Genomic DNA, 57671 nt, shown 5'->3' on the forward strand with positions numbered 1-57671 from the left:
GACAGGCTGCCTGACCGGATTATGTTTACCTTTCATCCGCAGCGCTGGCATTCCTCATTTATTCCCTGGCTAAAAGAACTCATCCTTCAGCGGGCTAAAAACGTTGTAAAACGAATTCTCGTTTTAGTGAAGAATGAATAATGTTGAACTTCGACTTGTTCAGTATCCGGTTAAATCCTCCGTTCCGACATGTCGGGACATCTTCTTTCAGGAAAGGAGGACGGCTAATACAACTGCTGGTTAATACGTCGCCCTTTGTAAAAGGGGGTGTCCGTCAAAGACGGACAGGGGATTTGACATAATGTATATCAGTCATTACTAATCCGTATTTCATAATTACTGTCGTCCGTCTAAAAATCAGTATTACTTAAAGATTCTTCGCTTCATTTTATTACGCTCAGAATGACAGTCTCTTAGGTTCATATGGGGCTGGAGGATGGGTTGGTTTTCTACAGATTCGAAAACCAACCCATCCTCCAGCCCAACAGCCAGCAACTGCCTGTCATTCCGAGTGAAGCGAGGAATCTCTGAAGCTTTAACCGGACAACAGAAATTCATAAGTTCATTGGTTCAGCCACGTTTTAAACGAAGTAACCCGTTCTCTGCTCACCAGGATATCCTCATCTGAATGAGTTGATAGTTGCAGTTTAAGCCGGTTATTAAACCACTGCGTAATTTTTATAATATGGTCAATATTGACGATAAACTTGCGGTTTATTCTGAAGAACTGTGCTTCATCCAGCTGATTTTCCAGCGTTGACAGACTTTCATCTACAATAAGGCTTTTGTTGTCAGCGGTCAAAGCAAAAGAAAGACCATCCTCTGAATAAAAACAAACCAGGTCGCTGCACCTCACCGTTTTAAAATTATCTCCTGTCTTAACCAAAATCCGTTGTCTCGGTATTGGTTTTTTCCCACTCACAATTTCCCTCAGTAATTTATTTTCAACAGGCGTATGATAGGCCTGTACGGCCTTAAATTTGTCAATCGCTTTTTTTAGATCGCTGTAATCATAAGGTTTCAGGAGATAATCAATATTATTGACCCTGAAGGACTGAATGGCGTAACTGCTGTAAGCCGTCGTGAAGATAACAGGCGTTGGCACCTGAACGGCCTCATAAATACTGAAACAATCGCCGTCAGATAAACGGATGTCCTGAAAGATCAGGTCGGGAAGCGGATGAGTTTTAAACCATTGTATGCCTTTCTCCACACTTCCGATAATATCCGCAATCCCGATTTCCGGATCATATTGTTCCAGCAATTTTATCAGCATGTTGGCTGAATGGACTTCATCTTCAAGGATCAGAACATTCATTGTTGTATAGGTTTTTTAAGGCTGGCTGTGCTGTAGTCACTTGTCAGCAAGGGAAGACAGACAATATAACTTACCCCATCGTCTGAGATCTGTATGTCCTTTCCTGCTACAAGTTTAAACCGTTTTGACAGGTTAAGCAGACCAAGGCCTGTTGTATCTTTTTTATCCTTCCGTTTGTTAATGTTATTGCTGACCACCAGGTTTCCATCATCTATCTTAATGGTAATATTCAGTGGATTATCTTCAGAAAATGAATTGTGGTTTACTGCATTCTCTACCAGCAGCTGAACGGAAACCGGAGGCACTAAATAGATGCGGATCAGTTCCGGAGGGATCCCATAATTAAATACAATGCTTTCTCCGAATCTCACCTTCAGCAAAAAAATATAATCGCTTACAATTTGCAGTTCCTCCTGAAGCTTCACCAAAGTGTGTTCATTCTTTTCTATCACATACCGAAGGGTGCGCGACAGCTTAATAATGAACTTGTTGGCCATGTCTGCGTCCTTGTAAACTACAGAAGAAAGCACACTCAGACTGTTGAATAAAAAATGAGGTTCAATTTGTGATTTTAAGGCTCTGTATTGTGCCACAGCAGCTTCCTTTTCAAGCGATTCAAGGCGTATCTGTTTTTCCCGGGCCGTGATATTCGATCTGAAATACTGATTAATGACGTAGATGAGAAAATAGAAAAGCGTAAGGCTTACGGTTAACTCAGGATTCAGTAAACGGTTCCTTGCCCATTCGTCGCCATTCCCATAAAATGCTGTATCCCAAATGCGGTAAGACATATTAAATACGATACTTGCAAAATAGCCGTAAGTCAGATGCAATACAATCTGAACGAATCCGTTCATATTTCCCCGCTGGAATGTATTTTCAATCCTGTCGGCTAAATGCCAGACCAGATACCAGTAACCCAGAAAAAATATTGTAAATGTCAGGCCACGAAATGTAATATCGAAAAATCCGCCAAAGGTAAGATCAAAGGCTTTAATTAACAGACATACGGAGTAAATGATAAATAGTCGCAGCCAAATCTTATTAATATGTGTGAAATCGATATTGAGCATACTCAAATGTAGTTATTTTCTGTGAACCAGTCTATTGCGTCCTGCACTGAACGTTTAATGTCTGTATCTTTCAATCCCAGCTCCTGTTTGGCCTTATGATTTGAAAAATAATTGGAAAGCGTTAAAAGTTTGATGTTGAGGGAGTTAAATGAAACGTTCAAACCGAAAAAAGTGAGTAGATCTCCCAAAAGGCCTGCCAGCTTCAGCAGAAAACCGGGTACTTTAATCAGAACTTGTCTTTTACTACATATTTGAGCGGTGATCCTGAAAAATTCCCTGTAGCTAAGGTTTTGTCCGGCCAGCAGATACACTTCACCGTTTTTACCCCGTTTCAGTGCGTTTACAGTACCATAAGCCACCAGGGTAACATCCACAAAACTTTTCCCGCCGGGTGGGTAAAAAACTATATGTTTTAGTCCCTGCAACAGCAGTTTGCCGCTGGAGGGTTTTACATCGTATGATCCCAACATAAAGGTGGGAGCAACAATAACGGCATCCAAAGCATGTTTTTTGCAGGTTTCCTGTATATAAGTCTGCGCAAGGTATTTACTGCTGGCATAACCCGATTTATTCAGCCAGGGCATAAAATCAGATGCTTCTGTTCCCGGATTCGTTTTGGTTCCGTTTTTAAAGCTATTGGCACTGCTGACATAAACCATGCGTTTTACCTTAAACTTCCGGCAAGCTTCTGCAAGGTATCTGGTGCTGTCAACATTAACAGGCACAAAGGCATCTGCTTCACCGGTCTGACCCGTTTTTGCAGCACAATGAATAACATAATCACAATTTTTTACAGCCTCTTCAATGTCCTGTTTTACAGTAATATCACCATATATCATGCTGCAATCAAGCTGCGACAAAAAGGAGACATCGCTGTGCTTACGCACAATGGCCCTGACCCCATAGCCCTGTTTCAGGGCTTCATTTACAACATGATACCCTAAAAAACCTGTTCCGCCTGTGACTAGTACATATTCCATTGGCTCTGTGTTGGATCAGTTAACAATTACCGTCTTTTGTGTATAACATAAGGAAAATTTATCAGTTTTATACAATTTGAGGCCTAAGTTCTTTCAACAACGACCGTCTGAAAATATGAAGCCGTAGCCAGACCGGACTCATTTTGATAACCAGCCAGCTGACTTTATTCATAAAACCGGGTAAGATCAGTGCGTCTTCTTTTAACAGTTGCCTGATACATATTTGTGCTGTTTTTTCCGGAGACAACACGGTGGTTCTGATCAGCCTGTTGTGTTTGCGGATACGTGCTGTGATTTCTGGCGTGGTGGCCATTGGTCCCGGATGCGCCACGCTGACAAAGATATTGGTATGACGTAATTCGGCATACAATCCGCGCGAAAAAGAGTATATAAAAGCTTTGGATGCCGGATAGACCGTTTTATAAGGCATGGGTCCGAATGAAGCCATGCTGGCGATATTCAGAATGTAAGCCCGGTTCTGTTGCTGAAGGAGCGGTATCAGTTTTCGGGTCAGCATAACTGTGGCCATCATATTAAGCTGCATAATGGTATTCAGGTATGCTGTGTCACTGCGGGTAAAGTCGCAGCTTCCACCGGTTCCGGCGTTGTTAATCAACATGTCAATGGCATAATGCCGGCTGATCCATAAACTGAGCCTGTCAATGTTTTCCAATTGCGTCAGATCCGTTTCATAATACAGGACATCAACCTTATACCGGACCATCAGCTCTTCTGAGGTTTGCCTGATGTCTTCTCCGGGCAGTGATACCAGGATAAGATTCCTGTTCAGTGCAGCAACTGATCTTGCCAGCTCAAGTCCCAGCCCTTTGCTGGCGCCTGTTATGATGGTATATAATTTATTTCCCGGTTTCATATTGTTTGAGTTTGAAATAATACATGGTGATAAAATAAACTGAAAACAGGGCAACAAGGCCGGTGATGATGCCGCCTGCCAGCATACAGTAAAACACATCCTTTCCAGATTCCAGAATAGTGAAAATGAACGAAAACCCAATTTTTTCGGGCATTACAAAGTCCGGTGTAAGATTCAGAATGGATTTTCCCAACCAGTAATTAAACGCAAATACGAATGCTCCGGTAGCTACATTGGTATTGAATACACCGATGCAGGCCGCTTTTTTATTCACCTTAATCAGTGCAGCAAGACCAAGGGATACCAACAATTGAAAACCAGGAATGGGCAGCATGCCGATAAATGAGCCAAGAGCAAATCCGCGTGCAATGGTTTTGGGTTCGCCTTTGATGGCCAGTATTTTATGTATTGTTTTGCGTATCATTGTTCTGCTTCTGACAGTTTTCTGAATTTATTCATGGAATCAATCATTATATCCTGCAACACAGGATCCTGAATAAACCTGGGGAATAGGGGGCGGGTGAAGGAAACGGTGCAAAACTCAACCTTTGTGCCACCATTCTGTTGAGGTTTCAAAATCCAGTAAGCGGAATAATGCTTGATTCTACTGACATCCGGTTGTACAGGAATGAAGTCCGGAATGCACTCCATGGTCAGCGTGGTGTAAGCATCAGAAATCACAGCACGATACCTGGTAATCAGATCATTTGAGGTAAAGGGCCATGGCATATCATATGTTGTGTGCGTAATCCACTGATTATCTTTGTGCTGTAATACCGAACAGTTACGACTGCCAGCCGTCCAGTAGTTCAGTTTTTCATCTGACTTAAACTGCTTTATTATGGTTTCCGGTGTTGCATCTATAAAGAGTACGGTTTTCATTTCACGGGTTTTAAAGGTGTCACTGATATTAATCCAGCGGTAACTGATGACAATGCCGTCCGATTCTTTCGCTGTTTTCCAGTCCGACAGAACCTCAAAATCTACGGCATACAAACTACCCGTCAGCCACATGATAAATGAGATAATCAGTACGTGTTTCATCCTTGCTTTTTTCAAAATTAAGCTCATCAGGCATGGTGTGGAACACAAAAATGACAAGCTGTAACCTTTTTTTATGAACTGTTATTTTTAGGGGGTGAATTGAATGACAGAGAACGAAGATTCTGACAATACTGTGTTTCATCAGTTTCAGTTAGTATAATAGACAGGATTTCAGGAAGAGGGTTGTAAAAAAGAACCGTTTATTTTTGAAAACCAATAAATAATGAACAATGAACAATGAAAAATGAAGAATTAGAAATTGAATTGTGCGATGGTTTTCCCCTTTCTGCGTGCTGCCGAAGCTATTGCGGAGGAGCAAGGGGACCGAGGGGTAGGATTGGAGTATTGATTATTATTGAACTACAATTTACGGTTCATGATTTACGAATCACGCCTCACGGTTCATGAATGAAAAATGAAAAATGAAGAATTAGAAATGAAATTGTGCGATGGTCTTCCCCTTTCCGCGTGACACCGAAGTTATAGCGGAGGAGCAAGGGGACTAGGGGTAGCACTGGAGTATTGATTATTATTGAACTACGATTCACGCCTTACGGTTCACGATTCACGATTCACGGTTCACGAATGAACAATGAAAAATGAAGAATTAGAAATGAAATTGTGCGATGGTCTTCCCCTTCAGGGGACCGAGGGGTAGCATTGGAGTATTGATTATTATTGAACTACAATTACGATTTACGGTTCACGAATCACGCCTCACGGTTCACGAATGAACAATGAAAAATGAAGAATTAGGAATTGAATAGTGCGATGGTTTTCCCCTTCAGGGGACCGAGGGGTAGCATTGGAGTATTGATTAATATTGAACTACGATTCACGCCTTACGAATCACGCCTCACGGTTCACGAAGGAACAATGAAAAATGAAGATTTAGAAATGAAATTGTGCGATGGTTTTCCCCTTCAGGGGACCTAGGGGTAGGATTGGAATATTGATTATTATTGAACTACGGTTCACGATTTACGAATCACGCCTTACGGTTCACTAATGAACAATGAAAAATGAAGAATTAGAAATGAAATTGTGCGATGGTTTTCCCCTTTCTGCGTGCTGCCGAAGCTATTGCGGAGGAGCAAGGGGACCAGGGGTAGCATTGGAGTATTGATTAATATTGAACTACAATTACGATTTACGGTTCACGAATCACGCCTTACGGTTCACGAATGAACAATGAAAAATGAAGAATTAAAAATGAAATTATGCGATGGTTTTCCCCTTCAGGGGACCGAGGGGTAGCATTGGAGTATTGATTATTATTGAATTACGATTTACGCCTTACGGTTCACGATTCACGAATGAACAATGAACAATGAAAAATGAAGAATTAGGAATTGAATAGTGCGATGGTTTTCCCCTTCAGGGGACCGAGGGGTAGCATTGGAGTATTGATTAATATTGAACTACGGTTCACGAATCACGCCTTACGGTTCACGCCTCACGGTTAACGATTGAAAAATGAAAAATGAAGAATTAGGAATTGAATAGTGCGATGGTTTTCCCCTTCAGGGGACCGAGGGGTAGCACTGGAGTATTGATTAATATAGAACTACGATTTACGGTTAACGAATGAACAATGAAAAATGAAGAATTAGAAATGAAATTATGCGATGGTTTTCCCCTTTCTTGGTGACACCGAAGCTATAGCGGAGGAGCAAGGGGGCTTTTTCAGCTTTTGGGTGATCTGAGCATTTTATCAAAATTCTGTGAAAGGTTAACGGCCTCCTTAATAACGGCCTCCGGATATCCATTGATTTCAAGGATCCGTATGGCATTGCGTTGTGTCAGCTTACCCGGTTTCAGTACATAGTCAAAATCAACATTTGCGTGATCCACCTTTTCACTGAAGTGATACAAGGCATAACTGTCCTGTAATAGATCCGTCAGCTCTATGTCATGCGTGGAAACAAAAACCAGGTTTTGATGCCGGCATAGTTCCGATAGAACTGCTTTGCCGGCAGAAATGCGTTCAACCGTATTGGTTCCTTTATATATCTCATCCAGCAAAAAAAGACCGGGTTTATCAGAAGCGGATGCGTCGATCATGGATTTTATGGTCAGAACTTCTTCAAAATAGTAGCTTCTGTCGTTTAATAAATCATCGCTGATCCGGATGGCACTGTAAACGGCAAAACGGGCTGTGCTGAATGATTTTGCAAAACAGGTGTTCAGGGTGAGTGCCGTGATTACATTCAGCCCGATGGTACGTATAAATGTTGTTTTACCTGACATGTTGGAACCAGTCAGCAAAACCGACTTAAGGTCTGTGTCAATGGCATTGCCAACACAGTTTTCAATCAGTGGATGATACACAGCATCTGCCTTTATAGCGGCTTCAGGTGTAATGGTGGGAGTGCAGGTGAGATCTGAACTAAATCTTAAAGAGGCAATAGAGATCAGTGCGTCAGTTTCACCGGTAAAATAAAACAGCGTTTCAATTTCCTTACGCCGTGTATCCAGTAGCCGCAGGACACCAAAGAGCAGCAATGGTTCAATCAGAAACATGATTTTAAAAAGCTCCAGAATTCCCCAGGTCAGTGCCTGAATTTCGCTTTGCAGCCCCGATTCCAACCTGAAAAACGACATTCGTTTACTGATCTTTTGTAAAACATTCAGGGATTCAGGCACATCGGCACTGATAAATTTTAAGTCCTCAAACCGGTAAAGTTCCCGGGCTATAGCACTAAGTTTCAGAAGTTGCGGAACAGAGCCGAGGTACTGGTACAGATTATTTTTATTCCAGTAATGAATTATCGTATTTACAGCAAAGACGGCCAGTACAATAAACAAAAAATTAATGCTGAACGGGAGCAGCACCAGGGAGACCATATTTGTAAAGGCGAGAAACCGGATGACATTAAACCAATGGGGCGGGCTTAAATGTTCGTCCTGGAAAAGTGTATTAATATAATAGCCGTTCCGGTGATCGAGCTTGCTCAACTGCAACTGAACCGTCACTCTGAATTCGGGATCCTCTATAAATTTCCGGATCAGCGCTTCCTCTTTCTCATTCGACGAATGTTTTTGTATGGTCCTCAGCTTGTAATACAGAACCTGCTTTCCAACCGGTGATGTTGTTCTGTCAAGATACTCAAACAAGGTGTTAAGGTCAAGATCCGCCACGGTTTTATCCGATATGACATGATAGGCTGTAGATTTGTCTTTTTTTTCAAAATAGGATGCAACAAGTTCAGTTTCCACATCCTCCGGTACAGGTGTTCCAAAAGTTTGAAGGAATACCTGTTTCATATTTTTAGTACGTCTAAGCATATTGGACCAGTTATACACCTAAGGTAATGTTTTTAAAACGACAGTGAAACAAATCAGCCTGTGAAATGAGATTATTGTCATAATCATTTAATGCTTATGCAAAATTTGTCATTTAATCTGTGTCTAATTGTCAGTTTTCTGCAATGGCACCTTCTTTGATAAATGAAGCGCAAATTGAATGTTTAATTAAAAAAATTACACAATATGCAAAAAGGAAAAATAGGGGTTAGCTCGGACAACCTTTTCCCGATTATCAAAAAGTTTTTATACAGCGATCATGAAATTTTTCTGCGTGAAATTGTATCAAACGCTGTGGATGCAACACAGAAGTTAAAAACACTTGCTTCTGTTGGTGAATATAAAGGAGAACTTGGTGATTTGACTATCCGGGTCAGCATTGACAAAAAAAAGAAGACCCTTACTGTTTCTGATGCCGGTGTCGGAATGACTTCTGAAGAGATTGATAAGTACATCAATCAGATTGCCTTCTCCGGTGCTAATGAATTTGTTGAAAAATATAAGAACGATGCGCAGGCCATCATTGGTCACTTCGGTTTAGGCTTCTACTCATCCTTTATGGTTTCTAAAAAAGTGGAAGTCATTACAAGATCTTATAAAGATGAAGCCGAAGGAGTAAAATGGGAATGTGACGGCAGTCCTGAATTTGAACTGACCAACGTTAAAAAAGAGCGTCGCGGAACCGACATCATCATGTATATTGATGACGACAACAAGGAATTTCTGGAAGATTACAGGGTAGAGGAGTTACTGAAGAAATACTGTAAATTCCTTCCGGTTGAAATAGCTTTTGGTAAGAAAAAAGAGTGGAAAGAAGATAAACAGGTGGATACCGATGAGGATAACATCATCAACGACACCAAACCGGCCTGGACAAAAGCTCCTGCAGATTTGAAGGATGAAGACTATCTTAAGTTTTACAAGCAGCTGTATCCAATGGCTGATGATCCGTTATTCAATATTCATCTGAATGTGGATTATCCGTTTAACCTGACCGGAATTCTTTACTTTCCTAAACTCAAAAAGAATATTGAGGTTCAGAAAAATAAAATACAGCTTTACAGCAATCAGGTCTTTGTTACCGATTCAGTGGAAGGCGTTGTGCCTGAATTTCTGACCCTGTTGCACGGTGTTATTGACTCGCCGGATATTCCTTTAAATGTTTCACGTTCATATCTGCAGAGCGACAGCAACGTGAAGAAAATCAGCAGCCACATAACCAAAAAAGTGGCAGACCGTTTAAATGAGATCTTTAAAAATGACCGTAAACAATTCGAGGAGAAGTGGGATGATCTGAAGATCTTCATTGAATACGGCATGATAACAGAGGAGAAATTTTACGAAAGAGCTGAGAAATTTGTGCTGTTGAAAAATACGGAGGGCAAATATTTCACACTGGAGGAATATAAAAACATTATCAAGGATAATCAGACTGATAAAGATAAACAACTGGTTTACCTGTATGCCACCGATGTGGATGCTCAGTTCACATTTATTGAAGCAGCTAAAAACAAAGGATATGACGTGCTTCAGATGGATGGTCAGCTCGATTCCCATTTCATCAATCACCTTGAATCCAAATTAAAAGACAGCCGTTTTGTTAGGGTAGACGGTGATGTGGTGGAAAAGCTAATTCCCAAGGATGAAAAACAGGAAATGAAGCTTTCCGAAGGTGACAGACTTGATCTTACACCGGTTTTCCATGGCCAGTTACCTCAAAGGGGTAAAGCAAACTTCTTGGTAACGTTTGAAGCCATGTCAGAAAATGATTCACCTGTTCTTATCACACAAAACGAGTTTATGCGCCGCATGAAAGATATGGCTGAAATGCAGGGTGGCATGAGTTTCTATGGTGATATGCCGGATAACTATAACCTGGTCATCAATGCCAATCATCCACTGGTAATGCGTATCAATGAGGATAAGGAAAAGGATCTTGAAAAAGACCTGAAAGGCATGAAAAGCAAGATTTCAACTCTTGACAAACGCAGGGCAGAACTTGAAAAAGCAAAAGAGGGTAAGAAAGATGAAGAGGTGCCCAGCGCTGAAAAAGAAGAACTACACGACGTCAGTAATAAGCTGGATGAACTGAAAAAGAAAAAAGAAACGCTTCTTAATGAGTACGGACAGAAGAACAAACTCGTTAAACAGCTCATCGATTTAGCATTGTTATCCAACAACATGCTTAAGGGTGAAGATCTGAATAAATTTGTAAAACGAAGCATCGAACTGATATAAGAGGAGCTGAGCACAGCAAAACCTGAGAGGTCGCTAAAGGCGACCTCTTTTTTTTATAGCGTTTTAAGCATAGGAGCGGGCTATTGACCTAATAACTAGTAGTATACGAAAATAAGATGTGAGCAGTACCCTTTCGTCCTGTTCAAGTATCGATTCACTAAAATGGAAAAAGTAAAATATCAGGAAAGGCGTGTGATTCTGGCTCCGATGGCATTGAGTCTTTTGTCAATGTTCTGATAGCCCCGGTCAATCTGTTCCACGTTATGAATAGTTGATGTACCTTCGGCCGACAGTGCGGCAATAAGCAAAGCTACTCCGGCACGAATATCCGGACTTGTCATTACAGCAGATCTTAAACGGGCTCTGCTTTCAAGACCGATTACGGTGGCTCTGTGCGGATCACATAATATAATCTGCGCTCCCATATCAATCAGTTTATCCACGAAGAAAAGGCGGCTTTCAAACATTTTCTGATGTATCAGTACGCTTCCCTTGGCCTGAGTGGCCACGACCAGAAATATACTCAACAGGTCCGGAGTTAAACCCGGCCAGGGTGCATCAGCAATGGTCATAATGGAGCCATCGATAAAAGTCTCTATTTCATAACCTGTCTGTGACGGGATATAAATATCATCACCTTTTTGTTCGAACTGTATTCCCAGTCTTTTAAACTGTTGTGGTATGATTCCCAGGTTTTCGAACGACACATTTTTGAGTGTGATCTCAGAAGCGGTCATCGCTGCCAGGCCAATGAAACTACCCACTTCAATCATATCGGGTAACATGGAATGGGTGCAGCCACCCAGTGCATCAACACCTTCGATGGTTAGCAGATTGGATCCCACTCCGGATATTTTTGCCCCCATGCTGTTAAGCATTTTACAAAGCTGCTGAATGTAAGGTTCGCAGGCTGCATTATAGATGGTTGTAATCCCTTCGGCCAGCACGGCAGCCATCAGAATATTTGCTGTACCGGTTACCGAAGCTTCATCCAGAAGCATATATGCACCTTTAAGACGGTCAGCACTTACCCTGTAGAAATTATCCTTGTATTCAAAATTAAACTTAGCGCCCAGTTTCTGAATTCCGATAAAATGCGTGTCGAGTCTGCGGCGTCCTATTTTATCACCACCGGGTTTGGGAATGTAGGCCTTACCAAACCGCGCCAGCAAAGGACCTATTATCATGATCGATCCACGAAGTGACGCACTTTTTGATCTGAATTTTTCGGATTGAAGGTATTGCAGGTCAATATGCTCTGCTTTAAAAGAAAAAGATCCGTTTCCCAGGTTTTTAACTGTAACTCCAAAATCGCTCAGCAGTTGAATCAGGTTATTAACATCCAGAATATCGGGAATGTTATGGATGATAACTTCTTCAGGAGTAAGTAAAACAGCGCAAATAATCTGCAGTGCCTCATTTTTGGCACCCTGTGGAATAATTTCGCCTTTTAACTGTTTCCCGCCTTCAATTACGAATGTTGACATTCAGAGCGATTTAAACGTTACTTTTTATTGGGATTCTTCTTTTTCCGCTGTTTATTGACAATAACCTTGGGATCGATAAGTTTGAAGTCTTTTTCTGAATAAGCCAGTTTGCCGTTGGACAGCAGATAGAGATCATCAAAAACCTTGGCATCTGTTACGACGTCTTTGTTCCACTGCAGGAACATTTTTTTCATATGGTTGGTGATCAAAAGAACCAGCTGATCCTTTTCTTTCTGATCTTCCATTTCAAGCGCATGTTCTACCAGCAACTCAATGTTTTTTCCGTAATGTCTGATCCTGATATCCTGCTCCATATAAGGCAGCTTCTCGTGCTTTTTATGAATTGTCTCTTCAGTAGGGAGTGGGCAGGGACTGTCAATGTCCAGGTTAAAATCTGCCATAATGGAAAGATGATCCCATAATTTCTGATCGAAATCAGATACATCCCTCAAATGAGGGAACATATTACCCATTACTGATACTATGGCGTAAGCACACCGGGTTCTTTCATCTCTGTCCTTTATTGTCATCATATGGTTCACCATATTCTGAACGTTTCTTCCGTATTCCGGTAACTTCAATTTTTCGCGTGTTGAATTATAATCCATGTGTCCTGTAATCAATCAGTTGCCAAATTTAGCTGTTTTACATCACTAATGCAAAATATAAAAATAAAGAAATTAACATTCTTATCAACTCTATCACCTTTATTTTATCAGTAAATCAGCATAAAATAATCTGCCTCTCGCATATCCTGTAAACTTAATGAGGTTGTAATTCTTTAATTAAAATAAATATGTTAAATTGCAAACCATTGTAAACTAAAACATTATGAACACCACCAAAACCAAAAGTCATTCCCGCAATGCTTCCCGTAATGCTTCGTCCGGCGCTGTATATGGACTGGGATTTATAGGAGCAGCCGTTTTTTTTATTTCTCATGCCACCAGTTTTGGTATGGGCGTTATTGGATTTTTGAAAGCTCTTGTATGGCCTGCATTTCTCGTATATGAGGCATTTAAAGCATTAACAGCAGCCGGATAGCAATATTTTTTTATTTAGATTTTAAACGCAGAGCCGTTCTAGCCTATAAAGGGCAGGAGCGATTCCAGCTTATTCTCTGTTTCATCCCACTCGGACTGTTCAACAGATTGTTTGGTTATGCCTCCGCCAATAAAGAACTCCATGCCCTGTTTGCAGATTTTGAAACAGCGTAGCGTAACATATACATCCGTCAGGTGTTCTCCGTTATTGCTTACCGGACCAAGAAATCCGGCATAATATTCCCGGTCAAATCCTTCAATCTCTGATAATACCTGAAGGCTTTCCCTTTTAGGGAGACCGCAAACAGCCGGAGTCGGGTGTAATGCTTTAAGCAGGCTGACGGAATTTACCGGATCAATATCAAAGGTATAATTAGAACACAAATGTGCCAGATTTCCGGTAAACACTGAATCAGGTCCGGTCTTCTGAACATTGTTCGTCAGTTCCTTCAGTTTTTTCTCAATAAAAATTTCCACCAGATGTTGTTCTTCATACTCTTTTTCGGTCCAGCTCAATGGAGACATGTCCTCGATTTTCTGCGTCCCTGCCAGCGCTACGGTTTTACCCGTTTTATGTGAAATCGACAATAAATTTTCAGGTGTGGCTCCACACCATACGCCAAGATTGGGATGATTAACAAAAAACAGGAAAGAATTGGGAAAAGCCTTATTCAGATTGTGCATGATGATTCCGGGATCCGCAATTTCAGTGGTTCCCAGGAAAAACTTACGTGCCAAAACCAGTTTGCGAATATTTGAATCTGAATTCAATATTTCCATTATTCGCTTAAATTTCCTGCCGTATTTTTCTCTTGATGTTGAAACAAAGTCGGAATCAATCGTGAACAGGTTATTATGGTCAACAGAGAGAGGTATGTCGGCTGGAAAGGTCTTTTCGAATTCCGGTTCAAAAAAGCATACCGGATGTTGCGGCGTAGCTTTAAAGGGAGCAAAAATAAAACCACTACCGGTCAGCCCTGAATAGGTGTGATCCAGTATGGTAGTTTTTGCAATGCGAAAGTATTGCAGTGTTTTGGCTTTTGGAAACCGGTACAAAACGTAAGGATGTTTCTCGGACAATAACTTAATGAGTTCCTGATTAGTATCCTGCATTATCACAAAGTTCTTTTAATTTTTTTACAAAACCGTCAATATCTTCTTCTGTAGTATCAAAAGCTGTCATCCAGCGTACCTCGTTGGTATTTTCATTCCAGTAATAAAAGAAGTATGCATCCATCAGGGGCTTTGTCACTGCTTTTGGAATAATGGCAAATACACCGTTGGATTCAACCTTCTGGGTTATTTTCACTCCGTTTGTATCTTTCACTTTTTCAAACAGCCTTTGAGCCATTTTGTTGGCATGTTTAGCACTTTTTATCCATAAGTCATCCTCGAAATAGGCGAGGAACTGTGCGGAAACAAAACGCATTTTACTGTAGAGTTGTGCCCCCTGCTTACGGTAATATTTTGTGAAATAGGACAGTTCTTTGTTAAAGATGATTATGGCCTCGCCAATCATCATGCCGTTTTTGGTTCCGCCAAAACTTAATATGTCTATTCCGCAGTCAACTGTAAATTCATGAAAATCCATGTTGAGCGCTATTGCTGCATTGGCTATCCGTGCACCATCCATGTGAACTACCATGTTATGGTCATGTGCCAGCTTCGTAATGGCACGTATTTCATCCGGCTTGTAAACGGTGCCCATTTCGGTAGACTGTGTTATAGAAATGACCCGGGGCTGAGAATGATGTTCAAAACCGAAACCATGCAGGTGAGGTTTTATCAGCTCGGGTGTAAGTTTGCCATCCGGTGTTTCTATGGCTACGATTTTACTTCCGGTGAATTTTTCAGGAGCACCGCATTCATCAACATGAATATGAGCAGTGGATGTACAATACACTGATTCGAAGGAATGTGTGGCAGACTGCAACGAAACTATATTTGCACCGGTACCGTTAAACACAAAAAACACCTCACAGTCTGTTTTAAATATCTCCCTTATTTTTGCCGTTGCGGCTTCAGTTACAGGATCATCACCATATCCTACTACATGTCCCTGGTTTACCGTTTCCAGTGCTTTTAAGATCTGAGGATGTACACCGGCATTATTGTCACTGGCAAATCCCCGTTTGGGTTCAATTGGTTTTATCATCGTCTTCTTCTCTGATTATATAGTTTATTTTACGTAATTCACTTGTATTTTCAGCCACAATCTCATCATTTTCCTCCTGTTCCTCTTCTTCTTCCCATTTCCATTCTTTGCGCTGCGGACCTTCATTTCTGAATATTATGGCCAGAGCAATGCCCGTTAAGGTTCCCATGAGGTGACCTTCCCATGATACGGGATCATTTATTTTTAAAGGAAATATATGCCAGAACATACTGCCATAGGCAAAGATGATGATAAAGGCTACGGCAACCAGGCCAACATGTCGCCGGATGATACCGCTGACGATTAAAAAAGCACCGATGCCATATATAAGTCCACTTGCACCGATGTGCCAGGATGGCCTTCCTGAGATCCATAATAAAGTGTTGGCAATAAAAAAAAGAAGGATAAATGTTTTTAATGCAATGGTCCTGTAGAAATAGAATAAGCCTGTTGATAGCAGAAGAAAAGAGATGGAGTTGGTTACAATATGTCCGATGCTGCCATGGATAAAGGGCATAAACAGAATGCCCCATAGTCCTTTCAGTTCCCTTGGATAAACACCTAAACGGGCCAGGGATGAACCGGTAACCATTTCCCATGTTTTTGCCAGCCAGCAAAAAAGTAAAAACACCACAGGAATGATCAGGCTGTGAATAAATCTTCTTCTTTCGTAGGGAATATGTTCTCCGAGACCTTTCAACACTTTTAGAATTAAACAGACAAAGTAAGTCAACAAAAGCAATTAAAACAAGTGTTGCAGGGCTGATTATTGTCAGACATTCACAATGTAATATCCATCAGGGAATGAGAACTTTCTGTGAAATTACATCCGGACCATCTGTAATGCTTATCAGGTATACACCACTAAAAGCATCCGGAATATTCAAAATGGCTGAACCGTTATGGTTGCTGATTTGCTTTTCGAGCACGGTTTGCCCTGATAGATTTATGATTTTCAGCTCTGGCGTTAAACCGGCACTTTCTGAAAACTCTATGCAAAGCTTGTCGTCGGATACAGTTACATTAAGCACCTTATAATTATGCTTTTGGGTCCGTTTCAGACCAGTCGATAAGCCCGAAGCAATTTCTTCAGCACTGAACGCGCGGTTATAAACCCTTACATTATCAAAATAGCCCTTAAAATAGGGATCTGAATAAAACGATTTACCGAGATAAGCTTTCAGTGTGGTTCCCAGATCGCTGACAGAACGGACAAAACTGTTTTTATCAACCAGCACGTTATCAAGGTACAGCGACATAATGTGTCCCTCCATTACAATTTTGATATTTATCCACTTTCCTTTAAAAGAGCCGGAATTCAGAACCTGGCCTTCCTTCGAATAACTTTGTGTTGTGATTGCATTCCGGATTTCGTTATCCCGTGTTCTTAAAAACATGTATTTTATGTTGTTCTGTCCAATGGTAAACGTGAAATGATAAAACGCATCAGATTCGGGCCTGATATCCATATTCACAGTCATATTGCTTCGACCGTCGAAAAAGGCTTCAGGAAAAGCCAGATAGGTATTGCTTGTTCCGTCAAGCCAGAGAACCTGTCCTTTTTCCGGATCAGTGACATATGTTGCATTTCCAAAGACCGTGGCATCATTATGGTTTCCTGATTTATCTGCCACCACCGGAGTATTCAATGTTTCATTAAAATCATAACTAAGCACAGGGGAATCAGAAAGCGGTTCCTCCGGGGCTTTAACAGCATATTTTTGAACCAGTGCTGTGTATTCCTCTTCTGTAACCGGGATCACAGTGCCGTGTTTGGCCCCGGTCGGCATAAGATATTCACCATCGTTCATTAACGAAAGACTGTTGGCAGCTGAAATATCATCTGATATAAACGGGATGTAACCCCTTCGGCTACTGACATATTCATCTACAAGTACACACCACTTTTCCTGGTTATTAAACTGAAACATGGTTGGGCCTTCATATCCTCCGGTGTAACTTTCCAGTTCAGTATTCTGTATTTTTACAAAAGAATTTCCTGAAGCGTAGGTGCTGTTGGCATCAACGAGTTCCTGACTGTATGAAAGACTGACATTCAAAACCTTATCATCTTTAATTAAACGGTAATAGGTGTCCCCAACTTTATGAATAGAGGCGTCAATCGTACCGTTCGGCGTATCAATATAGACAAAAGGATCTGAGAATGTTACAAAATCAGGTGTATAAGCTGCGTAGATCCGGTGTTTGGCATAATTATCGGTTGCCACACGGCTGGACCAGAATACCATATACTGTTCTGCTTTATCGTCGTAAATGGCTTCAGGTGCCCATGTATTTCCGGCAAGAACCGGACTTGAAACATCAATCATGCGTTGTTCTGACCAGTTTACCAGGTCGTCTGACTCCCAGACCATGATTGAATTACTGCCCTGAGTTGACATTAATCCCCAGTTGCCGTTATATTTACTTGCCCTGATATCCAGATCAGTCGCTATAAGGTAAAAATGATTGCCGTCCGGAGTGCGCAGGATGTAAGGATCGCGCACGGATTTGTCACCAAGCACAGACGTAAGTACAGGATTGTTCTCATTGAGGTCATCCCAGGTTAGCCCATCCCTGCTAATTGCGAAATAGATCTGCTGATCATCTATTCTGGATTCATCACCACTGAAATAGACATACAGATAAGCTGAATATTCCGATTGTTGGTTCTGTCGGGCTTCAGCAAGTGAAACCGTTGTGGTAAGGATAAAAGCCGCTACGGTAAACTGAAGTAAGATATGTTTGATTTTCATTGTTACAGGATTTACAAGATGTTTATGTCAAGTCTTATATTCCCAAAGAAAACCTAAATAATGAAATTATCCTAACATATGAACGGTTGTATTTTTAACACTTAATTTTTTCCAATACTTTTTTATTCACTATTTTTGGCATCTGGAATAAAATGGTACACTGTTTGCTTTCAGGAATAAACGCAATAAGAAGGTATATAAACTTATTGTTTTGGACAGGTTTATTAAGGATCAAACAGTCATAGTTATAATAATCAATTTTACCACAACATGTTAAATTTTACAAGAAGGGTTAAGGTAGCATTCCTGATAACGATATCTGTATTGCTTGCAGGGCAGGTCTTTTCTCAAAGAAAAATGGAAAACCTGAAGCATGGAATAGTCGCTGTAAAGACAAATTCCGGAGTTTTTATTAGCTGGAGAGTTCTGGCAAACGAAATGAAAGATGTTGCCTACAATCTTTACAAAGATGGGGTGTTGCTGAATACAGAACCGGTATCTGATGTAAGTAATTATCTTGATGCTTCGGGAACAACAAGCAATGTTTATGAGGTTAGACCCGTCGTTAAAGGCGTGGAACAAACCACCGGTGAATCGGCATCGGTATGGGCAACAAACTACAAGGATATCCCGGTAAGAAAAATAAACGGTGGATATGGAACGTATGAACTGAATGATGCATCTGTTGGTGATCTGGATGGCGATGGTGAGTATGAGATTGTGGTCAAACGGTTAGCCCTGAACATGGATATTTCATCTACCGATTATCATTACCTGGAAGCCTATAAAATGGATGGTACTTTTTTATGGGCGGTAAATATGGGCCCGAATATTTATAATGCAGTTGAATTTAATTTTCTGGTTTGGGACCTGGATGGTGATGGTAAGGCAGAAGTAGCCCTCAGAACTTCAGAAGGATTTATTGATGGTGTTGGTAATCAGATGGGTGATGTGGATGGTGATGGCAAAACAAATTATCGTTATTCCATTTCCTCTGTCGGCTATCGCATGGAAGGTCCTGATTACCTTTCTGTACTGGACGGAGAGACAGGAGAGGAGCTGGCAAGAGCAGAATATATTTATCGTGGTCCGATAACAGACTGGGGCAAAGATGACGGAGGGCACAGATCCACCAAATGCATGTTCACTGTAGCTTACCAGGATGGTAAAACACCAAGCATTGTTATCAGCCGTGGTATATATGAGCGTATCGCCATGGCATCGTGGAAATTCAGCAATGGAGCTCTGACTCAAAACTGGTACTTTGACTCAAACAGTCATCCTGATTATGCAGGTCAGGGCTATCATAACCTGACACAGGGTGATGTGGATGATGATGGCAAAGATGAAGTTATGTACGGTTCCATGTGTATGGATGATAACGGTCAGGGCTTATACTCAACAAAACTGGGCCATGGAGATGCACAACACTTAAGTGATATTAATCCGTACAGAAAAGGGCTCGAGTTTTTTGGTTGCCTTGAAAACTATACCGGTGGTGACTACAGAGATGCCGGCACCGGAGAAATCTTATTTTACAAAAGCATTGGCCGTGATATGGGACGTGCCGGATGTGCAGACATTACACCTGATTATCCGGGAATGGAAATGTGGGGGCCATCAGGTTTCCCGTTTTTAAGCTCCACGGGTAATGCCATCACAAATTTATCACCTCCCGGATCGATGAACTTTTTCATTTGGTGGGATGGTGATTTGTCCAGGGAAATGCTGGATCATGCCTGGTACGACAATTACGGTATTGGAACGATAACAAAGTATAACAATGGAGCCAATACCCAACTCCTGAGAGCGGACGGTACAAGATCGGACAACTGGACCAAGGGCAATCCGGCATTAAGCGCCGATATTCTTGGTGACTGGCGGGAAGAAGCGATCTGGAGAACGGCAGATAATTCAGCCCTGAGGATTTATACAACTACCTACCCTACATCGGTTAAGATATATACATTGATGAATGACCCGCAATACCGTGCAGCTATTGGATGGCAGCCAAATTCATATAACCAGCCGCCACATCCTGGGTTTTTTATAGGAAACGATATGGACTCGGTTCCACCTGCACCGATTATGCTGCCGGGCCAGAAAGTATGGAAAAGCGGTACATGGGATGGCGGAATCACAAGTGCGTGGGATTACAATGCCTCAGCGGTAAGTTTTGCAGATGGTGACAGTGTATTGTTTGATATTTCAGGAAATCATACCTCTGCTGTGCTTATCGAAGGTAATGTTGCACCTTCGGATATTCGCGTGATTTCACCGGATGATTATCTGTTTAACGGAACCGGAGATATTACAGGCAATGCCGATTTGACAAAAGCCGGCAGAAGCACCTTAACGGTGAATACAAAAAATACATACAGCGGAATCACCCGTGTATGGGATGGAGCACTGATGGTAAACGGTTCTCTTGAAAATAGTCAGGTTCTGGTTAAAAGGTTTGCGACAGCTGGCGGAAATGGCGTATACAATAAAGGTATAAAGCTGGAAGCCTATACAAATCTTGTGGTAAGCGACGCCAAAGGAACAACGGATACACTGTTTATCAACCAGGGAATTCATATTGCGAAAGAGACCACTTTATTCTGGGATTTAACTGATGATGTTGACGGCATTACGAAGACCAATGATATTCTCGTTGTGGACGGAGATATGACATTCAGCTCAACAACTTTTGACATTAATCGTCTGGATGGAAAACTTTCTGCCGGTTCATATGTGCTGGCAACAGTAACAGGGGTTTTAAACGGAGACCTCGAAAATGTTACCATTACCGGAATTCCGGGTGTACCTCATAGCCTGAGTTTCGAAAATAATAAACTGCTTCTGACGGTAGATGCAACCCGGGCTCCGGGCAAAGTGGAATGGACCGGTGAGGTAGACAACGACTGGGATGTGTTCAATAAGATGAACTGGTCGAATAACGGTGAAGCAGATTACTTTATCGGAGAGGATTCCGTTGTGATAAACGATAATGCAATTAGCCGTTCTATCAGTATAAAAGGTGATTATGCCGTCAGCGATCTGACCATTGATATTGCTACTCCGTTTGTGTTGTCCGGAGACGGCTCAGTGACCGGAGATGCCGGTTTAACGAAGCGTGGATCAGGTCTTATAACTATTCTGACAGATAACAGCTATACCGGACCTACAAAAATAGAAGGCGGGAAAATACGGGTAATGGACATTACCAATTCCGGATATGCAAGTCCGGTTGGTGCTTCATCTGATGCGGCTTCAAATCTGCAGTTAAACGGTGGTGCACTTGAAATTCTGGGATCAGGAGAAATGACAACGGACCGTAATGTTCTGCTTGGTGCTGACAACGGCGAACTCTCCATATTAAACGGCACAGTTACATTTGGAGGCTATTTTACGGGTGCCGGAAATCTGATTAAAAGTGGTAATGGAACATTAATTCTGAAAACAAGAAATTATCATAATGCAACAATTATTGAAAAAGGAACCATACGTCTGACCGAAGACGCGGCAAATATTGATGGACTGGGGGATACGCTGATCCTGAGAAACGGAGGGGTTCTGGCAATGAATGATAATTCGTATACCTATACCGATGGATGTGCCTGGAACATCCTGGTTGAAGAAGGACAAACCGGTTCACTGAGACTCGACAGCCGCAGTTCCTTAACTGGAAAACTCCTTGGGTCAGGTACTTTAAATCTCTATTCCCCATGGGTAAGAAATGATCTGAACGGAAACTGGTCAGGCTTTACCGGTACTATTAACATTACCACTGATGGAGACGGTGGGGACTTTAGAATTAATAATACCTATGGTTATGGCAGCGCAGATGTTAATCTTAACGGTCAGCTGTATACATATAACCTGAAAGGCGGAACCACCCGATTCGGTACGCTGAGTGGGACGGCTGCATCAACGCTAAGCAATAATACCTGGAGTGTTGGTCATAACGATGGTGATGCTGTGTTCAATGGTTTGATCACAGGATCATCTGTTATTTATAAATATGGCAAAGGAAAATGGACGCTTACAAATGCCAACGACTATACCGGAAGTACCTATGTAAACGGCGGGGCACTGATTGTTTCAAACACCAGTGGTAGTGCTACCGGATCAGGTGCTGTAACGGTTAACAACGGAGCATTACTTTCCGGAACGGGTTCTGTCAGGGGATCGGTTACGGTTAATGCCGGAGGCTATTTGCAAGCCGGTTCCGGATCATCCGGCACATCGTTTACGGTAAATAACTTTGTCAGATTTCAACCCAACTCATATTTTGCAGTAGCTGTAAATAATACCACCAATAACCCTGATAAACTTGTTGCTTCATCTGTGGTATATCTTGGTGGTACACTGTATGTAACAAATAAAGGTAATGCATACAAAGCCGGAGATAGTTTTAAAATAATTGAATCAACGGCAAATACGGGTGATTTTGACGCTGTGATTCCGTCAACTCCGGGAACCGGATTGGCCTGGGATCTATCTAAAATGCGTTCAGATGGTATCCTTATGGTTACTGTAAGCAATGCTTTGGATGAAACAACGTCCGGTTCGTTCAAAGTTTATCCGAATCCGGGAAATGGTTTATTTACCATTGAAACCGGAAGCGGTGATAAAATATCGCATATTCAGGTCACTGACTTAAAAGGAAGAATGGTTTATGACGGTTTGGCTGATGGACAATTCAAACAATCCATCAACCTTCAGCACCTTTTTACAGGCATATATATGCTTAAGGTTGAAACCGGAGACAAAGTATACAATAAGCGAATAGTCATTCAGTAGACTGTTTAAACATAGCAAAAAATACCCGCCTGAAATGGTGGGTATTTTTGTATACGCCTGAAAAAGCTTCAATTAACACTATTTAATTAGCAACTCATAAAAAATCTTTTATTTTTGCTCTGGTTTAAATGATGAATAGAATAAAGAAGATATTACTTGTGCTGTTGTTGGGTTTTGTTTTACCAGCCCAGGCCCAGTTGAACACAGAAAGGATAATGACCATCGGACGAAATGCACTCTATTTTGAAGATTATGTCCTTTCTATTCAGTATTTTAACCAGGTTATTATGGCAAAGCCTTATTTGGCTGAACCTTACTTTTACCGTGCTGTGGGGAAGTTTTATCTTGATGATTACATGGGAGCCAAGCAGGACTGTGACAAGGCTCTTGAGAATAACCCGTTTTTAATTGATGCCTATAACGTCAGGGGAATTTGCTATCAATGGCTTGGAGAATATGATAAAGCCAATGCAGATTTTACGACGGGCCTGAAATATGATCCTTACAATACATCCCTGATTATGAATAAAGGGGTAAGTAAAATGGCGCTGCAGGATTATAAAGGTGCAATAGAAGATTACTCGCAGGCGATAAAGCTAAAATCAGGTTTTGCCAGGGCTTACCTCAACAGGGGAGAAGCCTATCTTGAAACGGCAGATACAGCAAAAGCAATTCCGGATTTTGATAAAGCGATTGAATTAAACCCTTATAATCCGGCAGGCTATGCCTATCGTGGTCATGTTGACTTTGAGCAGAAGAAGTACAGGGAAGCAGAGGATAATTTCGATATGGCAGTCCGTTTAACACCGGATGAACCCTTCTTTTATATGAATCGTGGTATTGCCCGGTATTTCCAGAAAGATTATATGGATGCGCTGGATGATTTTGATAAGGCTATTTCCCTTGACCCAAACAATTCAGTGGCCTACTTTAACCGGGGTCTCATCAGAGCTGAGATCATGGATAATAACAGGGCAGTGGAAGATTTTACTATGGTGCTGAATATTGAACCGGACAATTATATTGCCTTATTCAATCGTGGTTTAATTCATAATCAGCTTGGAAATGCGTTTAATGCCATAGATGATTTTAACCGGGTCATTAATAAGTATCCTGAATTTGCACCGGCTTATTATGCACGTGCCAAAGCACGCCAGATGCTGGGTGATCAGAATGGGATGCAACAGGATATCAATATGGCTTACGGTATAGAAGAAAAGGCCAGTGAGAAACGTAAAAACAGTAAGAAAGAGCTGAAGGATGTCAGTCTGGCTCAAAAAGATGATACCCCTGATAAAAGGGATGAAAAGGATACTGACATACAGAATTTTAAGAAAATCGTAATCTTTGATGAGAGCAGTGAAAATGAAAAAAACAAGTTTTCAAGCAACATCCGCGGCCAGATTCAAAACAGAAACATCGTTATCGACCTGGAAAAAGAATTTGTGCTCTCACTTTATCCTGATGATCCAAAACTTGAAACCCGGCAGAATTATTATGCTTCGTTGCTTGAACGGTTCAACCGGAATTCAGGTATTAACAAAACCATATATCTCACCAACGATAATCAGACCCTGACAGAGAAACAGGTGGATGAGCATTTTCAGACCATTGAAACCATTTCGCAACGCATTGATATGTACCCTAACAGTGCTATTAGCTATATGGAGCGTGCACTGAACTATGATATGGTCAAGGATTTCAGTTCTGCCATTAAAGATCTGAATAAGGTAATAGAAATGAAAAACGACTGGGCGATTGCCTATTTTTACCGCGCCGTTCTGCGTTTTAAAACGGTTGAATTTGTCCTGTCCATTGAAGACGAGGTAGCACCGGATCCCAGCATTAAAACTACAAATAACGGTCGCCAGCTGATGACAGGCGGTCAGGGCACTGCTGATTTTAAGACTGAAAAGAAAATACTGGATTATGACCTTATTTTAAATGACTATAATAAGGTGCTGGAACTGGAACCAAATTTTGCATTTGCCTGGTATAACAGAGGCAATGTACACACCATACTTAAAGATTACAAGGTGGCATTAAACGATTATACCGAGGCGATCCGGCTTGAACCGGAACTTGCTGAAGCCTATTTCAACCGTGGTCTTACAAATATTTACCTGGGCAACCTGGAGCAGGGGAACAAAGATTTGAGTAAGGCCGGAGAACTGGGACTTTATAAAGCTTACAATGTTTTAAAACGGTACGGTCTTCAAAACCGTTAACAGATAATAACCTGATGATTAATACACTTTATGAAAACGTATATTTCTTTATTTTTTAAAGGTCTTGGAATGGGTGCAGCCAATGTGATACCCGGTGTTTCAGGTGGAACGATAGCGCTTATTACAGGTATTTTTGAACGGCTGATTAATGCAATAAAGTCTTTTAATCTGAAAGCATTGAGGCTTTTAATGAAAGGTAAATTCAGGGAACTGATTCAACATACAGATCTCTACTTTTTAATTGCTGTTCTGGCCGGTGTTGCTATAAGTATTCTGTCGCTGGCTCACCTCCTTGATTTTCTGTTTAAGAACTATCCGGTTTACATATGGTCGTTTTTCTTTGGCCTAATCCTGGCTTCAGTTTATTTTGTGGGCAGAACGATTAATAAATGGAATTTTCCTGTTATTTCCGCTTTTCTGGTTGGAACCGGCATTGCCATAGCTATTTCTGTACTGACTCCGGCCTCGGAAGATGCAGGAGTCCTGTATTTGTTTGTTTGTGGTATTGTAGCAGCATGCAGCATGATCCTGCCTGGCTTATCCGGTTCTTTTGTGCTGATACTGATGGGAAACTATCAGCTGGTTATGATCGATGCTGTTAATAATCTTAATATCAAGGTCTTGCTGCCGGTTATAGCCGGTGCAGGTGTTGGCTTACTTGGATTTTCCTATGTTTTGTCCTGGGTTTTCCAGCGGTTCAGAAACCAGACCATTGCGGTATTAACCGGTTTCATTCTGGGCTCTCTTGGGATTCTGTGGCCATGGAAGAATGAGATTTTCCGAACAGATGCATCCGGTGAACTGATACTGAAAAGCAGTGGCGAAAAAATTGTGGAAGGATATAACTGGTTCATTCCGCATGCTTTTAACCAGGAAGTTATTCTGGCCATAACATTTGCATTGACAGGTATTGTTGTGATCTGGTTGCTGGAGAAACTGGCAGCACAGAAAGAAAATTGAACTTAGAACTGAGATATACCGGATGATAAGATCCGGTTTTAAAGAACTTATTTATTAAAAAAAGATGAAAACATTTGGCTTATTGGGATATCCGCTTGGACACTCATTTTCAAAAAAATATTTCACTGAAAAATTCGAACGTGAAGAACTGAACGATCATGAATATGTAAATTTTGAACTGGATTCTATCGACCGTTTTCCTGAAATTCTGGATTATAAAAATGAGGTATATGGTCTGAATTGTACCATACCCTACAAACAGCAGGTTATGCAGTATCTGGATGATATTGATGACGAGGCTTTTGAAGTTGGTGCGGTCAATACCATAAAATTTGTACGGGAAGAAAGTGGACGGATAGAGCTCATCGGTTACAATACCGATATTATCGGTTTTGAAAATTCTCTAATCCCCATGCTGACGGAAAAACACCGAAAGGCTCTTATTCTTGGCACCGGAGGTGCATCAAAGGCTGTTAAACACGTGCTTAAGAAAAACAACATAGATTTTGTTTCAGCTTCTATTGAAGAGCTCGGGGAAAACGAAATCAGTTATGATGCTATTGATGAAGCCATGATAAAAGACCGTCTGATTATCATCAATGCCACACCATTGGGCACTTTCCCAAAAGTTGAAGCCTGTCCGGACATTCCTTATGATGCTCTTACGCCGGATCATGTGCTGTTTGATCTGGTTTATAATCCGGAAATTACCACATTTATGAGCAAGGGAATTGAAAAAGGTGCCAGTGTTAAAAACGGCCTGGAAATGCTCCACGGACAAGCGGAGGCAGCGTGGAAAATATGGAATGAAGATTAGAAACCGGTGGTTTGTAAAGCCGTTATTTTTACTTACCTTAGAGGGTTTTAGAAATCACAGGAAATGTTAAAACTCGATAAAATTCAGAAAGGTTTTGGGACCCCCGGCGCACATGATTATCATCAGGTTCTGAACGATTTATCATTACAGGTTGAAAAAGGTGAGGCCATAGCGGTAACAGGACCTTCAGGCAGTGGAAAATCAACGCTGCTTAATATTATTGGATCACTTGACAGACCGGATAAAGGAACTGTTGTTTTTAATGACCGGAACCTTGAAAATTTCTCAAAGGACCAGCTACAGATGTTCAGAAACTCGAATATAGGTTTCGTTTTTCAGCTGCATCATCTTTTTCCACAATGTACCTTGTTTGAAAATGTAATGATTCCAACCTTACCCTTAAAGGATAAATCCGGTTCAGCAGAGAGGGCTGAAAAGCTTATCCGGGAGATGGGTTTATGGGACAGAAGAAATGATAAACCCGCTACACTTTCCGGTGGCGAGTGCCAGAGAACGGCCGTTATAAGAGCGCTGATAAATAATCCATCACTGATCCTGGCAGATGAACCAACCGGAGCACTGGACGAAGAAAATGCTGCAGCTCTCATAGATCTTTTACTTGAAATAAATAAAACAACCGGCACAACACTTATTGTCGTCACCCACTCATTGGAATTAGCCGGGAGGATGCAAAAAGTGTACAGGCTGACAAAAGGTAAACTGGAACAGAAGAAATAAAATGACAACGCTTAAACTTGCCATAAAAAGTTTCAGATACTATTTCAGGTCACATCTGTCTCTCATGTCAGGTGTTATCATTAGCACAATGGTTATTACAGGAGCACTCATTGTAGGTGATTCTGTAAAGTACAGTCTGGAAAATATTGCCATGATCCGACTTGGCCATACCACGCAGACACTGACATCGGTTGACCGCTATTTTTCGACTGAACTGGTTGAAGAGTTAAATGGTGTTCCTGTGCTGAGGTTGGATGGTTCGGCGGTATCAGATGGAGGTAAATTCCGTCTGAATAAAGTTCAGGTTCTGGGCATAGATAGTAGTTTCAGTCGTATTTCAGATGCAGGAATATACAAGACCTTATCCGGATTGAATGTGGCCATAGGTTTTAATACGGCTGAACGGTTAAATCTAAAACCAGGTGATGGCTTTTTACTACGGTTGGATAAAGCATCGCCTGTACCGCGTAATGCTCCGTTTGTAGCTGAAGAGGGACAACTGATTGCGTTAAGGGTTAACGTTGCCCGTATCTTATCTAAAGAAGAGACAGGTGCTTTTAATCTGCGTAACTCACAAACTGCCCCTTACAATGTTTTTGTGAATCTGTCTGAGCTGCAAAAACAAAATGATTTAAAAGAAAGGGTGAATGTGGCCTTGTTTACTGACAGTAAACTCTCCGGGGAGGATATAAAAGGAAAGATTACGCTTAGAGATGCCGGTTTACGTATTGGTAAATCGCATGAAGAAGGAATCTACAGGATGACCTCAGACCGTATATTTATTGAAGAGAAGATTGCAGATGCTTTTCCGAATGCAAACCGGAGTCTGACTTATTTTGTAAATGCCATCTCTGCGGGTCATAAATCAACACCGTATTCTTTTGTGGGTTCTATGAGCAATTTAACACTCAGAGATGATGAAATAGATGTAAACCGATGGCTGGCTGATGATCTGAACCTTAAACCGGGAGATACACTGACCATAAAATACTTTGTGGTAGGGCCGTTAAGAGATCTTTCAACTGATTCTGCAACTCTGGTGGTAAGACAGATTCATGCAATGGATGGCCTTTATGCCGATCCAGCTTTAATGCCGGATATTCCGGGCTTATCCGACGTAGGGAATTGTAGTGACTGGGAGACAGGCGTTCCTGTTAATCTGGATGCCATAAGGGATAAGGATGAAGATTACTGGGATGAATATAAAGGTGCTCCAAAAGCTTTTATCAGTTACAATACGGCGGTAAAATTGTGGAGCAACAGGTTTGGTATTGCTACGGCACTGTATCTTAATGAACCGAAAACCGCTATTGCAAAACAGTTTACACAGCATATTGATGCTGCGGACCTTGGGCTGATTGTAACCCCCGTAAAGCAAAATGCACTTTTCGCTGCAAGAAACGGAGTCGATTTCGGACAGTTATTTATTGGCTTAAGCTTTTTTATTCTGCTTTCCGGTTTTATTCTGGTTATTTTGCTTGTTTCGTTTCATCTCAGCAAACGGGAAGAACAAATCGGTACTCTTTCGGCAATGGGTATTCCACCCGGACAGATTAAGTATCTGCTGGTACTTGAAACAGGCATTACTCTCATACTGGGTGTTTTGGCTGGCCTGCTGTTTTCAGTAGGATACAACAGGATGATTTTCGTGGCTTTAAACAGGGTATGGAATGATATTGTAAGGACTGAAATGCTTGTTGCGCATATCGATGCTGCCACCCTTCTGGTGGGAGCACTGGTTTCGCTGTTTACAATCATGTTAACCATATATTTTACGTTTTTACGCACCTTTAAGAAAAATATAACGCAACAACAGCGCGCCATTAAAAAGACAGGCCAACACCTTAACACAGTATTTATTTTCACCGGCTGGATTCTTTCAGCCGGAACCATTATTCTGATTGTGATACTGATAATTTCAGGTCATACATCAGATACAGGACTCTGGTTCTCCCTGGGAGGTGCATTAATGGCAGGCGTTATTCTACTATTCCGTTCATGGCTTATTAAAATGGAAAACAGCAATCTCGTTCTTCGTTCTTACTTTCGGCTCAGCTTGAAAAATATGACACAAAACAGAGGGCGGAGCATGTCGGTCATCATACTTTTTACCCTGGGAACCTTTATTGTTGTTTCAACCGGTCTGAACCGGAAAGATATGTCTGCCAGTGCAGATGCCAGAAACAGTGGAACCGGCGGCAGTCTTTTTTTTACTGAAACAACAATTCCTGTTCTGAAAAATCTTAATTCTTCCGCAGTGCAGCACGAGGAAGGATTTACAACACCTGCATCATTTATTCAGTTCAGAAAAGCAGAAGGTGATGATGCCAGCTGTCTGAACCTGAACCGAATTACAAATCCCGCCATTCTGGGAGTAGAGCCGGATAAACTGGACGGACGTTTTACCTTTGTGACGAAAGACCCCTTGTTGGATCAAACCAATCCATGGCGTTCATTAAATAAGGATTTAGGTGATGATATTGTACCAGCCATAGCCGATCAGACCGTTATTCTGTGGGGTCTTGGGAAAGAGATTGGTGATACACTGGAATACCAGACTGCCACAGGTGACAGACTGAAATTAAAACTTATTGGAGGATTGGCCAATTCAGTGTTTCAGGGTTACGTAATAATCAGTAATCAGAACTTTTTAAAATATTTCCCATCGTCTTCCGGTTCAAATATTATGCTGGTGAACGGAGAAAAAGAGCAGGCCGCCGGAATAAAAGCGGAACTGGAACAAAACTTCCGGGACTATGGTATTGAATTAATTTCATCCACGGATAAACTGAATCAATTCTATTCCATAGAAAATACCTATCTGGCTATATTTCTTATACTCGGCGTTTTGGGACTGATTCTTGGCATTATCGGCTTAGGCATTATTCTGGCGAGAAGCGTATTTGAACGTAAAAAAGAAATATCGCTGCTGCAAAGTCTTGGGTTTAAATCAGTACGAATAAGCAGTATGTTGGCTGTTGAATATCTTATTTTGCTTTTTGCAGGATTGATAACAGGAATTGTCACAGCTACAGTGGCAACCCTGCCAAGTTTAATTTCTGCGGGAACGCAGGTATCATTCCGTACAGTATTTATTGTTTTAAGTGTTCTGGTATTGTGTGGTCTTATCATAATACTGACTGCAGCAGGTGTACAGGTTCGTAAAAAAGATATCCTTGCAGGATTGCGCTATGAATAGTTATTTTAATAAATATTGAATGAATAGCGTAGCTCCGGAAATTATTGAAATACAGAGGATACAGACCAATATAAGCTTTATTGCCTTGTTTTTCATGCTGCCTGTTTAAGTTCAAAAAACAAATGAGAGACAAATCCGGTTCATATTTGAGAATATTTGAATGGACATGTTTGCACTAAATTTTATTACTTTTGCGTTAATTCAGAAAATATGAGGAAACTTATTATCATATACATACTCACATCTGTTTTTGCAGCTGCATCAGTAGCACAGGTTAACCCCGGAGCTGAAAAAATTACCAGCAATAAAATCATAGAAAACGGAAAGGAGTTTTACCTGTACAAGGTAAAGGAGAGAGAAGGTTTTTATACGCTGGAACGAAAATTTGGTGTATCACGCGTTGAAATAGTGGAGTACAACCCGGAAACTGCGAACGGTCTTAAACTTGGACAGATCATTAAAATTCCGGTTGTAAAAGGACGTAACAGCACCGATTCTGAACTCCGGGAATCCGGGGACTTTATTTTTCATACGGTTGAAAAAGGGCAAACCCTGTTCTTTATTTCAAGGAAATATGGCGTTACGGAAGAGGAAATTTTTAAATATAATCCTGATGCCAGAAATATTCTGATAACCGGAACCGAATTGAAAATTCCGGTTCACAGGGAAGAGAAGGAAGATACGAAGAAAAATGACGCATATATATATCATGTTGTAGAACCGGGAGAAACACTCTTTTCCATTGCCCGAACGTATAATAAACCGGTAAAGAGTGTTTTGGAGGCCAATCCTGGATTGGAATCCAGCGATATTCCGGTAGGAAGTGAAGTCAGAGTACCAAAAAAAGTAGTTGAAATCAAACCGCCTGTAACAGTAGCGGACGAGAATACACAAAAAGATTCAACCGTTTACATATTTGAAGACAGCACTTATTTTTATCATAAAATAAAACCCAAAGAAACATTTTACTCCATTATCAGTCAGTATAATGTTGATCGTGATGCAGTAATGGCAACCAATAATATAAAGGACCCTGAAAACCTGAAGATTGGTTATATCATTAAAATTCCCAAGGTTGCCATCCGTAAAATTTCTACAGAACAAAAGAAATTACAGGACAAGGATCATTTGGTTTACAAGGTTAAGGAACGCAGGGAATCTTTGGAAGATATTGCTGACAAGTTCTCAGTTACAGTGGATCAGCTTAAAGCTGCCAATGATAATATTCCGATATGGGGCAGATACAGACGGGGTGATCTTGTCAGGATCCCGGTTGAACAAAAATACGAAACACCATTGTCCGTCGTAAGCTCGGGGAAGCGTAAACCGGAAAGAAATCTCCAGTACGAAAGGGATAGTGTACTGCTTGCTGAAGCTTTTATTGCCGGATGTGATACACAGTACTACGATGAACCGGTTAATGTTGCGGTGCTTTGGCCATTCTTTCTTGAAGCCAACGATACCTTTAATGTAGTAAAGGAAGTATCGGAAGATGGTGACACACTTATCCGGATTAAAGATCCCCTTGAAGTTTATCCGGCAACCGATAAAAACGGATTCAGGGAATTCTATGAGGGTATGCTTATAGCTGTGGATTCCCTGAAAAGAAAAGGACAGAATATTAACCTTTACACCTACGATACAGGTAATGATACCAATGTGGTGAAAAATATTCTGGCCAAACCAGAACTGAAATACATGGATTTGATCATAGGTCCGGTTTATACCAATAATGTCAGACTGGTATCCGGATTTTGTAAAGCAAATGAAATTAAACTTGTTATACCGTATAATCCATCCGATGAACTAACCATCAATAATCCCTATGTTTACCAGGTCAATCCGTTTCTCTCTGCCTTATTTGAACCTACCGTAAACTATATTGTAGATAAGTTCAAGGGCAGTAACATTATTGTGGCCTATACGGGTGATAAAACTGAAAGCAACCGCATCTTTGTAAATATGCTGAAACGGCAGTTATTCAGGGTAGGTCTTGACCATTATCAACCGGTATCATTCAAAGAGGTGGATGTGAAAAAAGACGGATTTCAGGGACTCGAAAAGCTAATTGATCCCGGCAAACATAACCTGGTTGTCCTGCCTCCTGAAGCGACCAAAAGTGAAAGGATGGAACCGCTGAGTAATGTTGTTCCAACGATAGAAAATCTGGTGTATAAACGAAATATGACAAATATTACCCTGTTTGGTTACCCTGACTTTCAAAATCTTGGCGGGACGGATCTTAAGATGATATTTAAGTCAAATACGATATTATACGCACCGTTTTATGTCAATTTTGATGATCCTGATACAAAAGCTGTCATTAGCTTATTCAGGGATAAGTTTTATACTGATCCAACAGCTTACTTCCCGTATTACGGATTGCTGGGCTTTGATGTCACATATTATTTTCTGACGGCAATCCACGAATTCGGTCCGGAATTTGACCGCTGTCTTCCTTATCTGAATCTTAAGCTGACCACGTCCGGGTTTAATTTTCAACGGGTGAATAACTGGAGCGGTATGGTAAATACGAAAATCAATTTTTTGAATTATCAACGAAACTTTGATATTGTTAAACTTAATTATAAGCCTGTTGTTAAACCATTGGATTTAATTGAATTTTCAAATATAGAGAAATAGTTATGCCATATTTCAGGATCGCAACAAATACAAAAGAATTGCCGGACAGGAATACTTTTCTAAAGGAGTGCTCCGCATTTATTGCCGGTCTGCTGAACAAATCAGAAAAGTATGTCATGATAGAACTTAATACGGACAGTTCTATGATTTTCGGATCAAAAACGGATGCCCTGGCATATATTGAATTGAAGAGCATTGGACTGCCTGCTGATCAGACCAAGGATTTTTCTGAGAAAATATGTGATTTTATAACCAAACACTTTAATATTGACAGATCCCGGATTTACATTGAGTTTTCTGATGTGGAAAGGCATAAATGGGGGTGGAACGGATCAACTTTTGCATAATGTATTTTAGAACGTATAATTTTTTTATTTTTTTATTCCTGGCATCATTTTCAGTACTGTGGTCATGTAACCGTAAACCCAAAGGAAAATCTATCGATTATGTTAGTGTTTCTGTCTTGTCGCGTGATGAATTAAGGGCTTTAAAAAAGCATCCAAATGCCGATCATCTGGAAGCTGTGGAGCGCAGTCCGTTAAAACAGATCATTGAAAGTCACTCCTGGTTTGATGAAAACAAAGAGGACGTTTGTGATCGTTTCGAACTGGAAGAGGTCACCGATAATGACAGGTATATTGTTTCAGTCCTGACACATTCACTACCATATTTAACCGAACACACCGTTGATTTTCTGAATTTGCTGGGAGAAAGAATGGAAGCCAGTTATGAGGAAAATGGAATTATACCTTACAGATTTGTATTAACATCCGTTCTGAGAACAAATGAAGATCAGAAGAAGCTCAGATCGTTTAATTACAATGCCACCAAAAATGAATCAGCCCACTTTTACGGTATCACTTTCGATATATCGCAAACACGTTTTGCCAAGTGGGATTCGAGGGAATCAATTTATACATACAGATTAAGAAACCTGCTTGCCCGTGAACTGATAAAACTTCAGGAAGAAGGGGAGTGTTATGTCCTTCTGGAAAACAGGGAAAAATGCTTTCATGTTACGGTTCTCCCGGAATAATTCAGGGTGCAAGCCTGGATTTCTTCCATTTTTCACCTTTAAATTTATATAAAATACGATCGTGAAGTCTGTTTGGCCTTCCCTGCCAGAATTCTACAGAAACAGGTGCAACAATATAGCCTCCCCAGTTTACAGGGCGTTTGGGCGGATTATTTTGCATGTCTGACCTGAATCTCTCAACTTTTTCGTCGAGATAGGCTCTGGATGGTACATTTTGGCTTTGATCAGAAATAATAGCACTAATCCTGCTGTCCAATGGTCTGGAGTTAAAATATTCATCACTTTCCTGCTCAGTGGTTTTAGATGCCAGACCTTCTATTCTTACCTGCCTTTCAAGCTCAGGCCAGTAAAATGTAAGGGAAACTTTATGATTTTTTTTTATTCCTTTCCCTTTCTGACTGTTGTAGTTCGTGTAAAAACTAAAACCCTGATCAGAATACCCCTTTAAAAGAACAACCCTGGATTGAGGGAAACCGTTTTTTCCATGTGTGGATAGTACCATTGCGTTGGGTTGGGAGTTATAAGTGGCAGAAATCTGTTCAAACCAGTGATGAAACAAAACTAACGGATCATCCGGTAGATTGGCTTCCAGTAACGGATCACCGTTGTAATCGATTTGTATATCAGAAAGGTTGTGTTGCATAGTTTTATTCAAATTCTTTAACAGTTTAGAGATAAACAATCAGATGCATGCTAAGGTTTATACTATTGAGTTAATTAAATTCTAGGCTGTAATAACAATAAAAACATTGAGTTATGAGGAAAAAAGGATTGTTCATGTTAGCGTTTATGGCTGTTGCAATGATTGCATCGGCCCAGTACAGTACACTTGAAATAGGTGATAAAGCCCCATATACAACCTATAAAATGGAAAATACCAACGGTAAAATGTATTCGTTTGATGATGTGAAAAAAGAAAACGGAACCCTGGTGATCTTTTCATGTAATACCTGTCCGTTTGTTCTGGCATGGGAAAACAGGTATCCTAAAGTTGCAGAGCTTGCAAAAGAGAATAAGGTTGGAATGATACTCGTCAATTCAAACCATATGAAACGGGATGGCGATGACAGCATGGAAGCAATGAAAAAACATGCTGCTGAACATCAGTACAAATGGCCCTATGTAGTTGATGAAAACAGCAAACTTGCAAATGCTTACGGTGCCATGACAACACCACATGTCTTTTTATTTGACAAAAATGATAAGCTTGTCTACATTGGTGCCATCGATGATAATTACAAAGATGCATCTGCAGTAAAGGATTTTTATCTTAAGGATGCCCTTGTATCACTGGCAGCTGGAAAAGATATTGCGGAAAATGTTACACGTGCCACAGGTTGCAGCATCAAAAGAATGCAGTAAAGATAAATTCAGTTTAGTTTATTGAGTTGATTTAATAAATTAGTGTTATGAAAAAGGGCAGCCGAAGCTGCCCTTTTCTTGTATATCGTTATGATCTTATTTAAAGTTATACCGCACTGTCAGAGCAGTTCCACCAAACCAGCCATAAAACCTGCCCACAATATCAAATGATGGTTTCCAGTCCACAGCTATATCTACAGGGAATTCCCTGAAGGTATATTCCAGTCCGACAATGCCATCAACCCCGGCTATAAAACTACGCGTATAGGGATTTCCAAATCCGGCATGTGCACCGCCACCATAATACCACATCAAACCTTCGATATCAAAAGCTTCATTGTGTACCTCATACAAACCGGTTACAGCGATATTATTCCAGCGTGTTGAAAAAATTCCTTCCAGCGCCGTATGATCATTGACAAAATGCTTCAGCGTAATACCGCTTTCAAATCCCATACGTAAACCAACAGATGTTTGATAAGGTTGAGCGTTGAGTGTAATGGCAGAAAATAGCAGAAACAGAGTGATTACTAATGATTTTTTCATGATTTTATTTTTATTTTAATTATACGATTCCTCAAGATACCATGTTTGAGTTCTGAAAAAGGGACCAATATAACCTCTTACATTCAGTTTATTGCCTTCCCTCCATATTTTTACGTCATAAAGTTTGCCATTATCCGGATCCAGAATTCCATCATCGCCTTTCCAGTAACCCTCGTCATTTTTTAACCCGGTAATTATAGTTAAACCAATAAGAGGTTTCAAATGTCTGTTTCCTGGACATTTATCACACAACGGATTTTCCTCATCATTATCCAGTAATTTTATGATATCGCCATACGCTTTACCGTCTTTAATATAAATTTTTACTATAGACTTGGCCTTACCGGTGTTATCATCGATGGTTTTCCAGTGACCCGTAATATTCTGCGAAAACAATGCCGTTGTCAGAAACAGCAGGGATATTAACATTATACTTTTCATACAAATAAATTTAAGTTCGTATAAATATATTAACAGTTTTTGTAACTTTTAAACGTTTAAGACGTATTTGAAATAGTACAACAATAATACTTAAAAAATTATGAAAAATATAATTCTTCTCTCTGCAGTTGTTTTAACGCTTACCCTGGTAGCATTTGATGCTCCGAAAGATGACATAAACATAAGAGGAAACGGCAATGTCCTGACCACCTCACGTGCTGTATCTCCATTTTCTGAGCTTGAAATAGACGGAGTGTTCAATATCTATCTGCTTCAGGGCGACCAGGAGATGGTAAAAGTGGAAACGGATGAAAATTTACAGGATGTTGTGATTGTTAAAAACAAAGACAATACACTGAAAATCAAAACAAAAGATGATTTTAACATCAAGCATTCCACAAAAAGTAATATCTACATTACGTTAAAAAGCATTACTCGGCTTGAAGTTAATTCTGTTGGTAAAACAGAATGCAGGGATGAATTAAAACTGGACCGGTTATCTCTGGAAATTAACAGTGTTGGTAAAACATATTTAAAACTTGACTGTAACCAGCTTAATGCTGAAGTAAATGCAGTCGGTTCACTTGTTATGGAAGGAAGAGCAAAAAGTGCCAATATAGAACATACTGGTGTTGGAAGCATGAATGCATATGATTTTAATGTAGCCTATTTATCACTTGAGCATTCCGGCATCGGAAGCGTTGAGGCTTATGCTTCAAAAGAACTGTCTATATCATCTGATGGCATTGGCAGTGTGAAATACAAAGGACCAGCAGAAGTTACCAAACTGGAAACATCGGGTATTGGTTCAGTAAAAAAAGTTGATTGACCAGATATGTTATCATATCATCCCTAAAAGGAGGTGCATCAGTATGATGTGCCTCTTTTTTTGTATGTTTGTACTAAAGTTAAACGTTTAGCTATGTCTGATTTTGTGCCTAAGGATCATGTAAAAGTAACCCTAATGATCTTTACTGCTATGTTGGGAGGTTTATTTGTATATGCCATGATTGCCCTATTTGTCACCTATGGGAAAAAACAGGGCATAACTGTAGTAAACACTGATTTATATATTGCTGTGGCATCCGCTTTTATAGCTGTCATTGCAGGTGAGTTCATTGCAGCTTCCATCGTTAAAAACGCCATGAAAAAAGACTTTGAGAAGAAATTAACAGCCTACAGGTCGGCTGTATTTACCAAAATATCTTTGATGGAACTTTCTGCTATATACGCCATAACCATGTATATTCTCACTGCAAACATGTATTTACTGGCTGTAGCCGCAGTTCTCGTGTTTTTATTCAGATACAGTCGCCCATCACCAATAAGAGCAGCAAAAATGATGAAACTAAATCAGAAAGAAGCGAAGCAGCTAATGTGATACTGCTTTCATTTATGGCGCCGGATTAGGTATTTCCCTGTGGATCAACTCTATTGCCTGTAAAATATCATCGGATAAAGTCAAATTAATACTTTCAATATCTTCTTTTAACTGAGCCATAGAGGTTGCACCAATTATTGTACTGGTTACAAAATCACGGCTGCTAACAAAAGACAGTGCCATTTGAGCAGGACTTAAGCCCGAATCCTTAGCCAGTTTTACATATTTTTCCATTGCTTCCCATGCTTTTGGTTTACTATACCTTGGCAGCCTGTCACTGAATAAAGTAAGTCTGGCTCCCGGAGGCATCATCCCACCTGATTTATATTTTCCTGTGAGCAATCCAAATGCCAGGGGAGAATATGCAAGTAATCCGGCTTTTTCTCTGATGGCAATCTCTGCCAGTCCCACTTCAAAAGTGCGGTTCAGCAGGCTATACGGATTCTGGATACTGACTATTTTGGGAAGATTATACTGATCAGCCAGTTTTAAAAATGACATAAGTCCCCATGGTGTTTCATTGGATAATCCAATATATCTGATTCTTTTTAACTCAACCTGTTCCTGCAACGATTCCAGAACAACTTTAAAATCTGTGCCTATGCCATTCGATTTATGATTGTAGCCCAGACGTCCAAAAAAGTTTGTTGGTCTTTCCGGCCAGTGAAGCTGATAGAGATCAATATAATCTGTGTGCAGACGTTCAAGGCTCTTCTCGATCGCTTCGTTTATATGCAACCTGGAAAAGGAGGGAGACTTTCTGATATGTTCCATCCCGGGCCCCGCAATTTTACTGGCAAGTATAAGCTGATCCCTGTCCTGTCTTTTTCTGAGCCATGATCCGATATACTTTTCTGTCAGTCCCTGAGTTTCCGGCCGGGACGGAACGGAGTACATCTCAGCTGTATCAATAAAATTGATCTTCTGATCGATCGCGTAATCGAGTTGTTCATGGGCTTCAAGTTCTGTATTCTGTTCTCCCCAGGTCATAGTGCCGAGGCAAATCTTACTCACATTTATTCCGGTGTTTCCTAAAGAATCGTATATCATTATATCATTTTTGTTTCCATAATCAACCTTAAAAATGCATACATAGTTCATTGCATCCAAGAATTTAAAATCAATCTTATGAACAAATATTTACAACAGAATATGTATCGTATAAGCTTATGATTATTTATTATTTGCCATGGAGGATAAACAGCATACTTAACCATATGAAATTCAATAAAAAAGTGTGAAATCTTTCAGCATTACTGATAAATAGTGTATCTTTGCGCCGCGATAAGAAAATATAATGTCTAACTTATTAGTTTTTACAGAGTTAATTAATTTATGTCACAAAACGAAGAAAAAAAACTGGAAAACCAGGAGCCTCAGGAAGAGGTAAAAAACCAGGCTGAACAAGCCGAAGAAACAAAACAGGAAGCTCCTGTTGAAGAAACCAAAGAAGAAACAGAAGCAGCACCCGTTGCCGAAGAAACCCCAAAAACAGAAGAAAAAGCTGAAGAAGCACCTGCTGCTGAGGTAAAGGAAGAAGTTGCTGAACCTGTAGCTAAAAAAGAAACTGTTAAGGAAGAAAAGAAAACAGCTAAAGCTGCAGCATCAGATGATTTCGACTGGGATGCCTTTGAAAGGGGAGATGATGTTCCTGACAAAGATGCCAGTGAACTTGAAAAAATTTACGACGGTACACTTTCAACTATTGCTGAAAAAGAAGTTGTTGAAGGTACTGTTATTTCAATGAACAAAAGAGAAGTTGTTGTTAACATCGGCTTTAAATCAGACGGTATTGTCAGCTTAAATGAATTCAGGTACAATCCTGAGCTAAAAGTGGGTGATACAGTTGAAGTTTACATTGAAAACCAGGAAGACAAAAAAGGACAGCTTGTACTTTCTCATAAAAAAGCGCGTGCTATGCGTTCATGGGATCGTGTTAATGCTGCTCTTGATAATGATGAAATTATCAAAGGTTACATCAAATGCCGTACTAAAGGTGGTATGATCGTGGATGTATTCGGAATTGAAGCTTTCCTTCCGGGATCACAGATTGATGTTAAACCAATTCGCGACTACGATATTTACGTTGGGAAAACGATGGAATTCAAAGTGGTTAAAATTAACCAGGAATTCCGCAATGTCGTGGTATCTCACAAAGCTCTTATTGAGGCTGAACTTGAAGAACAGAAAAAACAGATTATTCAGAAACTTGAAAAAGGTCAGGTTCTTGAAGGAACAGTTAAAAACATTACTTCTTACGGTGTATTCATTGACCTTGGAGGTGTAGATGGACTTATCCATATTACCGACCTTTCATGGGGACGTGTTACTCATCCGGAAGAAATTGTTCAGCTGGATCAGAAACTGAATGTCGTTATTCTTGACTTCGATGATGACAAGAAACGTATTGCACTCGGATTAAAGCAGCTTACACCACACCCATGGGATTCACTGGATGAAGATCTTAAAGTTGGTGATAAAGTGAAAGGTAAAGTGGTTGTACTGGCAGATTACGGTGCATTTGTTGAGATTGCTCCGGGAGTTGAAGGTCTGATCCACGTATCTGAAATGTCATGGAGCCAGCACTTGCGCAGTGCACAGGACTTCCTGAAAGTTGGTGACGATGTGGAAGCAGTAATCCTTACTCTGGATCGTGACGAGCGTAAAATGTCACTCGGGATCAAACAGCTGAAAGAAGATCCATGGGCTAATATCAACGAAAAATATGGTGTTGGAAGTAAACATACGGCAACTGTTCGTAATTTCACCAACTTCGGTGTATTTGTTGAAATTGAAGAAGGTGTTGACGGTCTGATTCACATATCGGATCTTTCCTGGACCAAAAAAATCAAACATCCTGCCGAATTCACTCAGATAGGTGCTGATATTGAAGTTGTAGTACTTGAAATTGATCTGGATAACCGTCGCTTAAGTCTTGGCCACAAGCAGCTTGAGGAAAATCCATGGGATGTATTCGAGACGATCTTCAGTGAAGGTTCTATCCATGAAGGAACAATTATTGAATTGTTTGATAAAGGAGCTGTCGTTTCTTTACCTTACGGTGTTGAAGGATTTGCTACTCCAAAACATCTGGTTAAGGAAGATGGCACACCAGCGAAAATGGATGAGAAACTGGAATTCAAGGTTATTGAGTTCAACAAGGATTCAAAAAGAATCATTGTCTCTCACAGCCGGGTTTTTGAAGATGAGAAACGTGCTGAAGATAAAGCAAAACGCAAATCTCAGGCTTCTTCAAACAAAAAGGGCATGAAGAAAGTTGTTGACAACCTTGAGAAAACCACTCTTGGTGATGTGACAGACCTTGCTGCTTTAAAAGATCAGCTTGAGGCTGCTGCTAAGCCAAAAGCAAAAAAGGCTGCGCCTAAAAAAGCTGAACCGGCAGAACCAAAAGCTGAGGCAAAGGAGGAAGTTAAAGAAGAAAAAGCAACTCCTGCAGCAGAAGAAAAATCTGAAAAAGCTGAAGAGCCAAAGGCTGAGAAAGAAGCTCCAAAAGCTCCTGAAAAAGCCAAAGCTAAAGAGGCTGATGAAGATGCAAAGGAAGATAAAGAATAATCATTCTGTATCAGATACAAAAAAAGGCGACCGATGGTCGCCTTTTTTTATGGTCTGTTTTAAACGCTACCTTTCTTTATATTGTGTTTCATAATACTTTTCGTATTCCCCTGATACAACATTATTCAACCAGGCTTCATTGCTTAGATACCATTCCACGGTTTTTTCGAGCCCCTCTTCAAATTGTAATGAAGGTTGCCAGTTTAACTCATTTTGCAGTTTCGTTGAATCAATAGCATACCGCAAATCATGTCCCGCACGGTCTTTAACGTAAGTAATTAGTTTTTCTGATTGTCCCTGATTACGTCCAAGCTTTTTGTCCATAATCTGACATAAGAGTTTTATAAGTGCAATATTCGTCCATTCATTGTGTCCACCAATGTTATAGGTTTCGCCGGTTTTACCCTTGTGGTAAATGACATCAATTGCCCTGGCATGATCTTCTACCCAAAGCCAGTCTCTTACATTTTCTCCTTTACCATATACTGGCAAAGGCTTGTTATTTTTAATGTTATTGATGAAAAGGGGGATTAACTTTTCAGGAAACTGATAGGAGCCATAATTATTTGAGCAGTTTGACACAACCGTCGGGATTCCGAATGTATCATGATAAGCCCTGACAAAGTGATCTGAGCTTGCTTTAGATGCAGAGTACGGACTATGAGGGTCGTAAGCAGTGGTCTCTGTAAAAAAACCACTGATGCCAAGTGAACCATATACTTCATCTGTAGAGATGTGGTAGAATCGTTTCTGATCATAATTATCTTTCCAGATTAATCTGGCTGCATTCAGCAGATTAACCGTTCCGATAACGTTGGTAAATACAAATTCAGTTGGATTGGATATTGACCTGTCCACATGAGACTCCGCAGCCAGGTGAATGACGCCATCAAACTGATGTTCGCGAAACAACGAAGTGATAAAACCTTCATCTACAATATCACCTTTAATAAAACTGTAATTTTCACGGCCCTCAATATCACTAAGATTCGCAAGATTACCTGCATATGTAAGCTTATCCAGGTTAAATATTTTATACTCGGGATATTTATTAACGAATAACCTGACAACATGTGAACCGATAAAACCGGCTCCTCCTGTGATTAATATTTTTTTCATTTATTCTTTGTTAAACTGTTTTTCGTAAAATATTAATTAGAATTCAGAAATCCAAACATCTTGTGTCTTAGCTATTACTTCAGTCCACGATAATGTTTCTCCCAGTTCCATGCAGAAGCCAGAGTTTCTGCCAGAGTTTTCTCAGCTGTCCATCCAAGCTCCTGATTTGCTTTTGTGGTATCAGCATATATTTTTTCAATATCACCGGCACGTCTGCCAACAATACTGTATTTCAGATCTATTTTATTGACGTCACTAAAGGTTTTAACCAATTCAAGAACTGACGCTCCATTTCCGGTACCCACATTAAAATACTCATATGCACCATTATTTTTACCATCTAATAATCTGTTAATGGCAAAAACGTGAGCCTTCGCGAGGTCAACCACGTTAATAAAATCCCTGATGCAACTTCCGTCAGGCGTATTATAATCATCACCAAATACTTTAAGTTCGTCTCTTAATCCTGCTGCAGTCTGAGTAATATAAGGCAACAGATTATTTGGGATCCCCTGTGGCAGTTCGCCAATTAGTCCGCTTTCATGTGCCCCAATCGGATTAAAATACCTTAAAGCAATAGCATTGATGTTACCATAAGCTTTTGCAGAATCTCTTAAAATATCCTCACAAATGGCTTTTGTGTTCCCATATGGACTCTCAGCTTCTTTTCTTGGTGTTTCTTCGGTAACCGGCAACTCATCCGGTTGTCCGTAAACCGTACAGGATGAGCTGAATACAATATTCTTAACATCACTGATCCTCATGGCTTCAACCAGATTAATCAATGAAAGTACGTTGTTTTTATAATAAAGTAACGGTTCCTGCACCGATTCACCTACGGCTTTTGAAGCTGCGAAATGAATGATGGCTTTAATATCTTTGTTTTCGGCAAAAAGTGACTGTGTTTTTGACATATCCTGCAGATTGAACTGATAAAATGCAGGTTTTGTACCGGTGATTTTTTCAATGCTATCCAGAACTTCTATGGAGGAATTGGAAAGATCATCTACAATTACAACTTCAAAACCAGAATTTATTAATTCCACGGCAGTGTGTGAACCAATATACCCCGTTCCACCTGTGACTAAAATTTTTTGTTTCATTATATTGTTTTATTCGATTTTCAGGATTTATTATTCTTAATGTTTTCAGGCTTAAAAATACGCAAAAATTAGCGCTGATGAATCCTGTAGCCGCTTTTTTTGTTTGAATGACCGTTCAAGTCTGAACTTTGGTGCGTTAACCTGTATATATGTAAGGAATATTTTAAAAATCTGTTTTTATTTGACACTTTTGTATGATAATACCTGAAACGTGATATGAACGCTGCGATAGGTCACATTTTACATATACCAAGATGGTTCCCGGGTTTAAACAGTCCCCAGGGAGGAATTTTTATATTCAAGCACATTGCAGCTTCTATAAACTTCCGCCATAGCGTAATAAATGTTAATAGTTCAAGAGGGAAAAATATTCCGGTTAATACGGTTTTAATCGGACAGACTGATCTTATTACAACCTATTCTTATTTTTACAATTCCCGGAATAAAGTCTGGAGCCTTTTTTTATATGTCCGGGGTGTTTATAAATGTTATAAAGAAGTTTTAAAACAGCAGTCAAAACCAGATGTTATTCATGCTCATGTTCTGTTAAGGACCTACGTTGTCGCTTATTTTATACATCTTTTACTTAAGAAGCCATACATCATAACAGAGCATTGGTCCGGTTATCATTATGGTCTGTTTTGGAAGAAAAGTTTATTTTACCGGTTTTTGCTGAGATTCACAATGAAAAGAGCCGGAAGAATTCTTGTGGTCTCAAACCGCTTGAAAAGGGATATTTTAGACTGCGTTTCTGTAGAGCAGGAGCAATTGGAGATTATACCAAATGTGGCAGAGGCGATTATAAAAAAACATCAGAGCAAAGCAGATGGACCTGTTAGAATTGTGTCAGTAGCTGATCTTAAAGATGGGATTAAGCGCGTATCATCCGTTATTGAAATAATCAGGGAACTGAATCTTGAAAATGTGGAATACCATATTATTGGAGATGGACCGGATATGGAAAACCTTCAGGTTCTTGCAGGTAGCATGCTCAACCGTTCTGTTTATTTCTACGGAGAACTGTCAAATGATCAGGTGTTGAGTAAACTTTCAGAATTTGATTTTTTGATTCAAAACAGCCTCTACGAAACATTTGGCCTGGTCCCGCTTGAAGCACTTTTGGCTGGATTACCGGTAATCTCTACCATTACAGGTTGTCCTGAAGAAATTCAAAGCAGTGAAGCGGGTATTTTTATTGATCCGGATCAACCGGAGGCTTTGAAAAATGCCATTTATAAAATGGTAAATACGTACAGAAATTATGACTTGGGTGGAATTCAAAAGAAGATTACAGAGCGCTTTTCTTCAGCGCAGGTTGGGATAGAACAGGAACGGATTTATAACGATATATTAAAGAAATGAATTTTACATATATAAACCAGGAAAACGAAAACGATCTTAAGGAAATACAGAATCTCATAAACCTTCGTAAGAATGGCCCTGTAAGCCAGTCGATGAAAGATTCCGGTCTGAATTACAGAGTTAACTTTGGTGTTTCAATTGTTGATCTGCGTAAAATCTCAAAGGGATTTATTTGCAATAATGTGCTGTCCAGACTCCTTTGGGATAAAGGATGGCGTGAAACATATATTCTGGCTACACTAATTGCCGATCCTGAGACCATGGATGGTGAAACCTTAACTAAATGGTTTGATGAAATTCCGACAACGGAAGTCTCAGAACAAATGGGGAATAACCTTTTAGCATTTACTGACCGGTCTGAATTACTTGAGCATCTTCTGAATTCAGGCGACAATTTGAAACGTATAACCGCACTTAAAGCACTTTCGAAACAATTCCTGCTTAAAAACTTTAAGCATAAAGATTTATTCTTAAAAGCACTGGAAAACGATTTATTTCATGACCATTTATACCGGAAAGAACTGGCTGTAGCCCTGGGACAGGCCATGGCTTTTTTAATACGATATCATAACAATTTAATAAACTACTTACTAGAAAAAATTAGCTATTTTCAGTTGAAATCTGAAGATTTCGGATTAACGCAACAAATAGTAAAAACTGAGATAGATTTTTTCTGTGAAAAAAATAATACAGATTAGATATTTATGTACATTGATTATATTCTTCCTGTTGAATATAGTCCGTGTTTTTGCTTTTGATTCTGACCCTGCCTTTGGAATAAAACCTGAAGAAATTGACTCTGCATCTGTATCGACATCTTCATCAGAAATTCTCAATAAAGAGATGGAATCCTTTTATTCACGGGAAGAAAAGACACATTCCTCATCTCGCAAGTACATAAACCGAAACAATAAAAACGACTATTTTGATTTTATTCAGGATGGCGAGTTGATAGCTACAGACAAAGAATATAAACTTGGAAAAGTAAATAAAAAACCGATGTGGGGAGAGGCGGACCTTTCCTTTGAACTGGAGGAGATGCTTCGTAACTACAGGGAGTTGTTAAAGAGTTATCAGAATCAGTTAAACTGGGCGGATAAGGTTAAAAATGAGCAGATAAGTGACTTAATGAATGTTAAAATAAAGCAAACAAAAAAGCTGATAAAGGAATGTAAAAGAAATCTAAGAAAATATTAATATTACCCCTAAATGTCTGAAAAATACCTGCTAAACCAAATAGCCGCATCCATGATACCGGGTGCCGGCAGTATTATTGTAAGAAAACTCATTGGTATAACCGGATCACCGGAAGCTCTTTTCAGTGAATCAAAAAAAAACCTTTTAAAGATACCCCAGATTCCACGTCATGTCGTAGATAACATTTTTAAGAAGGAATTTTGGAGTGCCGCGGAGCAGGAATTAGATTTTATTATCAATGAAAATATAAGCACCACGTTCTACCAGGATAAGAATTTTCCGGTCAGACTGAATGAATGTTATGATGCACCAGTTCTACTGTATTTTAAAGGGAATATTGATTTTAACAGGCGAAAAATTGTAAGCATTGTCGGAACAAGGAAAAGTTCTCATTATGGTTCCGGCATGGTTGAAAAGATCATAAAAGGATTGGCTGAATCTGATTCTGAGACTTGCGTCGTCAGTGGTCTGGCTTATGGCATTGACATCATGGCACACAAAGCTGCCTTGCGTCATAACCTGGATAGCCTCGCTGTTCTGGCTCATGGTCTTGACGATCTTTATCCTCCCAAACATAAAGACACAGCTGATAAAATGATGGAGCATGGCGGACTGATAACCGAATATACACAATCTACCATTCCTGAATCACATAATTTTGTAAAGCGAAACAGGATTGTTGCCGGACTTTCTGATGTTACACTGGTCATAGAATCGGGTCTTAAAGGTGGAGCAATGATTACTGCAAATCTGGCCTTTTCATACAACCGGGAAGTTATGGCTGTTCCGGGAAACGTCGGGAATTACTTTTCAGCAGGTTGTAATTTTCTCATAAAAACGCAGAAAGCAGCTGTCATTGAATCAGCAGATGATCTTTTAAAGCTTATGAACTGGGATCTGAAAGATAAAAAGAAAAGTGTGCAAAAAAGACTCTTTACTGAACTGAAACCTGATGAAGAAAAGATTTACCTCCTACTGCAGCAACACAGAACACTGTCGTTGAATGATATCAGTCTGCACAGTGAATTAATGATCAGTCAGGTTTCCATGGCACTGCTGAATATGGAACTGGAAGGTATTATAAAATCGCTTCCCGGCAATATGTTTACGATTGCATAAGCTGGTGATGGGGTTTGTCATCAGGATCATACTCCAGTGTAATTTTAGTGCCATATGTTTTATCCTCAAGCTTTGTGGCCTCCGTAATCACACTTTTTTGGCCGCCATGCTCAATAAAGCGTAACGCTGCTTTAATTTTAGGCGCCATGGTTCCTTCTCCGAAAGCACCTGCTTCCAGTAATTCGTTTGCATCCGCATAATTTAAAAACTCGACTATCTCCTGATGACTTGTTCCAAAGTGCTTATATACAAACGGTACATCTGTCAGAATATACAGCTCATCTGCATGAATATGAGCGGCCAGCAGAGCGGAGGAGAGGTCTTTATCCACAACAGCTTCCACGGCCTGCAGCATGCCTTTGTCGTCCTTATAAACCGGGATTCCGCCACCTCCGGCAGCAACGACAATACGTCCCGCCCGGGCCGTCGCCTCAATAACTTTTTCGTTGGTAATGCAAACCGGTTCAGGCGATGCAACCACGCGTCGGACGTAACCATTTTGTTTGGAATCTTTAAACTGCCAGCCTTTGGCTTTTTTCAGGAGCTCGGCTTCCTCTTTCATGAAAGATTTACCAATGCGTTTCTGCGGGTCAGCAAATGCTTTATCCTTCGGATCAACAATAACCTGTGATATTAAAGCAACAACTTCTTTATTAATTCTGTGTTTTTTCAGGATATTCAGGATACACCGTTCAATCATGTATCCGATACCGCCCTGAGAATCAGCCACACAAATATCCAGCGGCATTGGTGTGATACCATAGATTTGTTCGCCTGCATCATTCCGCATAAGAATATTTCCAACCTGTGGACCGTTACCGTGGGTAATCACAAGATTATAACCATCCTTTAAAAGATGGATAAGATTCTCCAGGGTATCCATTGTATTGGCGATCTGCTCTTCAATACTTCCTTTCTGTTCTGCTCTTAGCAGAGCGTTTCCGCCTAAGGCCACAACTGCCAGTTTATTCATAACATGATGTCTATTAGGTTCAAACTAAAGTAAGGTTAAATTTGAACCGGAGTAATGACCAAAGTCAATCTTTTACCCTGTGATTAATCATGATTTTTCAGTTTGTTCAGCACGCACTTTTTATTACCTTTATTGGATAAAAAAGAACACAATGAGCAAATCGGTAACTGATATTTTAAAAGAAGCTATTTTACTTGAAATGCGGGGACAGTCATTTTACAGCAATGTTGCAGAAAAGAGCGATAATGAAGCCGCGAAAGAGTTTTTTGATCTGATGGCAAAAGAGGAAAGTGAACACATCCGCTTTTTGAAGGAACAGTATGACAACTACACCAGGAACGCCAAATTTACGGCGCCGAAAGAAATGGACACGGACGATGACACTGTGGCACAAATCTTAACGGATAAAATTAAGAAGGAGATCAGTGCGGCAAGTTTTGAAGCTGCAGCCATATCTGCTGCAATGGATTTTGAAACAAGGGCAGTTAAGATATATGCTGATCGCGCCAAAGAAGCTACCGATCCCGATGAGCAAAAAACATATGATATGCTTGCAAAATGGGAGGTAGGCCATCAGAAATTTCTACATGAAATTAATGAGGAACTGAGAGAGCGTGTGTGGTACGATAACCAGTTCTGGGCTTTTTAGCTGATCATTCCGGCGGCTACAGTCTCATTAGTCGCCTCATCTATAACTATAAGACTGCCTGTAATTCTGTTTTTATTATAGGAATCGTAAAACAGCGGTTTGGCAGTTTTGATGGTTATGTTGGCAATGTCATTCAATCCTACTGTTAAATCCGAGTCATCTTTTTCCAGTGAATTGATGTCCATTTTATAATTCACCGAATTAACAATTGCTCTGACTTCGTTAGTGGTATGTTTAATAACGTATTTGCCACGCGGGACCAGTTTTCGTTCATTAAACCAGCATACCATAAGATTTATTTCCTGTCCTGTTTCAGGTACATTCTCATGATCAACGATCATGTCCCCGCGACTGATGTCAATATCATCCTCCAGTTCTATGGTAACAGATTGAGGTGGAAAAGCCTGATCAAGTTCTTCGTTGTACTCAAAAATATGCTTGATACTGGTCTGAATTCCTGATGGCAAAACCTTTACCGCATCACCCTTTTTAAATATTCCACTGGCTATTTTTCCGGCATAACCCCTGAAGTCATGGTACTCATCACGCATAGGACGGATAACGTATTGCACAGGAAAGCGCGGATCATCAAGATTTTCGTCGTTTTTAATTTCAATGGTTTCCATCAGATTAAGAAAGGTATCTCCTTTATACCAGTCCATATTTTTTGACGGATCCACCACATTATCCCCGTTTTTCGCACTGATCGGTACAAATCGGGCATCATCCAGACCAAGCTTTTTTGTAATATTATCTGTATAATCCTTTTTTATGGCTTCGTAAGCCTCCTGGCTGTAATCAACCAAATCCATCTTATTTACACAAACTATAATGTGCGGAATCTGAAGGAGGTTGGCAATGAATGAATGTCTTCTGGTTTGTTCAATAACACCATTACGTGCATCAATCAAAATAACAGCCACATTGGCTGTAGAAGCTCCCGTCACCATATTACGGGTATACTGAATGTGCCCCGGTGTATCGGCAATGATAAATTTTCTTTTGGGTGTGGCAAAATAACGATATGCCACATCAATGGTGATACCCTGTTCGCGCTCAGCACGCAAGCCGTCTGTTAGCAGAGCCAGATTTACTTCTTCTTCACCTTTTCCTACACTTGCCCGCTCTATGGCTTCCATCTGATCTTCGAAGATGGCCTTGCTGTCATACAATAAACGGCCAATTAGGGTGCTTTTTCCGTCATCTACACTTCCGGCTGTTGTAAACCTAAGAAGTTGCATATCAAGATAACCTGATTCTTTTCCTGCCATGGTATAATAATGTGCTGATTGCTAAAATAGTTGTCTTTAAAAATATCCCTCTTTCTTACGGTCTTCCATTGCTGCTTCGGAGCGCTTATCATCGGCACGACCACCACGTTCAGTTACACGCGTTGCTGCAATTTCCTGAATAATATCTTCCAGGGAATTGGCCTGTGATAAGGTAACACCGGTACAGGTAATATCTCCGATCGTACGGCAACGGACTTTTAGGTGCTCCACCTTTTCTGTTGGTTTTAGCTCCATGAAAGATGCGTAAGCCAGCCAAACACCATCACGTTGAAAAACATCTCTCTCGTGGGTATAATAGAGCGATGGAAGCGGAATGTTTTCCTGATAGATGTATTGCCATACGTCCATTTCCGTCCAGTTTGAAATAGGGAATACCCTGAAATGCTCACCTACATTTTTCCGGCCATTGTAAATATGCCACAATTCCGGACGTTGGTTTTTGGGATCCCACTGACCGAAATCATCTCTGTGCGAAAAGAAACGTTCTTTAGCCCTTGCTTTCTCTTCGTCACGCCGGCCGCCACCCAAAGCAGCATCAAACTTATGTTTTTCAATTGTATCCAAAAGCGTGACTGTCTGCAGTTTGTTTCTGGATGCATTGAATCCTTTTTCTTCAATAACGCGCCCCTCGTCAATAGATTCCTGAACTGAACCAACAACCAGTTTTACGCCCAGTTCTTTTACCAGGTTATCTCTGAATGCTATAGTTTCGTCAAAATTATGTCCTGTATCGATATGTACAAATGGGAATGGTATTCTGGCCGGCCAGAATGCTTTCTTTGCCAAATGAGCCATTACAATGGAATCTTTTCCTCCTGAAAAAAGCAACGCAGGATTTTCAAACTGGGCTGCTACCTCACGCATCACATAGATGGACTCTGATTCCAGTTCTTTTAAATGGTTCAGACTATACTCTTCCATGTTTAATTTAAAATTTAAAACAAATTCACCCCAAAAGAGAGATTTTCCCGTTTTTATTTATAAGCTGCAAAATTAATCAATCTTAGCACATAAGAAAAAATGCTTACATATTTTAATTCTAAATAGATCTGTTTTATCCGGATAATATGTATCATGGAAATATATAATATCATTAAATATGAGATTATTAGTTGATCAGTGTTATTTGTTTAAAATATTTCATTCTGAGCAAGCTTTAAGCTATATTTAAACCAGATTAACAGAAAATACTGAATCATGGATAAAAGATCAGTACTGAATAATGTAAAATGGGGAATAATCGGTGTAGGGGATGTGTGCGAAGTAAAAAGTGCGCCAGCTATGAACCTTATAGAGCATTCTTCTATTGTAGCTGTGATGCGCAGAAACAAAGCGAAGGCAGAGGATTATGCCAGGCGGCATCATGTTTCGTTTTACACAAACGATGTGGATGAACTTCTGAATCATCCGGAGGTAAATTCCATCTACATAGCCACACCACCCGGTTCGCATGCTGAATTGGCACAAAAAGTGGCAGAGGCAGGATTGCCCTGTTATGTTGAAAAGCCAATGGCACGTAATTTTGAAGAGTGCAAAGCAATGATTAGTGTATTTAAATCAGCGGATTTACCTCTCTTTGTAGCTTATTACCGGAGAACGTTGCCGAATTTCGTGAAGATTAAAGAGCTGGTTGATGCCGGCCATATCGGTGATATCCGTTCCGTTTCCATTGAAATGTTTAAAGCTTTGGATAATGATCTGATCGCCAATTCAGATGTCAACTGGCGGGTTGATCCGAAAATTGCAGGGGGCGGCTATTTCCATGATCTGGCGTCCCACCAGCTTGATTTTCTGGACTTCCTGTTTGGCCCGGTTAAAGCAGCAAACGGATACTCTTCCAATCAGGCCGGTGTTTATCCCGCTGATGACATTGTCACAGCATCATTTGCATTTGAAAACGGGGTAATGGGTAACGGAATCTGGTGCTTTAATGCTGCTAAAAATGCCGAAAAGGAAGTGACAACGATAGTTGGATCAAAAGGTAAAATTACCTACCAGTCATTTGGATCGTCGGACGTAAAAATTGACATTGATAGCGGACCAACCCAAATACTTAAATTCGAATATCCAAAACACATACAGCAGTATCTTATTCAAACGGTAGTTGATGAATTACGTGGTGTGAGAACATGCCCGAGTACCGCGGAGTCAGCCGCCAGAACAAGCAGGGTAATGGATTGGATAGTAGAATAATTTCACTAATTTCGTTACAGTAACCTGTTTTTGTTGCAAAATGGCCTTAAAGAAACACTTTCTTCATGCAGAAATTAAAGAGATTCTTCCGTCCGGAAAAAGGATAACTACTGGCTGTTTTATCGGGTTCTTATTTGCCGTAAGCATCTATGGTTTATTGTTTGTCAGCAGAGAAGCAGTACGTTATTATTCAGTTGAGTGGGATAAAAATATCTGGATACTGAATGACCACGAAGTCTGGTTTTATAACCTGTTTTTTGCTTATATCTCCTTTATTTTCGGACAATCAGTAAGCTTTTTGATATGGTTTTATAAGCCTGTCCGTAACAAGAAGCGAAACAGGAAAAGAATGGTCATTATTAATGATCAGCTCAATTTGAATGCATTTTTTTTAAGTTGGTTTGCAAAGCTTGGATTCGGATATGGTTTGTATTTTGCAACAGAATGTAACTATTTTACATTTAGTCTATTACCACAATATAAATTTCTGTTTGTGCTCATCATTTTTGTTCTGTTTCTTAATTCATGGATGCATATCAGGCGGCATTATAAAAAAAATGCTTTAAAATGGATGGGATTTTCATTTTTGATTATTTCTCTTTTCTCTTTTGGTCTCTCATTTATCAATATCATTGATTATAAGTCAATAAACGAAAGCGTTCTTAAACAAAATATCGCATACGCTTATCAATTGGAACTACCTGAGATGCATTATTATGAGATTGCCCACAAAAAGAGCTTACATCAAAACCATATCTGTGTAGTCAGAAATTCAGATCCTTCCCATGCAGGGTTGTTTTACAATGAGAAAGAAATATCTTTTACTGATCTTCATCGTAAATTAATTGCCCAAAAAGCAACTGACATGGCATTTAATTATCAGTTTTTGCAGCTTAGCATTGACAAGAATATTTCAATGGGTTATGTTACCCAGCTCATTGATACCATAACCAGTGCAGGAATATACAGGTTTGGATTCAGAGTGCTCCCTTTTCATAGAACATATGATGATGCATATTATTTCAAAGCACTCTTTCCCTTAAAAATGTTACCTCTTGATTCTGCTTTTTGGGAGCGTCTGCAGGATTACAAAAGGTCAGTACCAAATCAAATTATTATAGACATGTCAAAATCCGGCAGTTACGAGGTAAACAGTAGAAGTGTTCCTGAAAATGAACTGAAAACCATTTTAACTGAAAAAATACTGCAGAATCCGGACTATATAGTTTTCATAAAGATTAAAGATCAAAGTAATTTTGATTCATTTATGAATATTTATGACGCTGTTTATCAGATCATCGGTACAAAAAGAGATGAAGCATCCAGATTAAAATACGGATCGAATTTTGATAATCTGGATTCAGGGCAAATGGATGATATCATGAATAGCTATCCGATACGTATAAGCTACCTGACAAGGGAATTTCAACTAAGGTTTGAGGAAAATTAAAAAGTCACAGGGTGAATACTTTCAGCCTGAAAATATTCACCCTGCGTGACTAAAGAGTCCTTTTTGGTTTTACTTCAGCGTCCGTTCCATAAAATTAAACATCCGGTGATACAGGTGATTGCGTGTATTACCACCATATATACTGTGATTCCTGTCATTATAAACCTGCATCTCAAACTGTTTATTAGCCTGAACCAGGGCTTCTGCATATTCTATGGTGTTTTGGTAGTGCACATTATCATCAGCCGTTCCATGACAAATCAATAAATCACCCTCCAGCTTGTCAGCCAGCATCATTGGCGAATTATCGTCATAACCATTGGGGTTTTCGTGATAGGTGCGCATAAAACGTTCCGTATAGATTGAATCGTAGAATTTATAGTGTGTCACAGGAGCAACAGCGATTCCCATACGGTAAGCACCGGAACCGCGAGACATGCATAATGCTGACATAAATCCACCGTAACTCCAGCCCCAGATGCCAATTCTGGCGGGATCAGTATAGGGGAGAGATCCAACATATCCGGCAGCTTCAATCTGATCCATGCTTTCAAGTTTGCCCAGGTTTAGATAGGTACATTTCTTAAACTCTTCACCGCGGGCGCCGGTTCCGCGTCCATCCACACAAGCCACTACATATCCCTGAGAAGTAAGATACTGTTCCCATCCAAATTCCCACTGATCCAGAACTTCCTGTGATCCGGGGCCACTGTACTGAACCATTAAAACAGGATACCTGACATCAGGATTAAAATTAAGCGGTTTCATCATCCATCCATTTAAAGTTACACCTTCCGATGTTTTAAAGCTGAAGAATTCCTTTGCCGAGGTCTGATAATCAGACAGTCTGGTTTTAAGCGCTCCATTATCCTCCAGAATGCGCAGCTCATTTCCTTTATTATCACAAACAGAGACGATCCTGGGTGTTTCAGCAGAATTATATTTTCTGATAAAATAGCTGTAATCATGACTGAAATCTGCACTGTTTGTTCCTTTCTGAACCGCTACAGGCGTAACTTTTTTAGATTTAATGTCAACCGCATAAACTTCGCGCTGTAAAGGAGAAACAGCCGCAGCCTGATAATAGAAAAGGTTGCGTTTTGAATCGAAGCCATAATATTTTGTCAGGTCCCATTTACCACTCGTCAGTTTTCTGACTTCGGTGCCATCGTTGCGATACAAGTATAAATGATTCCATCCATCCTTTTCGCTCACTAATACAAAATGTTCATTATCAGGTAAAAAACTCAGATAATCCAGATTGGTTTCATCTATGTACCTGTCGTTAGTATCTTTCATTATCATTCTGCAAACACCGGATTTGGGATTAGCAAGATACAATTCCAGTTCGTTCTGATGTCGGTTCAGTTTAAGAATGGCAAGTGACTCCGAAGTGGCGGTCCAACGAATGCGCGGGAAATAAATGTCTTTTTCTTCTGTCACCTTCATTTTATGTGTTACCCGGTTGGATGTGTTATAAACATGAACCGAAACGGATGAATTTTTTTCGCCGGTTTTGGGGTATTTATATACATACTGACCCGGATAGAGTTCATATTCATCGTGAGACGGATGAGAACCTTTATAAACCGGGAAACTGTACTCCTTTACTTCTGATTCATCAAATTTGATATATGCCAGAAACTGTCCGTCAGGAGACCATTCAAAAGCTTTGTTGAACTCAAACTCTTCTTCATATACCCAATCCGGAATGCCGTTTATAATTTTATTCCTTTCCCCGTCTTCGGTAATCTGAAGTATAGTTCCAAACCTCAGGTCTTTCAGAAACAGATTATTATCCCTGGCAAATGCTACACGGTTTCCGTCAGGACTGAAAGTGGCCATCTGCTGACGTTTTCCGGGCTCGATCGCTTCAATACGTTTACGTCTTATATTATATACCCAGTATTCAGCTGTATAACTTCTTCGGTAAATCTGGCGTTTTTTAGTGTAAACCAGTATCAGTTGTTCATCGCTGCTAAAGGCATATCCTGATATGGTTTTAAGCTTTGCATCCTGGAGAAGTTCTGCATTAACATCAAAAACGACATCGACTTTTTCTCCTGTCTTATAGCTGTATTTAACAATCTGCTGTCCATTTTCTAGTACAGTATAAAACTGACCATCGTTCATACTTTGGATATCTCTAATATCCCTTTGATAAAACGTATTTCTGAGCGTGAAATCCTCAAGTTCCACTTGTTTCTGTCCGGTTTGTGCAAATGTGGAAAATGAAATAACAGTGATAATAAATAGAATAATATGCTTCATGTGTTTTGTTTTTACCAATAAACGAATGATCAGGTTCAAAATTATGAGTAACAAAAGTATTTAAAAGATGTGATTCCTCAAACTGTATATTTCAATAACTCATTTACATGTTTTTGTGCATAAAGCTGTTATCTTTGTTTGATATCAATACTATAAAGCTGTCAGGTATGCCCCGAAAATTATTATTATGTTTTCTTACTGCAATCTTATTGTCCTGTGAATCAGGCAATATAACAAAATTTGATTTTGAGACGTATGTCACTCAAAATATTTCTGAGCCACAGATTCCTGATAACAAATTGAATGTACAGAGTTTCAGGTCTGAAACAGATTCTTTAAACGACTGGAAGACTACTTTTGATGTCGCCATTGCTGAACTTAAAAAACTCGGGGGAGGTACACTGGTTGTGCCGCCGGGCAACTACTTCATAAAAGGCCCTTTGCATCTGACAAGTCATCTGGAAATTAAACTTGAAAAAGGAGCAAGGTTGTATTTTAGTTCTGAACCGAAATACTACCTGCCGGTTGTTAAAACCAGTTGGGAGGGTACATTCCTATACAATTACAGTCCGTTTATTTATGCTTTTCAATGTACCGATGTAGCTATAACAGGCGAGGGTATTATCGACGGTGAAGCTTCTGATACCTGGTCGAAATGGAAAACTCTTCAAAAAAAGGATCAGTTATTAAGCCGGGAAATGAATCATCAGAATATACCAGTCAATGAACGTATTTTTGGTGAAGGGCATTATCTGAGGCCGCAATTGATACAGTTTTACAACTGTAAGAATGTTAAAGTTGAAGGGATAACCATTGAAGACAGTCCGTTTTGGTGTATCCATCTGCTGAAATGTGAAGGTGCAATTGTCAGGGCTGTAAGATATAATGCCTTTAACTATAATAATGATGGTATTGATCCGGAATATGCTAAAAATGTGCTGATCGAAGAGGTGTATT

At 40.1% G+C, this 57671-nt stretch carries 47 protein-coding genes (2 of these 47 running past the window's edge); 24 read left to right on the forward strand and 23 right to left on the reverse strand.

Features of this window, described 5'->3' with window-relative positions; genetic code table 11:
• Positions 1-141 carry the 3' end of a hypothetical protein gene (locus ACE1EF_RS02620; RefSeq protein WP_375719054.1) on the forward strand. The gene continues 639 nt to the left of window position 1, outside the view, so the window shows 141 of its 780 coding nt (coding positions 640-780); the start codon falls outside the window, past its left edge; the stop codon is at positions 139-141.
• 421 nt (positions 142-562) lie between these two features.
• Here the strand turns inward: ACE1EF_RS02620 and ACE1EF_RS02625 are convergent, their stop codons facing one another.
• The 7 genes from ACE1EF_RS02625 to ACE1EF_RS02655 all read right to left on the reverse strand — a co-directional run bounded on the left by ACE1EF_RS02625 (position 563) and on the right by ACE1EF_RS02655 (position 8556).
• Positions 563-1318: a LytR/AlgR family response regulator transcription factor gene (locus tag ACE1EF_RS02625; RefSeq protein ID WP_375719055.1), complete on the reverse strand. Its 756-nt coding sequence runs from the start codon at positions 1316-1318 to the stop codon at positions 563-565.
• The gene (locus ACE1EF_RS02630) at positions 1315-2391 is read right to left on the reverse strand and encodes a sensor histidine kinase (protein ID WP_375719056.1); all 1077 of its coding nucleotides are present in this window, start codon (positions 2389-2391) and stop codon (positions 1315-1317) included. Before ACE1EF_RS02630 ends, ACE1EF_RS02625 begins: the two co-directional genes overlap by 4 nt.
• A 2-nt stretch (positions 2392-2393) precedes the next feature.
• Positions 2394-3371: an NAD-dependent epimerase/dehydratase family protein gene (locus tag ACE1EF_RS02635; RefSeq protein ID WP_375719057.1), complete on the reverse strand. Its 978-nt coding sequence runs from the start codon at positions 3369-3371 to the stop codon at positions 2394-2396.
• Between the two features lie 67 nt (positions 3372-3438).
• The gene (locus ACE1EF_RS02640; protein ID WP_375719058.1) at positions 3439-4245 is read right to left on the reverse strand and encodes an SDR family NAD(P)-dependent oxidoreductase; all 807 of its coding nucleotides are present in this window, start codon (positions 4243-4245) and stop codon (positions 3439-3441) included.
• On the reverse strand, positions 4229-4669 hold the full coding sequence (locus ACE1EF_RS02645; RefSeq protein WP_375719059.1) for a DUF2062 domain-containing protein: 441 nt from the start codon (positions 4667-4669) through the stop codon (positions 4229-4231). The genes ACE1EF_RS02640 and ACE1EF_RS02645 overlap by 17 nt, the downstream gene beginning before the upstream one ends.
• Positions 4666-5289: an SRPBCC family protein gene (locus ACE1EF_RS02650; protein WP_375719060.1), complete on the reverse strand. Its 624-nt coding sequence runs from the start codon at positions 5287-5289 to the stop codon at positions 4666-4668. The genes ACE1EF_RS02645 and ACE1EF_RS02650 overlap by 4 nt, the downstream gene beginning before the upstream one ends.
• Before the next feature lie 1686 nt (positions 5290-6975).
• The gene (locus ACE1EF_RS02655) at positions 6976-8556 is read right to left on the reverse strand and encodes a MutS-related protein (protein WP_375719061.1); all 1581 of its coding nucleotides are present in this window, start codon (positions 8554-8556) and stop codon (positions 6976-6978) included.
• 225 nt (positions 8557-8781) lie between these two features.
• On the opposite strand from ACE1EF_RS02655, the gene htpG reads away from it, so the two are divergent.
• A complete protein-coding gene (gene htpG / locus ACE1EF_RS02660) occupies positions 8782-10833 on the forward strand; it encodes a molecular chaperone HtpG (protein ID WP_375719062.1) in 2052 nt (683 codons plus the stop codon).
• A gap of 179 nt (positions 10834-11012) precedes the next feature.
• On the opposite strand, the gene murA is transcribed toward htpG, so the two are convergent.
• Complete coding sequence (murA, locus tag ACE1EF_RS02665) at positions 11013-12320, reverse strand: UDP-N-acetylglucosamine 1-carboxyvinyltransferase (protein ID WP_375719063.1); 1308 nt, start codon at positions 12318-12320, stop codon at positions 11013-11015.
• 17 nt (positions 12321-12337) lie between these two features.
• Positions 12338-12928 (reverse strand): DUF4290 domain-containing protein, encoded by a 591-nt coding sequence (locus tag ACE1EF_RS02670; RefSeq protein ID WP_375719064.1) that lies wholly within the window; start codon positions 12926-12928, stop codon positions 12338-12340.
• 223 nt (positions 12929-13151) lie between these two features.
• Between ACE1EF_RS02670 and ACE1EF_RS02675 the strand changes: the two genes are divergently transcribed.
• Positions 13152-13364 (forward strand): hypothetical protein, encoded by a 213-nt coding sequence (locus tag ACE1EF_RS02675; RefSeq protein WP_375719065.1) that lies wholly within the window; start codon positions 13152-13154, stop codon positions 13362-13364.
• Positions 13365-13402: 38 nt separating this feature from the next.
• Here the strand turns inward: ACE1EF_RS02675 and ACE1EF_RS02680 are convergent, their stop codons facing one another.
• The 4 genes from ACE1EF_RS02680 to ACE1EF_RS02695 form a co-directional block, all read right to left on the reverse strand.
• Positions 13403-14476, reverse strand: coding sequence for a chorismate-binding protein (locus ACE1EF_RS02680; RefSeq protein WP_375719066.1), 1074 nt, complete (start codon positions 14474-14476; stop codon positions 13403-13405).
• Positions 14463-15518, reverse strand: a complete 1056-nt coding sequence (locus ACE1EF_RS02685; protein WP_375719067.1) for a threonine aldolase family protein — start codon at positions 15516-15518, stop codon at positions 14463-14465. Before ACE1EF_RS02685 ends, ACE1EF_RS02680 begins: the two co-directional genes overlap by 14 nt.
• Entirely contained in the window at positions 15502-16221 is a 720-nt protein-coding gene (locus ACE1EF_RS02690; protein ID WP_375719068.1) for a rhomboid family intramembrane serine protease, read from the reverse strand. Before ACE1EF_RS02690 ends, ACE1EF_RS02685 begins: the two co-directional genes overlap by 17 nt.
• Before the next feature lie 94 nt (positions 16222-16315).
• The gene (locus ACE1EF_RS02695) at positions 16316-18274 is read right to left on the reverse strand and encodes a LamG-like jellyroll fold domain-containing protein (protein ID WP_375719069.1); all 1959 of its coding nucleotides are present in this window, start codon (positions 18272-18274) and stop codon (positions 16316-16318) included.
• 270 nt (positions 18275-18544) lie between these two features.
• On the opposite strand from ACE1EF_RS02695, the gene ACE1EF_RS02700 reads away from it, so the two are divergent.
• The 9 genes from ACE1EF_RS02700 (at position 18545) to ACE1EF_RS02740 (ending at position 34683) form a co-directional block, all read left to right on the forward strand.
• Positions 18545-23062, forward strand: coding sequence for a rhamnogalacturonan lyase family protein (locus ACE1EF_RS02700; protein WP_375719070.1), 4518 nt, complete (start codon positions 18545-18547; stop codon positions 23060-23062).
• 128 nt (positions 23063-23190) lie between these two features.
• Positions 23191-25290, forward strand: coding sequence for a tetratricopeptide repeat protein (locus tag ACE1EF_RS02705; protein WP_375719071.1), 2100 nt, complete (start codon positions 23191-23193; stop codon positions 25288-25290).
• A 30-nt stretch (positions 25291-25320) separates the two neighbouring features.
• The gene (locus ACE1EF_RS02710) at positions 25321-26250 is read left to right on the forward strand and encodes a DUF368 domain-containing protein (protein WP_375719072.1); all 930 of its coding nucleotides are present in this window, start codon (positions 25321-25323) and stop codon (positions 26248-26250) included.
• A gap of 64 nt (positions 26251-26314) precedes the next feature.
• The gene (locus ACE1EF_RS02715; RefSeq protein WP_375719073.1) at positions 26315-27067 is read left to right on the forward strand and encodes a shikimate dehydrogenase family protein; all 753 of its coding nucleotides are present in this window, start codon (positions 26315-26317) and stop codon (positions 27065-27067) included.
• 63 nt (positions 27068-27130) lie between these two features.
• The gene (locus ACE1EF_RS02720) at positions 27131-27805 is read left to right on the forward strand and encodes an ABC transporter ATP-binding protein (RefSeq protein ID WP_375719074.1); all 675 of its coding nucleotides are present in this window, start codon (positions 27131-27133) and stop codon (positions 27803-27805) included.
• Position 27806: 1 nt separating this feature from the next.
• Positions 27807-31004: an FtsX-like permease family protein gene (locus tag ACE1EF_RS02725; protein WP_375719075.1), complete on the forward strand. Its 3198-nt coding sequence runs from the start codon at positions 27807-27809 to the stop codon at positions 31002-31004.
• A gap of 210 nt (positions 31005-31214) precedes the next feature.
• The gene (locus ACE1EF_RS02730) at positions 31215-33647 is read left to right on the forward strand and encodes a LysM peptidoglycan-binding domain-containing protein (RefSeq protein ID WP_375719076.1); all 2433 of its coding nucleotides are present in this window, start codon (positions 31215-31217) and stop codon (positions 33645-33647) included.
• A 2-nt stretch (positions 33648-33649) separates the two neighbouring features.
• Positions 33650-33994 carry a phenylpyruvate tautomerase MIF-related protein gene (locus ACE1EF_RS02735; RefSeq protein WP_375719077.1) on the forward strand — a complete coding sequence of 115 codons (345 nt, stop codon included), beginning with the start codon at positions 33650-33652 and terminating at the stop codon, positions 33992-33994.
• On the forward strand, positions 33994-34683 hold the full coding sequence (locus ACE1EF_RS02740) for a DUF5715 family protein (protein WP_375719078.1): 690 nt from the start codon (positions 33994-33996) through the stop codon (positions 34681-34683). Before ACE1EF_RS02735 ends, ACE1EF_RS02740 begins: the two co-directional genes overlap by 1 nt.
• A gap of 1 nt (position 34684) precedes the next feature.
• On the opposite strand, the gene pdxH is transcribed toward ACE1EF_RS02740, so the two are convergent.
• Positions 34685-35326: a pyridoxamine 5'-phosphate oxidase gene (pdxH, locus tag ACE1EF_RS02745; protein WP_375719079.1), complete on the reverse strand. Its 642-nt coding sequence runs from the start codon at positions 35324-35326 to the stop codon at positions 34685-34687.
• A 113-nt stretch (positions 35327-35439) separates the two neighbouring features.
• On the opposite strand from pdxH, the gene ACE1EF_RS02750 reads away from it, so the two are divergent.
• A complete protein-coding gene (locus ACE1EF_RS02750) occupies positions 35440-36045 on the forward strand; it encodes a thioredoxin family protein (RefSeq protein WP_375719080.1) in 606 nt (201 codons plus the stop codon).
• A 96-nt stretch (positions 36046-36141) separates the two neighbouring features.
• Here the strand turns inward: ACE1EF_RS02750 and ACE1EF_RS02755 are convergent, their stop codons facing one another.
• Together ACE1EF_RS02755 and ACE1EF_RS02760 are read right to left on the reverse strand one after the other, a co-directional pair.
• Positions 36142-36591 (reverse strand): hypothetical protein, encoded by a 450-nt coding sequence (locus ACE1EF_RS02755; RefSeq protein ID WP_375719081.1) that lies wholly within the window; start codon positions 36589-36591, stop codon positions 36142-36144.
• 15 nt (positions 36592-36606) lie between these two features.
• Positions 36607-37032 carry a DUF2147 domain-containing protein gene (locus tag ACE1EF_RS02760; RefSeq protein WP_375719082.1) on the reverse strand — a complete coding sequence of 142 codons (426 nt, stop codon included), beginning with the start codon at positions 37030-37032 and terminating at the stop codon, positions 36607-36609.
• Between the two features lie 100 nt (positions 37033-37132).
• Here ACE1EF_RS02760 and ACE1EF_RS02765 point away from each other — a divergent pair, with 100 nt between their 5' ends.
• Together ACE1EF_RS02765 and ACE1EF_RS02770 are read left to right on the forward strand one after the other, a co-directional pair.
• Positions 37133-37861: a head GIN domain-containing protein gene (locus ACE1EF_RS02765; protein ID WP_375719083.1), complete on the forward strand. Its 729-nt coding sequence runs from the start codon at positions 37133-37135 to the stop codon at positions 37859-37861.
• A gap of 93 nt (positions 37862-37954) precedes the next feature.
• On the forward strand, positions 37955-38413 hold the full coding sequence (locus ACE1EF_RS02770; RefSeq protein ID WP_375719084.1) for a hypothetical protein: 459 nt from the start codon (positions 37955-37957) through the stop codon (positions 38411-38413).
• Positions 38414-38425: 12 nt separating this feature from the next.
• Here ACE1EF_RS02770 and ACE1EF_RS02775 read toward each other — a convergent pair whose 3' ends face one another.
• Positions 38426-39463, reverse strand: coding sequence for an NADP(H)-dependent aldo-keto reductase (locus ACE1EF_RS02775; protein WP_375719085.1), 1038 nt, complete (start codon positions 39461-39463; stop codon positions 38426-38428).
• A 285-nt stretch (positions 39464-39748) separates the two neighbouring features.
• Here ACE1EF_RS02775 and rpsA point away from each other — a divergent pair, with 285 nt between their 5' ends.
• Positions 39749-41986 (forward strand): 30S ribosomal protein S1, encoded by a 2238-nt coding sequence (gene rpsA / locus ACE1EF_RS02780; protein WP_375719086.1) that lies wholly within the window; start codon positions 39749-39751, stop codon positions 41984-41986.
• A gap of 66 nt (positions 41987-42052) precedes the next feature.
• Here the strand turns inward: rpsA and rfbB are convergent, their stop codons facing one another.
• Complete coding sequence (rfbB, locus tag ACE1EF_RS02785) at positions 42053-43105, reverse strand: dTDP-glucose 4,6-dehydratase (protein WP_375719087.1); 1053 nt, start codon at positions 43103-43105, stop codon at positions 42053-42055.
• 74 nt (positions 43106-43179) lie between these two features.
• Entirely contained in the window at positions 43180-44208 is a 1029-nt protein-coding gene (gene galE, locus ACE1EF_RS02790) for a UDP-glucose 4-epimerase GalE (RefSeq protein WP_375719088.1), read from the reverse strand.
• A 216-nt stretch (positions 44209-44424) separates the two neighbouring features.
• On the opposite strand from galE, the gene ACE1EF_RS02795 reads away from it, so the two are divergent.
• The 4 genes from ACE1EF_RS02795 to dprA are packed head-to-tail and all read left to right on the forward strand — an operon-like array spanning position 44425 to position 47886.
• Entirely contained in the window at positions 44425-45570 is a 1146-nt protein-coding gene (locus ACE1EF_RS02795; RefSeq protein WP_375719089.1) for a glycosyltransferase, read from the forward strand.
• Positions 45567-46268 (forward strand): DNA alkylation repair protein, encoded by a 702-nt coding sequence (locus ACE1EF_RS02800; protein ID WP_375719090.1) that lies wholly within the window; start codon positions 45567-45569, stop codon positions 46266-46268. Before ACE1EF_RS02795 ends, ACE1EF_RS02800 begins: the two co-directional genes overlap by 4 nt.
• A 31-nt stretch (positions 46269-46299) precedes the next feature.
• On the forward strand, positions 46300-46767 hold the full coding sequence (locus ACE1EF_RS02805) for a hypothetical protein (RefSeq protein WP_375719091.1): 468 nt from the start codon (positions 46300-46302) through the stop codon (positions 46765-46767).
• A 12-nt stretch (positions 46768-46779) separates the two neighbouring features.
• Complete coding sequence (gene dprA / locus ACE1EF_RS02810; protein WP_375719092.1) at positions 46780-47886, forward strand: DNA-processing protein DprA; 1107 nt, start codon at positions 46780-46782, stop codon at positions 47884-47886.
• Here the strand turns inward: dprA and ACE1EF_RS02815 are convergent.
• Positions 47873-48859 (reverse strand): carbamate kinase, encoded by a 987-nt coding sequence (locus ACE1EF_RS02815; protein WP_375719093.1) that lies wholly within the window; start codon positions 48857-48859, stop codon positions 47873-47875. The genes dprA and ACE1EF_RS02815 overlap by 14 nt on opposite strands.
• A 151-nt stretch (positions 48860-49010) precedes the next feature.
• On the opposite strand from ACE1EF_RS02815, the gene ACE1EF_RS02820 reads away from it, so the two are divergent.
• Positions 49011-49508, forward strand: a complete 498-nt coding sequence (locus ACE1EF_RS02820; RefSeq protein WP_375719094.1) for a ferritin-like domain-containing protein — start codon at positions 49011-49013, stop codon at positions 49506-49508.
• Here ACE1EF_RS02820 and ACE1EF_RS02825 read toward each other — a convergent pair.
• Positions 49505-50779, reverse strand: coding sequence for a sulfate adenylyltransferase subunit 1 (locus ACE1EF_RS02825; RefSeq protein WP_375719095.1), 1275 nt, complete (start codon positions 50777-50779; stop codon positions 49505-49507). The genes ACE1EF_RS02820 and ACE1EF_RS02825 overlap by 4 nt on opposite strands.
• A 36-nt stretch (positions 50780-50815) precedes the next feature.
• Complete coding sequence (gene cysD, locus ACE1EF_RS02830; RefSeq protein ID WP_375719096.1) at positions 50816-51721, reverse strand: sulfate adenylyltransferase subunit CysD; 906 nt, start codon at positions 51719-51721, stop codon at positions 50816-50818.
• 276 nt (positions 51722-51997) lie between these two features.
• On the opposite strand from cysD, the gene ACE1EF_RS02835 reads away from it, so the two are divergent.
• Together ACE1EF_RS02835 and ACE1EF_RS02840 are read left to right on the forward strand one after the other, a co-directional pair.
• Positions 51998-52993, forward strand: a complete 996-nt coding sequence (locus ACE1EF_RS02835; RefSeq protein ID WP_375719097.1) for a Gfo/Idh/MocA family protein — start codon at positions 51998-52000, stop codon at positions 52991-52993.
• Between the two features lie 40 nt (positions 52994-53033).
• Positions 53034-54443 carry an ExbD/TolR family protein gene (locus tag ACE1EF_RS02840; RefSeq protein ID WP_375719098.1) on the forward strand — a complete coding sequence of 470 codons (1410 nt, stop codon included), beginning with the start codon at positions 53034-53036 and terminating at the stop codon, positions 54441-54443.
• A gap of 69 nt (positions 54444-54512) precedes the next feature.
• Here ACE1EF_RS02840 and ACE1EF_RS02845 read toward each other — a convergent pair whose 3' ends face one another.
• Positions 54513-56714 (reverse strand): S9 family peptidase, encoded by a 2202-nt coding sequence (locus ACE1EF_RS02845; protein WP_375719099.1) that lies wholly within the window; start codon positions 56712-56714, stop codon positions 54513-54515.
• A 167-nt stretch (positions 56715-56881) separates the two neighbouring features.
• Here ACE1EF_RS02845 and ACE1EF_RS02850 point away from each other — a divergent pair, with 167 nt between their 5' ends.
• Positions 56882-57671: the 5' portion of a glycoside hydrolase family 28 protein gene (locus ACE1EF_RS02850; RefSeq protein WP_375719100.1), read on the forward strand. 560 nt of this gene lie beyond the right edge of the window; 790 of the gene's 1350 nt are visible here — the first part of the coding sequence; the start codon lies at positions 56882-56884; its stop codon lies beyond the right edge, outside the window.

This window comes from Quyinboa sediminis, from assembly GCF_042219855.1.
Taxonomy (GTDB): domain Bacteria; phylum Bacteroidota; class Bacteroidia; order Bacteroidales; family UBA5342; genus JBHJHP01.

Bases quoted from the DNA above. Each gene is read 5' to 3' on its own strand.
- ACE1EF_RS02740 (WP_375719078.1), top strand. From the start codon at position 33,994: ATGTATTTTAGAACGTATAATTTTTTTATTTTTTTATTCCTGGCATCA.
- ACE1EF_RS02645 (WP_375719059.1), bottom strand. From the start codon at position 4,669: ATGATACGCAAAACAATACATAAAATACTGGCCATCAAAGGCGAACCC.
- ACE1EF_RS02815 (WP_375719093.1), bottom strand. From the start codon at position 48,859: ATGAATAAACTGGCAGTTGTGGCCTTAGGCGGAAACGCTCTGCTAAGA.
- ACE1EF_RS02845 (WP_375719099.1), bottom strand. From the start codon at position 56,714: ATGAAGCATATTATTCTATTTATTATCACTGTTATTTCATTTTCCACA.
- rfbB (WP_375719087.1), bottom strand. From the start codon at position 43,105: ATGAAAAAAATATTAATCACAGGAGGAGCCGGTTTTATCGGTTCACAT.
- ACE1EF_RS02770 (WP_375719084.1), top strand. From the start codon at position 37,955: ATGTCTGATTTTGTGCCTAAGGATCATGTAAAAGTAACCCTAATGATC.
- ACE1EF_RS02765 (WP_375719083.1), top strand. From the start codon at position 37,133: ATGAAAAATATAATTCTTCTCTCTGCAGTTGTTTTAACGCTTACCCTG.
- ACE1EF_RS02820 (WP_375719094.1), top strand. From the start codon at position 49,011: ATGAGCAAATCGGTAACTGATATTTTAAAAGAAGCTATTTTACTTGAA.
- ACE1EF_RS02730 (WP_375719076.1), top strand. From the start codon at position 31,215: ATGAGGAAACTTATTATCATATACATACTCACATCTGTTTTTGCAGCT.
- ACE1EF_RS02710 (WP_375719072.1), top strand. From the start codon at position 25,321: ATGAAAACGTATATTTCTTTATTTTTTAAAGGTCTTGGAATGGGTGCA.
- ACE1EF_RS02795 (WP_375719089.1), top strand. From the start codon at position 44,425: ATGAACGCTGCGATAGGTCACATTTTACATATACCAAGATGGTTCCCG.
- ACE1EF_RS02755 (WP_375719081.1), bottom strand. From the start codon at position 36,591: ATGAAAAAATCATTAGTAATCACTCTGTTTCTGCTATTTTCTGCCATT.
- ACE1EF_RS02625 (WP_375719055.1), bottom strand. From the start codon at position 1,318: ATGAATGTTCTGATCCTTGAAGATGAAGTCCATTCAGCCAACATGCTG.
- ACE1EF_RS02715 (WP_375719073.1), top strand. From the start codon at position 26,315: ATGAAAACATTTGGCTTATTGGGATATCCGCTTGGACACTCATTTTCA.
- ACE1EF_RS02695 (WP_375719069.1), bottom strand. From the start codon at position 18,274: ATGAAAATCAAACATATCTTACTTCAGTTTACCGTAGCGGCTTTTATC.
- ACE1EF_RS02720 (WP_375719074.1), top strand. From the start codon at position 27,131: ATGTTAAAACTCGATAAAATTCAGAAAGGTTTTGGGACCCCCGGCGCA.
- ACE1EF_RS02825 (WP_375719095.1), bottom strand. From the start codon at position 50,779: ATGGCAGGAAAAGAATCAGGTTATCTTGATATGCAACTTCTTAGGTTT.
- ACE1EF_RS02630 (WP_375719056.1), bottom strand. From the start codon at position 2,391: ATGCTCAATATCGATTTCACACATATTAATAAGATTTGGCTGCGACTA.
- ACE1EF_RS02760 (WP_375719082.1), bottom strand. From the start codon at position 37,032: ATGAAAAGTATAATGTTAATATCCCTGCTGTTTCTGACAACGGCATTG.
- ACE1EF_RS02655 (WP_375719061.1), bottom strand. From the start codon at position 8,556: ATGAAACAGGTATTCCTTCAAACTTTTGGAACACCTGTACCGGAGGAT.
- ACE1EF_RS02750 (WP_375719080.1), top strand. From the start codon at position 35,440: ATGAGGAAAAAAGGATTGTTCATGTTAGCGTTTATGGCTGTTGCAATG.
- ACE1EF_RS02640 (WP_375719058.1), bottom strand. From the start codon at position 4,245: ATGAAACCGGGAAATAAATTATATACCATCATAACAGGCGCCAGCAAA.
- ACE1EF_RS02680 (WP_375719066.1), bottom strand. From the start codon at position 14,476: ATGCAGGATACTAATCAGGAACTCATTAAGTTATTGTCCGAGAAACAT.
- ACE1EF_RS02650 (WP_375719060.1), bottom strand. From the start codon at position 5,289: ATGAAACACGTACTGATTATCTCATTTATCATGTGGCTGACGGGTAGT.
- ACE1EF_RS02705 (WP_375719071.1), top strand. From the start codon at position 23,191: ATGATGAATAGAATAAAGAAGATATTACTTGTGCTGTTGTTGGGTTTT.
- murA (WP_375719063.1), bottom strand. From the start codon at position 12,320: ATGTCAACATTCGTAATTGAAGGCGGGAAACAGTTAAAAGGCGAAATT.
- pdxH (WP_375719079.1), bottom strand. From the start codon at position 35,326: ATGCAACACAACCTTTCTGATATACAAATCGATTACAACGGTGATCCG.
- ACE1EF_RS02635 (WP_375719057.1), bottom strand. From the start codon at position 3,371: ATGGAATATGTACTAGTCACAGGCGGAACAGGTTTTTTAGGGTATCAT.
- rpsA (WP_375719086.1), top strand. From the start codon at position 39,749: ATGTCACAAAACGAAGAAAAAAAACTGGAAAACCAGGAGCCTCAGGAA.
- ACE1EF_RS02800 (WP_375719090.1), top strand. From the start codon at position 45,567: ATGAATTTTACATATATAAACCAGGAAAACGAAAACGATCTTAAGGAA.
- galE (WP_375719088.1), bottom strand. From the start codon at position 44,208: ATGAAACAAAAAATTTTAGTCACAGGTGGAACGGGGTATATTGGTTCA.
- htpG (WP_375719062.1), top strand. From the start codon at position 8,782: ATGCAAAAAGGAAAAATAGGGGTTAGCTCGGACAACCTTTTCCCGATT.
- ACE1EF_RS02840 (WP_375719098.1), top strand. From the start codon at position 53,034: ATGGCCTTAAAGAAACACTTTCTTCATGCAGAAATTAAAGAGATTCTT.
- ACE1EF_RS02775 (WP_375719085.1), bottom strand. From the start codon at position 39,463: ATGATATACGATTCTTTAGGAAACACCGGAATAAATGTGAGTAAGATT.
- ACE1EF_RS02685 (WP_375719067.1), bottom strand. From the start codon at position 15,518: ATGATAAAACCAATTGAACCCAAACGGGGATTTGCCAGTGACAATAAT.
- ACE1EF_RS02670 (WP_375719064.1), bottom strand. From the start codon at position 12,928: ATGGATTATAATTCAACACGCGAAAAATTGAAGTTACCGGAATACGGA.
- dprA (WP_375719092.1), top strand. From the start codon at position 46,780: ATGTCTGAAAAATACCTGCTAAACCAAATAGCCGCATCCATGATACCG.
- ACE1EF_RS02735 (WP_375719077.1), top strand. From the start codon at position 33,650: ATGCCATATTTCAGGATCGCAACAAATACAAAAGAATTGCCGGACAGG.
- ACE1EF_RS02700 (WP_375719070.1), top strand. From the start codon at position 18,545: ATGTTAAATTTTACAAGAAGGGTTAAGGTAGCATTCCTGATAACGATA.
- ACE1EF_RS02835 (WP_375719097.1), top strand. From the start codon at position 51,998: ATGGATAAAAGATCAGTACTGAATAATGTAAAATGGGGAATAATCGGT.
- ACE1EF_RS02675 (WP_375719065.1), top strand. From the start codon at position 13,152: ATGAACACCACCAAAACCAAAAGTCATTCCCGCAATGCTTCCCGTAAT.
- cysD (WP_375719096.1), bottom strand. From the start codon at position 51,721: ATGGAAGAGTATAGTCTGAACCATTTAAAAGAACTGGAATCAGAGTCC.
- ACE1EF_RS02725 (WP_375719075.1), top strand. From the start codon at position 27,807: ATGACAACGCTTAAACTTGCCATAAAAAGTTTCAGATACTATTTCAGG.